The sequence below is a fragment of the Micromonospora sp. NPDC047465 genome (assembly GCF_040643125.1).
Lineage (GTDB): Bacteria > Actinomycetota > Actinomycetes > Mycobacteriales > Micromonosporaceae > Micromonospora.
Genome location: NZ_JBEYTP010000014.1, coordinates 55,317 through 111,569, shown reverse-complemented (window position 1 = coordinate 111,569; position 56,253 = coordinate 55,317). Strand labels below are relative to the sequence as shown.

Sequence of the window (56,253 nt, the reverse complement as noted above, 5' to 3'; positions counted from 1 at the left end):
TCGCGCTGGTCGACGGCGGGCGGCCCGAGCGGCTCGCCGCCGCCCTGGCGCTCCTGGCGGTCGTCGCCGGGTCGGCCCTGCCGGCCTGGCGGCGGCAGCCGCCGGCGGTCCGCCTCCAACTGCGCCGCCAGCTCGGCTCGACGTCCGTCGTGCTCTGCCTGGCGCTCACCGCGGCGGCACTCGGCGGGCTGGTGGTCAACGGCCTCGCCCCGGCGAGGGACACCCCTGCCGGCGGGGTGGCCGCGCTGCTGCTGATGCCGGCCGGCGCTGTCTTCGCCTTCCGCGCCTGGCGGCAGCTCACGCGCCGGGCCGTCCCGGTGGTCCGCTGGATCGGCTACCGGATCTGGACGCGCCTCGTGGCCCGCGCGACCGCACGGGCCACGGCCGCCGGCGCGGCCGGTGCCACGGAGAGCGCGGCCAGCCCGGCGGCCGGCGTGGTCAGCGCGGCGGACGGCGGGCGGGCGTCGGCGCCCGCCCGTCGATGAGGCTCACTGCGCCTCGACGATCATCCCCGCGCCGACCGTACGGTTGGTGGTCTCGTCGATGATGACGAACCCGCCGGTGGTGCGGTTGCGGCGGTACTCGTCCGCGAGCAGCGGTACGGTGGTGCGCAGCCGCACCCGGCCGATCTCGTTGAGCCTCAGCTCGCCGGCCGAGTCGTCCCGGTGCAGCGAGTTGATGTCCAGCCGGTAGTGCAGGCCGCGCACGATGGCCCGCGCCGAGCGGGTCGTGTGCTTGACGGCGTACTTGCCGCCGACCTGGAGCGGGCGGGTCTCGTCCATCCAGCAGACCATCGCCTCGATGTCCTGGGCCACCGCCGGGGCGTTGTTCGGCCGGCAGATCATGTCGCCCCGCGAGATGTCGATCTCGTCTTCGAGGCGTACGGTCACCGACATCGGCGGGAACGCCTCCGCGACCGGCCCGTCGGCGGTCTCCACGGCGGAGATCCGGCTGGTGAAGCCGGACGGCAGCACCATCACCTCGTCACCCGGCTTGAGCACACCGGAGGCGACCTGGCCGGCGTAGCCCCGGTAGTCGGTCACGGTGGTGGACTGCGGCCGGATCACGTACTGCACCGGGAACCGGACGTCGACCAGGTTGCGGTCGCTGGCGATGTGCACCCGCTCCAGGTGGTGCAGCAGCGACGGCCCCTCGTACCAGAGCATGTTCTCCGACCGGCTGACGATGTTGTCGCCCTTGAGCGCGGAGATCGGCACCACGGTCAGGTCGGGGGCGTCGAGCTTCGCGGCGAACGCCGTGAACTCGTCCGCGATCCGCTCGAAGACCTCCTGCGAGTAGTCGACCAGGTCCATCTTGTTGACGCAGAGGACCAGGTGCGGCACCCGCAGCAGCGAGCAGAGGAACGCGTGCCGGCGGGACTGCTCGACCAGGCCCTTGCGGGCGTCCACCAGGATCAGCGCCAGGTCGGCCGTCGACGCCCCGGTGACCATGTTGCGGGTGTACTGGATGTGCCCGGGGGTGTCGGCGATGATGAACTTCCGCCGCGGCGTGGCGAAGTAGCGGTACGCCACGTCGATGGTGATGCCCTGCTCCCGCTCGGCCCGCAGGCCGTCGGTGAGCAGCGCCAGGTTGGTGTACTCGTCGCCGCGCGCCGCGCTGACCGCCTCCACGGCGGCGAGCTGGTCGGTGAAGAGCGACTTGGTGTCGTAGAGCAGCCGCCCGATCAGGGTCGACTTGCCGTCGTCCACGCTGCCGGCGGTCGCGAAGCGCAGCAGGTCCATGGGGCGACCGGCCGTCTCGGTGGTCGCCGGAGCGACGGTCTCGGTGGTCATCAGAAGTAGCCCTCCCGCTTGCGGTCCTCCATGGCGGCCTCGCTGACCCGGTCGTCGCCGCGGGTCGCGCCGCGCTCGGTGATCCGGGTGGCGGCGACCTCCTCGATGACCTTCTCCACCGTGTCGGCGTCGGAGCGGACGGCCGCGGTGCAGGAGGCGTCGCCCACCGTCCGGTAGCGCACCCGCGCCTTGAACCGCTCCTCGCCCTCCCGGGGGCGGAAGAACTCGTTGACCGCGTAGAGCATCCCGTCCCGCTCGATCACCTCGCGCTCGTGCGCGTAGTAGATCGACGGCAGGACGATCCGCTCGCGGGCGATGTAGTGCCACACGTCCAGCTCGGTCCAGTTGGACAGCGGGAAGACCCGGATCGACTCGCCCGGGTGGTGCCGGCCGTTGTAGAGCGTCCACAGCTCGGGACGCTGGTTCTTCGGGTCCCACTGGCCGAACTCGTCGCGGAAGCTGAACACCCGCTCCTTGGCGCGGGCCTTCTCCTCGTCGCGGCGGGCGCCGCCGAAGAGCGCGTCGAAGCGGTGCTTCTCCACCGCATCCAGCAGCACCGGCGTCTGGATCCGGTTGCGCATCCCGTCGGCCGACTCGCGGACCAGGCCGCTGGCCAGGGCCTCCGGCACGCTCGCCACCACCAGTTGCAGCCCCAGCTCCGCGACCCGCTGATCCCGGTATTCCAGGACCTCCGGGAAGTTGTGGCCGGTGTCCACGTGCATCACCGGGAACGGGATGTTGGCCGGGGCGAACGCCTTCTGGGCCAGCCGGAGCATGACGATCGAGTCCTTGCCGCCGGAGAAGAGCAGCACCGGCCGCTCCATCTCGGCGACCACCTCGCGCATCACGAAGATGCTCTCGGCCTCCAGCGCGTCGAGGTGGGACACCTGGTAGGCGGCGGGGGCGGTCATGACACGGGCTCGCTTCGGTCGAATCCGCTCATCTTATTCCAGACCTTTCCGGTCGGGCATGCCAAGAAGTGCCGCTCAGGCTACCCGGAATGACGCTCCAGCGCTGCAAGCAACCGACTGGCGAGATCCTTGCGACAGACCAGCAGGTCCGGCAGACGCGGATCCGCCTCGTTGTATCTCAGCGCAGAACCGTCGATCCGGGAAGCGTGCAGCCCGGTGGCCGTCGCCACAGCCACCGGCGCCGCCGAATCCCACTCGTACTGCCCGCCCGCGTGGATGTAGGCGTCCACCTCACCGGTCACCACCGCGGCGATCTTCGCCCCGGCCGAGCCCATCGGCACCAGGTGCGCCCCGACGTCCTCCGCCAGGTCGGTCAGGAACACCGGCGGCCGGCTCCGGCTCGCCGCCAGGCGGATCGTCCGCCCACCGGGCGCGGTCGCCGCCTCCACCGTCATCGGCGGGTACGCCGGCGGATAGTCCGTGCCCAGCACCCGGTGCTGCGCCGGCAACCCCACCGCCCCCGCGACCAGGCCGTGCGGCGTCGGCGCGGTACGCGCCCAGAGCGCCACGTGCACCGCCCAGTCCGACCGGCCCTCCTCGGCGAACTCCCGGGTGCCGTCCAGCGGGTCGACGATCCACACCCGGTCCGCGGTCAGCCGGGACACCGCCCCGGCGTTCACCTCCGCCGCCCAGGCCAGGCGCGACCCCTCGTCCTCCTCGGAGAGCACCGCGTCACCCGGCCGCCACTTCGCCAGCTCGGTGCGGATCAGGTCGTGCGAGACCTTGTCACCCGCCGACTTCAGCGCGCCCGCGTCCGCAAAGCCCATCTCGGCCCGCAGCGCGAGCAGCGCCTGGCCGGCCCGGGCCGCCAGCCACCGGGCGAACGCGCCGTCGATCATCGGAGGACTGCCCATGACTCTGCTCCCGTCGCCTCGCCACGCTCCGCGCCGGCACGCCGAGCCGCGTCGCCGGTGCGCCACGCCGAAAGGCGAAGACTACCGGCTCACCGCGGGCGATCCGACGCTCACACCCCGTGGTACAGGTTCTGCGTCGGCTCCACGCCCCTGGTGATCACCGACTCCACCACGTCCGCCGCCCGGTCCACCAGGAACTCCAGTTCCTTGCGCTCGGCCGCGCTGAAATCCGACAGTACGTAGTCCGCCGGATCCTGCCGCCCCGGCGGCCGGCCGATGCCGAACCGCACCCGGACGTACTCCTTGGTGCCCAGCGACTTCGACATCGACCGCAGGCCGTTGTGCCCGCCCTCGCCGCCGCCGCACTTCACCCGCATCTGGCCGTAGCCGATGTCCAGCTCGTCGTGCACGGCGATCACCCGGCCAGGCGGCACCTTGTGGAACTGGGCCAGGCCGGCCACTGGCCCGCCGGAGAGGTTCATGTAGGTCAGCGGCTTGACCAGCACCAGCTTCGGCCCACCGAGCCCGAGCCGCCCCTCGGCGACCTCCGCCACCGCCCGCTTGTGCCGGCCGAACCTCGCGCCGAGCCTACCCGCCAGCAGGTCGGCCACCATGAAGCCGACGTTGTGCCGGTTGCCGGCGTACTCCCGACCGGGGTTGCCCAGGCCGACCACCAGCCACGGCCCCGTCTCGTCCGTCACGCCCGTCCCTCCCGCTGCTCGCCCTCACCCACCTGCCGGGCACCGATACGCCGACAGGCGCCCCCGACCGCGCGGGGACGCCTGTGGCAACGATGCGGACCGATCAGGCCTCGGTCTTCGCCTCGGCGGTCTCCTCGCCCTCGGCGGCCGGAGCCTCGGCGGCCTCGGCGGTCTCCTCGCCGACCTCGGCCTCGGCCTCCTCGGCGGCCTCCTCGACCTCGGGGAGGGTGGCCTCGAGCTGCTCGGCGGTCGGCGCGGCGGTCACCGCGGCGACCGGCAGCTCCGGGTCGGCGACCAGCTCGACGCCGGCCGGCAGCTCCACGTCGCCGGCGGTGATCTGGGTGCCGGCCTCGGCGCCCTCGATCGACGCCTCCAGGTGGTCCGGCACCTTGGTGGCGTCGGCGGTCACCGAGAGGGTGTCGTGGTCGTGCACGATCAGGGTGTCCTTCGCGGCCTCACCGGTCAGCTGGACCGGGACCTCGACGGTGACCTTCTCGCCCCGGCGGACCAGCAGCAGGTCCACGTGCTCGAAGGTGTCCTTGATCGGGTCGCGCTGGATCGCCTTCGGCAGCGCCAGCACCTGGGTGCCGTCGCTGACCTCGATCGCGAAGAGCTGGTTGGCGCCGCCCTTGCGGATCGCGGCCGCGAACTCACGGGCCGGCAGCGCGATGTGCTTCGGCTTCTCGCCGTGGCCGTACAGCACGGCGGGCACCTTGCCGGCCCGGCGGGTACGACGGGCACCACCCTTGCCGAACTCGGTACGGGGCTCGGCGCTGATCTTTACCTCGGACACGGGGAAACTCCTGATGCTTCGCTGCGGCGGCTTGTCGACTGGCGGTGCTGGGGCGAGGGGCTCGCTGGGGCTCATGCGTCGAGAACGACTGCCCGGAGCACCGCGTCGATGACGGTGCCTCCGTGCGGCGCTTGTCAGCGGCCCGCCGGGCACCCTCGCCGTGGCAACCGCACCAGTCTACCCGAGCTGATTCCGCGCTTTCCGGCAGTCCCCTTATCACCGTTCCCGCCGACCCGCAGGGGCGACGCGGACGCCGGGCCGGGGGACCGCCCCCGCCCGGCTCACGCGTCAGGTGGTCAGCTCAGGCCACCGAAGAGGGTGGTCACCGAGCCGTCGTCGAACACCTCGCGGATCGCCCGCGCCAGCAGCGGCGCGATCGACAGCACGGTGAGCTTGTCGAGCTGCTTCTCCGGCGGCAGCGGCAGCGTGTTGGTCACCACGACCTCGCTGATCGGGCTGTTCTTCAGCCGCTCGGTCGCCGGGTCGGAGAGCAGGGCGTGGGTGGAAGCGACGATCACGTCGGCGGCGCCGGACTCCCGGAGGATGTCCGCCGCCTTGCAGATCGTGCCGCCCGTGTCGATCATGTCGTCGACGATCAGGCAGACCCGCCCCTCGACCTCGCCGACCACGCGGTTCGCCACCACCTGGTTCGGCTTCAACGGGTCCCGGGTCTTGTGGATGAAGGCCAGCGGGCAGCCGCCCAACCGGTCGGTCCACCGCTCCGCCACCCGCACCCGGCCCGAGTCCGGCGCGACCACCGTCATCGGGCGGCCGGCGTACTTGTGCTGGACGTACTCGGCCAGGATGTCCATCGCGAACAGGTGGTCGACCGGGCCGTCGAAGAAGCCCTGGATCTGCGCGGTGTGCAGGTCGACGGTGAGGATGCGGTTGGCCCCGGCCGTCTTCAACAGGTCCGCGATCAGGCGCGCCGAGATCGGCTCCCGGCCACGGTGCTTCTTGTCCTGCCGGGCGTACGGGTAGAACGGCAGGACCACGGTGATCCGCTTGGCCGAACCGCGCTTCAGCGCGTCGATCATGATCAGGGTCTCCATGACCCAGGTGTTGACCCCGTGCGTCACGGACTGCACCACGAAGGCGTCCGAACCGCGCACCGAGTCCTTGTACCGTACGAAGATCTCACCGTTGGCGAAGTCGTACGCGTCGGCCGGCGTCGGCGCGACGCCGAGCACCTCACCGATCTCCTTGGCCAACTCCGGAAAGCCACGTCCGGAAAAAAGCATCAGGCTCTTGCGGTTTTCGGCGACGATGCTGCCCATGGGCCCGTCTGCTCCCGTTGGTCGGTGGTACCCGGCACGGTGGTGGTGGGCCGGGGACTATTCGGTTGCAGTATCCCCCGCGCCGGACGCCGGGCTGACCGCCTCGGCATCCCCGTGGATTGCCTCACCTTCACTTGCCCCGAAAGCGCGCGCCGACGCACCCTCGTCGGCCCGACCAGCGCCGCCGGCCCGCTCGGCCGCCGCGGCGGAGACCGTGCCGGCCCGCTTGCGGGCCACCCAGCCGTCGATGCTGCGCTGCGGCGCCCGGGTCACCCCGAGCGCGCCGGGCGGCACGTCCTGGGTGATCGCGCTGCCCGCCGCCACGTACGCCCCCGCGCCCACCTCGACCGGCGCGATCAGGCTGGTGTCGCAGCCGATGAAGGCGGCCTCGCCGACCGTCGTACGGTGCTTGTTCACCCCGTCGTAGTTCACGAAGATCGTCGCCGCGCCGATGTTGGCCTTCGCGCCGATCGTCGCGTCCCCCACGTACGACAGGTGCGGCACCTTCGCGCCCGCGCCCACCTCGGAGTTCTTCACCTCGACGAACGTGCCCACCTTGGCCTTCTCCGCCAGCCGGGCGTCCGGCCGCAGGTACGCGTACGGCCCGACGGTGGCGCCCGGACCGACCTCGGCGCCCACCGCGTGGCTGCGCAGCACGGTGGCGCCCGGGCCGACCACGGTGTCGATCAGCGTCACGTCCGGCCCCACGACCGCGCCGGTGCCGACCACCGTGCCGCCGCGCAGCTGGGTGTTCTGGTCGACCACCGCGTCCCGGTCCAGGGCGACCGTCACGTCGATCCACGTGGTGTCCGGGTCGAGCAGGCTGACCCCGGTCCGCATCCAGGCCTCGTTGACCCGGTCGCGCAGCAGGCGGCGCAGCGCGGCCAACTCGACCCGGTCGTTGCAGCCCAGCGTCTCGACATGGTCGGCAGCGACGTGCACCGCCACCGGCTCGCCGGCCGAGACCAGCAGGCCGAAGACGTCCGTCAGGTACTCCTCGCCCTGGTCGTTGTCGGTCGACAGCTTGCCGAGCGCGTCGCGCAGCCGGGCCGCGTCGAACGCGTAGATGCCGGCGTTGATCTCCCGGATCGCGCGCTGCGCCGGGGTGGCGTCCCGCTCCTCGACGATCTGCTCCAGTCGCCCGTCGGCGTCCCGCACGATCCGGCCCAGGCCGGTCGGGTCGGGCACCTCCGCGGCGAGCACGGTCGCCGCCGCGCCCACACCCTCGTGCGCCTCGACGAGCGCGGCCACCGTCTCCGGGCGGAGCAGCGGCACATCGCCGTTGATCACCACCACGGTGCCCGTCGCGTCCGGCGCGGCGTCCAGGGCGATCCGGACGGCGTGCCCGGTGCCGAGTTGCTCGGCCTGGAGCACCGGCGTGGCCTGGGGGGCGATCTCCGCCAGGTGCGCGCGGACCTGGTCGGCGCCGTGACCCACCACGACCACCGTGCGGTCGGCGGCCAGCGGCGCGGCCGCGGCGAGCACGTGGCCGACGAGGGTACGACCGAGCAGCGGGTGCAGCACCTTGGGCAGCGCCGACTTCATCCGCTTGCCCTCCCCGGCGGCGAGCACGACAACGGTGCGGAGGTGGGGCTGGGACACGACGTGGGCTCCCGTCGGGACGGCGGACACTCTCGCGGCCATGCTAACCAGACAGTGGGCCGACGTCTGGCACGGCCGCACGAATGCCGGTAGATACGGTTTGAGCTGGGGTGCCTGGATTCGAACCAGGAGCTCAAGGCTCCAAAGGCCTGCGGGTTGCCGTTACCCCACACCCCAATGAATGTCAAGCTTCACGAACCGTCAATTTCCGTTACTGCCGCCCGTGATCCGGAACAGCTCGGCGATCATACCTTCGATCCGCCAGTAGAGTTCGCGACTGCGCGGCACGGTGATCACCAAACAGCCACGATAGTCATCACCGGTGTTGCGGCGCACCGTCACCGCCCGGTGTTTCTTGAGACTGGCGGGCCGGAAGCGCTCGACCGGCAGATCGAGCTCCCGCGCCCACCAGGTCACGGCGGCCTCGGCGTCGGCCGTCTCGTGGATGCTGACGCGATAGCCGGGGACGTCTCGGCCGATCCCGCACACCTCCAGGAAGCGCAGGAAACGCGCGAGCAGGCCCGGATCGCTGTTGACGAACTGGAGGCGGTCGTCCCGCCGCCACGGCTTCGACTTGGTCCCCTCGCACCAGTAGATCGCCGCGCCGAGGAGGAGGAGATCCCGTTCGTCGAGGGACCCCACCACGCCCGCCGCCCGCGCCCGTTCCGCGGCCTGGGCGGCGTCCCGGGCCTCGCGGTGCGCCGCCCACCGCGCCTCGGACATCAGCGCCGAATGCTCCCTCCGCCGCTCGGCGACCGCCTCGTCCGCGTCCAGCGGCAGGTGCCTGACCCACTGGTACGCGGTGGACTTGGCCACGCCGAGCTGCCGGGCGATGTCGTTGACCGATCGCCCCTCGGCGCGCAACTCCACCGCTGCGGACCTGAGGTCGTCCTTGGCGCGCGGCCGACGCGTCCGCTCCGGCGGCGGGACGCCCCGCAGCAACTCGTGCACCCGGTTACGGCCAAGGCCGGTGCGCGCCCGGATCTCGCGGACGGAGAGCTGTTCGACGGTGCGCAGCCGACGCACCTCGGCGGCGAGGAAATCGGTCACGAGCAGCACGCTAGAACACGCGTACGACAGACCGGGGCATTCATGTTCGGCGCTGTCCGCTGCGCTCGCCGGGAACCTAAGTTACGGTGACGTAGGCGTAAGTTCGTGATCTCCCGTCCCTCTGCTGCGAGGTGCCATGTCCACCACCACCCTCCTCGAGCCCGCCGCCGCCGGCCCCAAACCCCTCACCCAGGGCAGCCAGTCCCGAGGCATCCTCGTCGCCCTCTGGGCGTTCGTGGTGGTCCCCTTCCTGGCCCTCGTCGCCGCCGTACCGGTCGCCTGGGGCGGCTGGCTGAGCTGGACCGACGTGGCCGTGACCGCGGTCTGGTACGCGATCTCGGGGCTGGGCATCACCGTCGGCTACCACCGGTACTTCACGCACGGCTCGTTCAAGGCCAAGCGGTGGCTGCGGGTGGCGCTGGCGGTCTCGGGCTCGCTGGCGGTGCAGGGCGAGATCATCCAGTGGGTGGCCGACCACCGGCGCCATCACGCCTTCTCCGACCTCGACGGCGACCCGCACTCGCCCTGGCGGTTCGGGGAGAACGTCCGTGGCCTGGTCAAGGGCCTGTTCCACGCGCACGTCGGCTGGCTCTTCGGCCGGGAGTTGTCCAACCGGAGGCGGTTCGCCCCGGACCTGCTCGCCGACCGCGACATCAACCGGGTGGACCGGCTCTTCCCGCTGCTGGTGACCGTCTCGGTGCTCGGGCCCGCGCTGACGGGCGGCCTGCTCACCTGGTCGTGGCAGGGCGCGCTGACCGCTCTCTTCTGGGGCGGCCTCGTCCGCATCGCGCTGCTGCACCACGTGACCTGGTCGATCAACTCGGTGTGCCACGTCTACGGTGAGCGGCCGTTCGCGATGCGCCAGGGCGACCGGGCGTCGAACTTCTGGCCGCTGGCGATCCTGTCGCTCGGCGAGAGCTGGCACAACCTGCACCACGCCGACCCGACCAGCGCCCGACACGGCGTACTGCGGGGCCAGGTGGACATCTCGGCCCGGGTGATCTGGCTGTTCGAGAAGGTCGGCGCGGCCTGGGACGTGCGGTGGCCGAAGCCCGAACGCATCGCGGCGAAGCTCGTCAAGCCGGTCACCTAGCGGTAAACCGGGCGGTGCCGGGGAAGGTTACCTGGCAGTATGGCCGGGTGACCGAGCACAGCGGGGGCAACGACGGACGGCCCGGCACCATGGGAGCCGGGCCCGGCGGGGATACGGTCGGACGGCGCGGCAGCGCCACCGGACCGGCCGACGGTGGGGCGACCAGATGAGCCAGCACACCGGCGGCTCCATCCCACGACAGGGCGTCACCGAGCGCCGGCGGAGTGACGACATGGCGGATGCCCCTGGCAGTGACGGCAGCACCGGCAGGCGGCGAGCGGCCCCCGCCGGCAAGCCCTCCGCACGGGTACGCATGTCGGCCGCCCAGCGCCGCGAGCAGTTGATCTCGACCGCCCGGCAGATCTTCGCCGAGCGCGGTTTCGACGCCACCTCGATAGAGGAGGTGGCGGCCCGCGCGAAGGTCTCCAAGCCGGTGGTCTACGAGCACTTCGGCGGCAAGGAGGGGCTCTACGCGGTGGTGGTGGACCGGGAGGTCCGGGCCCTGCTGGAACGGATCACCACGGCCCTGACCGCCGGCCACCCGCGGGAGCTGCTGGAGCAGGCGGCGATGGCCCTGCTGACGTATATCGAGGAGGAGACCAGCGGCTTCCGGGTGCTGGTGCGCGAGTCGCCGGTGCTGTCGGCGACGGGCAACTTCAGCAGCGTGATGAACGACGTGGCGCACCAGGTGGAGCACATCCTGGGCGCGGAGTTCTCCAGCCGCGGGTACGACCCGAAGCTGGCCGAGCTCTACTCGCAGGCGCTGGTGGGCATGGTGGCGCTGACGGGCCGCTGGTGGCTGGAGGTGCGCAAGCCGCGGAAGGAGACGGTGGCGGCGCACCTGGTCAACCTGGCCTGGAACGGGCTGTCGCACCTGGAGGCCAAGCCGGGCCTGATCACGGTGCGGGGGCGCTGAGTCCGCCGCCGGTCAGCGGGTGTGCGCCTCGGAGACGGGGTGGTGGCGGTGGCGCCGCTCCTCCGCGGCGTGCTCGTCGGTGCCGACCTTGTCGTACAGGCCGGTGCCGAGCAGGAGGAGGCCGAAGAACATCGACACGATGACGGTGGACATCGAGAAGTTGAGGAAGTTGGCCTCGGTCTGGAGCACGGCCATCATGAGGATGCTGGTCACCAGGAAGACGACTCCGGCGGTCAGGTTCATGTAGTGGCCGAGGTTGCCGCGCCGTGAGGCGCCGATGATCAGCACGATTCCGAAGATCACCGAGACCAGCGAGAACGCCAGGTTGGTGCGGAGCCCGAGGACCCAGGTGTCGCCCCGGTCGAAGAGTGGTTCGCCCAGCGTCTGGATGGTGCCCCAGATCCCGAAGACCAGGATGTAGAGCCCGACCAGCCCGGCGAGGACCCGGTAGATCGGCCGCGCCGGGTGGTTTACCGGAAAGTGGAGCATGACCCCTCCGCCCGAGTAGCGACAATCACCCGATTGTCACCCGGGCAGAAGGCCGATGTCCGGCAAAACGCCCGAAGGCAACATTCGACAGAGGCAGAACCACGAAGGTCCCACCCCACCGGCCGCAGGGCCGGGATGGAGCGGGACCAGGTCGGTTGTCGCCGGAGCCCGACCCGCGGAGGGATCAAGCCTGACCGCCCGGAGCGGGGCGGGCTCCGGCGACAACCCGGAGAGCAACCAACAACCACTCAGAGCACGAGGCGGGCCTTCTGCCAGGCCTCCTGCTCCTCTTCGGTGCCGACCTTGCCGTACATGCCGGCCGTCAGCAGGACCAGGCTGACCACCATCAGCACGATGACGGTGATGATGCTGAAGTTGAAGATGTTGGCCTCGGTCTGGATGAAGGCGAGACCGGCGAGGCTGATCACCATGATGGCGTACGCCATCCACTGGTTGATCATGACGTCGATGTTGCGACCGATCACGGTGCCGGCCAGCACCGCCGCCCCGAGCAGGGCGGTGAGCAGCGAGAAGCCGAGGTTCGTGCCCTGGCCGAGGACCTGGGTGTCATCCTGGGCGAGGACCTCGTTGCCGGCGCTCGCGATGATGCCGAGCACGCCGAAGGCCACCAGGTACAGACCGGTCAGCCCGCCGATCGCCCGGTAGACCGGCCGCGCGGGGTGGTTGACGGGGGTGTGGGCCATGTCTGTGTCTCCAACGCCGTTCGGGTGAGGGGTCGCGGACGATTGTCCCGCACGCGGCGGTGTGACGCCGCACACGGGGGTCCTCCCGCGTGCGCCGCCACGACGAGGCCGCTCAGATCGCCGGGATCTCGTCCGCCAAGGCCAGCCAGGTCTCCTCGGTCCGCTCCCGCTCGGCCCGCAGCTCCTTGAGTTGCGCGTCGAGTTCCGCGACCTTGGCGTAGTCGGTGGCGTGCGCGGCGAGCTGGTCGAGCAGGGCGGCCTCCTTCTGCTCCAGCTTGGCGATCTGCCGTTCCAGCCGGGCCAGTTCCTTGCGGGCCTGGCGCGCCTCAGCGGCGGACATGCCGACCTCGGCCGGCGCGTCGGTGCTGACCGCGGCGGCCGGCTCGGTCGGGGCGGGGCCGGGTCGGCCGGCGGCCCGGGCGAGGTACTCGTCGACGCCACCGGGCAGGTGCACGAGCCGCCCGTCGCCGAACATCCCGTACGCGACGTCCGTGACCCGCTCGATGAGGTAGCGGTCGTGGCTGGCCACGACGATGGTGCCGGGCCAGGAGTCGAGCAGGTCCTCCAACGCGGCGAGGGTGTCGGTGTCGAGGTCGTTGGTGGGCTCGTCGAACAGGAGCACGTTGGGCTCCCCGGCGAGCAGCCGGAGCATCTGCAACCGGCGGCGCTCGCCGCCGGAGAGGTCGCTGACCGGGGTCCAGAGCCGCCGGTCGTCGAAGCCGAACACCTCGGCGAGCTGGGCGGCGGAGACCTCCCGGTCGCCGAGCTGCACCCGGCGGGCGACCTCCTCGACGGCTTCGAGGACCCGCAGGTGACCGGGCAGCTCGGCCAACTCCTGGGAGAGGAAGGCCGGCCGGACGGTCGAGCCGGTGGCGAGGCGCCCGCCGTCGGGGCGGGTCACGCCGGCCAGCATCCGCAGCAGGGTGGTCTTGCCGGCGCCGTTGCGGCCGAGGATCGCGATGCGGTCGCCGGGGCCGACCTGCCAGGTGACGTCGTGCAGGATCTCCTTCGGGCCGGCGTGCAGGGTCACCTGCTCCAGGTCGTACACCTGCTTGCCGAGCCGGGCGGTGGCGAGCCGTTGCAGCGACATGGTGTCGCGCGGCGGCGGGACGTCGGCGATGAGCGCGTTGGCCGCGTCGATGCGGAACCGCGGCTTGGAGGTGCGGGCGGGCGGGCCGCGGCGCAGCCAGGCGATCTCCTTGCGGAGCAGGTTCTGCCGGCGGGCCTCGGTGGCTGCGGCGACCCGCTCGCGCTCCGCGCGGGCGAGGGTCCAGGCGGCGAAGCCGCCCTCGTACGCCCGGACGGTCTGGTCGGCGACCTCCCACGTGGTGGTGCAGACGGCGTCGAGGAACCACCGGTCGTGGGTGACCACGACGAGCGCGCCCTTGCGGCCGACGAGGTGGCGGGCCAGCCAGTCGACGCCGCCGACGTCGAGGTGGTTGGTGGGCTCGTCGAGGATGAGCAGGTCGGACTCGCGGACCAGCAGCGCGGCCAGGGCCACGCGCCGCCGCTCGCCGCCGGACATCGGGCCGACCGGCTGGTCGAGCCCGAGATGGGGCATGCCGAGGCCGTCGAGGATGGCGCGGACGCCGGCGTCGCCGGCCCACTCGTGCTCGGCGCCCATGCTCTCGCCGAGCCAGGCTGTGCCGAGCACCACGTCCCGGACGGTGGCGTCGGGGGCGAGCGTCAGGCTCTGCGGCAGCCAGGCGACCCGCAGGTCACGGCGGTGGGTGACCCGTCCGTCGTCCGGTTCCTCCTGCTTGGTGAGCAGCCGCAGCAGGGTGGACTTGCCGGCGCCGTTGAGGCCGACCACGCCGATCCGGTCGGCGTCGTCGAGGCCGAGCGAGACGTCGGTGAGCAGTGGCCCGGCGGCGCCGTAGCCCTTGGACACCCGGTCCAGGTTGACGATGTTGGCCACGACCTCACCTCCCATGATCAAGGCGTCCCCGTGCCGGTCGGCACCTGGGACGCCTGAGCCTCCCAGCGTACGCGGGCGCCGGGGCCCGCCCCGGCCGGAGCCGGGCCCGCCGCGAATCAACCAGCGGGGCGGCCGGCTTGTTCCAGGTCAGCGGGCGCCGGAGCGCCGGCGGTCAGATGATGCGGGCGCCGGCGACCGGGCCGTGGGCGGTCCGTGCCTCGCGGCACACCCCGGCCGACGCCAGCTCGGCGGCGATCCGCTCGGCGTCGGCGGCGTCCATCGCGAGGAAGACGCAGGTCGGCCCCGAGCCGGAGACGATGCCGGCGAGCGCGCCGGCCGCCTCGCCGGCCTTCAGCGTCGCCGCCAGCGACGGGCGCATGGCCAGGGCGGCGTCCTGGAGGTCGTTGCCGAGGGTCGCGGCGAGCACCCGCGGGTCCCGCTGGCGCAGCGCCGCGAGCAGCGCGTCGGTGCTGCCCAGCGGCGCGCCGGCGGTGCCGGCGTCGCGGAGCCGGTCCAGTTCGCGGTAGGCGGCCGGGGTGGAGAGGCCGCCGTCGGCGATGGCGACGACCCAGTGCCAGGACGTGGGGCGGGCCAGCACGGGGCTGACCGCCTCCCCCCGGCCGGTGCCGAGCGCCGTGCCGCCGTAGATCAGGAACGGCACGTCGGAGCCCAGGTCGGCGGCGATCCCGGCCAGCTCGTCGCGGGACAGCCCGGTGCCCCAGAGCGCGTCGCAGGCGACCAGTGCGGCGGCGGCGTCGGCGCTGCCCCCGGCCAGCCCGCCGGCCAGCGGGATCTGCTTGCGCAGGTGCAGCCGGGCGTGCGGCGTCACCCCGGCGTACCCGGCGAGGGCGTGGGCCGCCCGGATGACCAGGTTGGAGTCGTCCAGGGCCAGCTCGCCGGCGCCCTCGCCCTCCATGGTGAGGGTGAGCGTGTCGCCCCGGCGGGCGGTCAGCTCGTCGTGGATGGAGATGGCGTGGTAGACGGTGTTCAGCTCGTGGTAACCGTCGCGGCGCAGCGGCCCCACCCCGAGGTGCAGGTTGACCTTGGCGGGCACCCGGACCCGCACCGGTCCGCTGGCGCCGCGCCGCCGCTGCTCGTCCTCGTCGTCCGGTCCCCAGGCCTCGGTCACGGGGCGGTGTCCCGCGGGCGCAGGCGGATGTCGAACGGCTTCTCCACGATCAGCTCCTCGGCGGCGTCGGCGGCCGGCACGCACCGGCCGTCGACCAGGTCGTACGCGTACACGTGCGGATGGCCCGGGGCGGGCACGGCGTCAGCCTACTGTGCGGCGGACGGGGCGGCCGGGGCCGACGCGGCGATGGCGGCGAACTGCTCGACGGAGAGCGACTCGCCGCGCGCGCCGGGGTCGACGCCGGCGGCGGCGAGCGCGGCGGCGGCCCGGTCCGCGCCGCCGGCCCAGCCGGCCAGCGCGGCGCGCAGGGTCTTGCGGCGCTGCGCGAACGCCGCGTCCACCACGGCGAAGACCCGTTCCCGGGGTACGTCGTCGCGGGGCGGCTCGCGGCGGGTGAAGGCGACCAGTCCGGAGTCGACGTTCGGCACCGGCCAGAACACGTTCGGCGGGACCTTCCCGGCGGCGCGGGCGCGGGAGTACCAGGCGAGCTTGACCGACGGGACGCCGTACACCTTGGAGCCGGGACCGGCTACGAGCCGGTCGGCGACCTCCTTCTGCACCATCACCAGGCCGTGCCGCAGGCTGGGCAGCTCGGCGAGCAGGTGCAGCACCACCGGCACGGCCACGTTGTAGGGCAGGTTCGCCACCAGCGCGGTCGGCGCCGGGTCGGCCAGGTCGGCGGCGCGTACGCGCAGCGCGTCGGCGTGGTGCACGGTGAGCCGGGCGGCGTCCGGGCCGGCGTGCCGGGCGGCGGTCTCCGGCAGCGCGCCGGCCAGCGTCGGGTCGATCTCCACAGCGTGCACGTGGGCGGCGGCGGGGAGCAGGGCCAGGGTGAGCGAGCCGAGGCCGGGGCCGACCTCCAGCGCCACGTCGTCCGGGGTCAGCCCGGCGGCGGTGACGATGCGCCGCACCGTGTTGGGGTCGTGCACGAAGTTCTGGCCGAGCCTCTTGGTGGGGGCGACGCCCAGCCGGGCGGCCAGTTCCCGGATCTCCGCCGGGCCGAGGAGACCGGTCACGCCCCGTAGCCTATGCGGGCCGGCACGGGCGTGCGGAGGGGGGACCTGCCGGTCACCACGGGCCGAAGACGCGGTCGCCGGTGGCGGAGATGGCGGCGCAGAGGTCGTCCAGGTCCGCGCCGGTCGTCTCGGCCAGCGCCCGGACGGTCAGCGGGATCAGGTACGACGCGTTGGGCCGGCCGCGGTGCGGCATCGGGGTCAGGTACGGCGCGTCGGTCTCCACCAGGATCTGGTCGAGCGGGGTCAGGGCGGCGGCCTCGCGCAGCGCCCCGGCGCTGCCGAAGGTGACGGTGCCGGCGAAGCTGAGCAGGTAGCCGCGGCGGACGCACTCGGCGGCGAAGTCGGCGTCGCCGGAGAAGCAGTGCAGCACCACGGTGTCGGGCGCGCCCTCGTCGTCGAGGATCCGCAGCACGTCGGCGTGCGCGTCGCGGTCGTGGATGACCAGCGCCTTGCCGTACCGCTTGGCGATGGCGATGTGCGCGCGGAAGCTCTCCTCCTGCACGGCCCGACCCTCCTCCCCGGTGCGGAAGAAGTCCATGCCGGTCTCGCCGATGCCGCGTACCCGGTCGCGGGCGGCGAGCGCCTCGATCTCGCGCAGCGCCTCGTCGAGGTCGGCCAGGCGGGGCGCCTCGTTCGGGTGCAGCGCCACGGTGGCCAGCACGGCCGGGTGGGCGTCGGCGGCGTCGGCGCCCCAACGGGACGACGCCACGTCCACCCCGACCTGCACCAGCCGGTCGACGCCCACGGAGGCGGCGACGGCGACGACCGCGGCGACGGGGTCCGCGGCGGGGCCGCCGCTCGAGTCGGCAGCTGCCCGCGCCGCCGGCTCGCCCGGCGCGGCCTGTGGGGGCACGCCGGCCTCGTTGACGGTGATGTCGAGGTGGGTGTGGCTGTCCAGCACGGGGCGGGGCAGCGGCTCGGGGGCGGGCGGGAACTCCCCGGCCCGGCGGGCGGCGCGCTGCTTGCGGGTTTCGGTGGGCTCGCTCATCGCAGGCCAGCATCACACACCGTCGGCGGCCCGCGTCGCGGGGACGCCACCGGCCGTTCACCGACTCGGCACATGTCGGGCCTAGCGTCAGCGGGGTGACCGTCACCCCTCAGACCAGCGGAAACAGCCTCAGCGTCACATACGAGGGCGCGGTGTACCCGGCGGAGGAGATCGCCCGGGGCGCGGCGTACGAGTTGTCCAGCGCGGCCGAGGCGCCCGGCTTCGAGTGGTCCCGGCCGGGCACGACCCGGCCGTGGCGCAGGTTCGTGCACGCCACCGAGGTCAGCGACGTGCATCCGGCGACGGAGCCGGTCGAGGAGCCGGAGGCGCCGCTGCTGGTGCCGCTGCACCGGGAGCGGGGCTGGTCGTACGTGCAGCAGCTCAGCCAGCAGCCGACGGCGGCCGGCGACCCGACGCTGGCGGCGGTGCGCGCCTCGGCGGTGGTCCGGCGCGGCACCCGGATGGTGAAGGTGCTCTCCGCCCGGCAGCTCGCCGGGTACGTGCGCGGGTGGCTGCCGCACGGCTTCTGCTACCGGGAGCACGACGTGGCGCACCTGCGTACCCCGGCGGCGACGACGGTGCTGCGCACCGACGGCTCGGACGCCCGGGACGGCGCGGACGTGACGTACGCGCTGCGCTGGCGGGCCGCCGACCCGGGCGACTACGACGTGCCGGTCGGCGACGCGCACCGCGGCCTGACGGCGCTGGCGCCCCGCGACCGGATCGGCGCGGCGGTCCTCGGCACGGGGTTCGTGCCGAGCAGCGGCCAGCTCGTCCCGGAGTTCGTCACGCGGGACTTCGCGGACCTGCCGATGCCGGCGAACGCCACCCTGCTCGCCTACCCGGCCGACGGCGTGGAGGTCGTGCTCTACAGCTACCAGGCCGAGCAGCGCGGCTGGCTGCGGATGGCCGGCCCGCAGTGGCGGCACCTGCTCGCGGCGGTGCCGGGGCTCTCCCCCGACCAGGAGTACGTGCCGACGGGCGAGGCGCCCCGCTCCACCCGGCTGGTCGGCGGCTACGCCGGCGGCGACTACGAGGCGGTGGCCGACCTGCCCGGCGGGTTCCGGGTGCTGGCGATGACCCGCGCCGCCCGGTACCCGGTCGAGTGGGCGGCCCGCCGGCTGCGGGTGGCCGACTGGCGGGGCGTGCCCTGCCTGGTGCTGCGGGAGGAGACCGGCTGGCTCCGCCTGCGACTGCGCCGACCGGATCCGGACGCGGTGGCGGAGACCGGGGCGCAGTGCCAGGAGCGGGGCGTCTACGAGGCGTGGGCGCCGGCCGCCGAGGTCACCGAGGACCGGGTGGTGGACCTGCCGTACCGGCTCTGACCCGGCCCGTGCCAGATCTCGCCGGCATAACCGGGGACGGGGTGGGAACCCGCACGCGTCCAGCCGTCACGTGACCAGGAGACGCGCATGCCTTTCATCACCGTGGGGACGGAGAACTCCGCCCCCATCGACCTGTACTACGAGGACCACGGCTCCGGTCAGCCGATCGTGCTGATCCACGGCTTCCCGTTCAACGGCGCGACCTGGGAGAAGCAGACCGGGCCGCTGCTGGCCGCCGGATACCGGACGATCACGTACGACCGGCGGGGTTTCGGCGCTTCCGCCCAGCCGGCGTTCGGGTACGACTACGACACGTTCGCCGCCGACCTCGACGTGCTGATGACCGAGCTGGACCTGCGCGACGCGATCCTGGTCGGCCACTCGATGGGCACCGGCGAGGTGACCCGCTACCTGGGCGTGTACGGCTCGCAGCGGGTCGACCGGGCGGTGCTGCTGGCCCCGCTCGCGCCGTTCCTGCTGAAGACCTCGGACAACTCGGAGGGGGTCGAGAAGAGCCTCTTCCAGGGCTTCCAGCAGGCCATCCTCGACGACCGCTTCGCCTACCTCACCACCTTCTGCGAGGCGTTCTTCAACTACCAGGAGAACAGGGGCAAGCTGGTCAGCGAGGAGGCGTTCCGGGCGCACTGGGAGATCGGCGCCCGGGCCTCGGCGAAGGGAACCCACGACAGCGTGGATGCCTGGCAGACCGACTTCCGGGGCGACGTGTCCCGCATCGACGTGCCGGTGCTGATCGTGCAGGGCGACTCCGACGCGGTGCTGCCGTACCCGAAGACGGGGCAGCGGCTCCAGCCGATGCTGGCCGGCAGCCGGTTGGTCACCCTGAAGGGCGCGCCGCACGGCATCCCGTGGACGAACGCGCCCGAGGTGAACCGCAGCATCATGGACTTCATCGGCGCGCCGGCGATGGCGCGGGCCTGACCGTCCCGGGGCGCAGCCGCACGGCCTGGCGTGGACGACGACGGGCGCGACCCCCTCGGGGGCCGCGCCCGTCGGCACGCTCGGGATCAGCCGGCCAGGCGGGCCAGCTCCTCGTCGACGATCGACGGGTCGAGCTTGCGGAAGACCGGCTTCGGTGCGGCCAACGCCCGGCCCACCTCCAGCGGCACGGACTCCCAGCGCGCGCCGACCGAGTAGTCACCGGTCAGCACCGGGTACGCGGGCCCGCCGTCGAGGTCGTCGACCTCCTCGATGACCGGCATCGGGGCGTGCACGCCGGTGCCGCCGAGCAGCTCGTGCACCTTCTGCGCGGAGTGCGGCAGGAACGGGGTGAGCAGCGTGTTGGCGTCGCTGACCACCTGGAGGGCGACGTGCAGGATGGTGCCCATCCGGGGCTTGTCGGCCTCGCCCTTGAGCTTCCACGGTGCCTGCTCGGAGAGGTACTTGTTGGCCTCGGCGACCACCCGCATCGCCTCGCCGATGGCCTGCTTCTGCCGGTGCCGGGCGATCAGGTCACCGACCGTCGCGAAGCCGGCCCGGGCGACCGCGAGCAGCGCCTCGTCGGCCTCGGTGAGCCCGGCCGGGTCGACGGGCGGAATCGCGCCGAAGTTCTTCGCCGCCATCGAGATGGAGCGGTTGACCAGGTTGCCCCAGCCGGCGACCAGCTCGTCGTTGTTGCGGCGGAGGAATTCGGCCCAGGTGAAGTCGGTGTCGTTGCTCTCCGGGCCGGCGGCGGCGATGAAGTAGCGCAGCGCGTCGGCGTCGTACCGCTCCAGGAAGTCCCGGACGTAGATGACGACCCGCCGGGAGGAGGAGAACTTGCGCCCCTCCATGGTCAGGTATTCGCTGGAGACCACCTCGGTGGGCAGGTTGAGCCGGCCCAGCTCGCCCGGCTGGCCGTCGCGGTCACCCTCGCCCGAGTAGCCGGAGAGCAGCGCCGGCCAGATCACCGAGTGGAAGACGATGTTGTCCTTGCCCATGAAGTAGTAGGCGCGGGCGTCACCGCCGACTCCGTCGGCAAACGGGACACCGCCCTCCGCGCCCGTTGAATTCCAGTACCTGCGCCACGCCTCGGGGTCGCCGGAGCGGCGGGCCCACTCGATCGAGGCGGAGAGGTAGCCGATCACCGCGTCGAACCAGACGTAGATGCGCTTGTCGGGGCGGTCCCGCCAGCCGTCGAGCGGGATCGGCACGCCCCACTCCAGGTCCCGGGTGATGGCCCGGGGCTGGAGGTCGTCGAGCAGGTTCCGCGAGAAGCGCAGCACGTTGGGCCGCCAGCCCTCGCGGGTGTCCAGCCACTGCCGCAGCACGTCGGCCAGAGCGGGCAGGTCCAGGAAGAAGTGCTCGGTCTCGACGAACTTCGGGGTCTCCCCGTTGATCCGCGACTTCGGGTCGATCAGGTCGATCGGGTCGAGCTGGTTGCCGCAGTTGTCGCACTGGTCGCCGCGGGCGCTGTCGTAGCCGCAGATCGGGCAGGTGCCCTCGATGTAGCGGTCGGGCAGGGTCCGGCCGGTGGACGGGGAGATCGCGCCCATGGTGGTCTTCGGGACGATGTAGCCGTTGCGGTACATCCCCTCGAACAGCTCCTGCACCACCGCGTAGTGGTTGCGGGTGGTGGTGCGGGTGAACAGGTCGTAGGAGAGCCCGAGGCCGTGCAGGTCCTCGACGATCACCCGGTTGTAGCGGTCGGCCAGCTCGCGCGGGGTGACGCCGTCGGCGTCCGCCTGCACCTGGATGGGGGTGCCGTGCTCGTCGGTGCCCGACACCATGAGCACGTCGTGGCCGGCCATCCGCATGTACCGGCTGAAGACGTCGGAGGGAACGCCGAAACCGGAGACGTGGCCGATGTGGCGCGGGCCGTTGGCGTACGGCCAGGCAACCGCCGCGAGAACGTGACTCATGACCAGCAAGCCTAGTGACCCGCTTCGGGTGACCGCGAATCAATAGGCCTCGCGGGTCGGCGGACCGGCCGGATCGGCTCCGCCATTTGTCCGATTTGTCGCCGACACGCGGCCCGAGCTGCCCGTTCGCGTGCGGGTGGCGGGGTGCAATGAACGTCGTGACTGGCAGACGAGCGGCCCGGGATCACGACGACCGCCCCTCCGGCCCGCCGGACGGCGGTGCGGCCGGTGCGTCGCGCGGCACCGTCGCGCCGCATCCGCGGGTGGTCCCGCCCGCCGCGCCGCCGGAGCCGCCGGCCGCGCCCGCCAGGCCGCCCACCGGGCCGCCCGCCGACCCCGCCGGGCCGCCCGCCGAACCGGCCGGGGCCGCCGAGCCGGCCGCCGAGGTCGAGCCCACGACCGGGGCGCCGGTCGACGCCGTGCCGCGCCGGGTCCCGGTCCGCCAGCCCCACCACGCCCGCCGGGGACGTCCCGCCGACGGGGGTACGCCGGACGGCGACGACGCCGGCGGCACGCCCGACGGCGACGACGGCGCGTACTGGCCGCCGATCGAACAGGTGCACTGGGACGGCACGCCGATCAGAGAGGAGCCACCGCACGAACGGCAGCGGTCCTCCCGGGACGGGGACCGGCAGGCCCGGCGCGCCCCGCGCCCGCCCGATCCGCTGCCGGGGCTGGCCGTGCTGCTGGCGTTGAGCCTGGTCGCGGCCTTCTTCGCCTGGGTCAGCGCGGGGCCGTTCTGGCTGGCGGTGGGGCACGCCACGCGGGGCACGGCGGTGATCGTCGACTGCACCGGGGACGGGCTCACCCAGCGCTGCCGGGGCAACTTCGCCCCCGCCGACGAGCCGTGGATCGCGCACGGCGTACGGGTCAGCGGGGTGGCCGCGGAGCGGACCGCGACCGGCGCGACGCTGCCGGCCCGGATGACCGGCCCGGACGGCGGCACCGCGTACGCGGACGCCGGGGCGGCCGGGCACCTGCGCTGGCTGCTCGGCCTGCTGGTGGTGCTGGGCTGCTGCGCCGGGATCGCCAGGTGGACCGGGGCCACCCGGCTCGCCGACCCCCGGACCCGCCGCTGGGCGGTCACCGGCGCCGTGGCCGGCCCGCTGGCGCTCACCCTCGGCTTCCTCGTCGCCGCCTGGTGAGTCGCCTCGCGCGTCAGGCGTGCACGACGCCGTAGACGTCGCGCCGGCGCAGGCCGTACTCCGTGGCGACCTCGGTGATCGCGTCCCGCCGGGACAGGCCGGCGGCCTCCCGGGCGGCGACGGCGGCCCGCAGGGTGTCGTCGTCGGGGCGTTCCGGGGCCGTCTCGGGCGCGCCCGCCACCACGAGGGTGATCTCGCCGCGCGGCTCCCCCGCGGCGGCCCAGTCGGCCAGCTCGCCGAGCGGGCGGCGGACGATCTCCTCGTACGTCTTGGTCAGCTCGCGGCACAGCGCGGCAGGCCGGTCGGCGCCGAACGCGGCGGCCAGGTCGGCGAGCGCGCCGGCGATCCGGTGCGGCGCCTCGAAGAAGACCAGCGTCCGTTCCTCGGCGGCGAGCGCCCGCAGCCGGGACCGGCGGGCGCCGGGGGTGCGCGGCAGGAAGCCCTCGAAGCAGAACCGGTCGCAGGGCAGCCCGGACAGCGCCAGCGCGGTGGTGACGGCGCTCGGACCGGGCGCGGCGGTGACCGGCACGCCGGCGTCCAGGGCGGCCCGCACCAGCCGGTAGCCGGGGTCGGAGACGCTCGGCATGCCGCCGTCGGTGACCAGGGCGACCACGTAGCCGGCGGTCAACACGTCGGCCAGCTCGGGGGTGCGCCGCTCCTCGTTGCCCTCGAAGTAGGAGACGATCCGCCCCGCCACGGTGACGTCCAGGTCGCGGGCCAGGCGGGTGAGCCGGCGGGTGTCCTCGGCGGCCACCACGTCGGCGGTGGCGAGCACCTCGCGGAAGCGGGCCGAGGCGTCGGCCGGGTTGCCGAGCGGCGCGCCGAGGAGGATCAGGCGCCCGGTGTCGGACATTTCACCCACGGGAACGGCTCCTTCATCGACAGGGGTGCCGGTATCGGAGGCGACGGGCGCCACCGGGCACCTTGGCAGCCTACGATCGCCGGGTGACGAGTGCGTCGACAGCACAGAGCGCGGACCAGGCGGGACCCGATCCCACGGCGGGGGCGCCGGCGGAAGGATCGTCCCCGGCTCCCGGCGGCGGCGTTCCCGGCATCGTCCGGCGCCGGCTGGCGACCGTGGAGGCCCGGCTGGACGGGCGCTCCTGGCTGGCCACCGGCGTGATCGTCGCGATCGCGGCGATCCTGCGGTTCGTCGGCCTGAGCCATCCGCCCGGGAAGATCTTCGACGAGATCTACTACGCCCGCGAGGGCTGGGCCCTGGTCGACAAGGGCGTCGAGTGGAACTACCAGGACAACGGCCCCTCGTACGTGGTCCACCCGCCGCTCGGCAAGTGGCTGATCGGGCTCGGCGAGTGGGCCTTCGGCTACTCGGACGCCGAGCAGGGCATCTCCGCGCCGGGGCACCTGATGACCACCGCCCCGGAGTTCGGCTGGCGGTTCTCGGCGGCGGTCGTCGGCACCCTGTCGGTGCTGATGTTGGTCCGCATCGGCCGGCGGATGTTCCGCTCGACCGCGCTCGGCTGCGCGGCCGGCCTGCTGCTCGCGCTGGACGGCTTCCACCTGGTGCTGTCCCGCACGGCGCTGCTCGACATCTTCCTGCTGTTCTTCGTGCTGGCCACGTTCGGCGCCCTGGTGCTGGACCGGGACGCCCGGCGCCGCCGGTGGGCCCGGGCGCTGGAGGCGGGCCTCGACCCGGGCCGGCCGGGGCGGGCCGGGCGGCCGGCGGGCGGCTGGCGGACCTGGCCGTGGTGGCGGCTGGCCGCCGGGGTGCTGTTCGGCGGTGCCTGCGCGGTGAAGTGGAGCGCGCTCTACTTCCTGCCCGTGTTCGCGCTGCTGGTGATCCTCTGGGAGGTCGGGGTCCGCCGCTCCGCGGGCGCCCGCCGGCCGTGGCGGGACACCCTCCTCGACGAGCTGCCCTGGCTGGTGCTGGCCGGGGTGCTGATGGTGGTCACCTACGTCGCCACCTGGTCCGGCTGGCTGCTCGGCGACGACGGCTACTACCGGCTCGCGGAGCGGTACCCGAACGCGCCGCTGAGCGACACCCCCGTCATCGGCGCCCTGCACAACCTCGTCGAGTACCACAAGGCGGCGTACGGCTTCCACCGGACTCTGGACGAGGGGCACAAGTACCAGTCGTGGCCGTGGCAGTGGCTGCTGCTGGGCCGGCCGGTCGCCTTCTACTGGTCAGGCAACGGGGCCTGCGGCGCGCCGAGCTGCGCCTCGGAGGTCCTGCTGCTCGGCACGCCCCTGCTCTGGTGGTCGTTCCTGCCCGCCCTGGTGGCGCTGACGTGGCTGGGCCTGGCCCGGCGGGACTGGCGGGCCGGCGCGATCCTGCTCGTCGTGGCGGCCGGCCTGCTGCCCTGGTTCTGGTTCGCGCTGGACGGCCGGACGATGTTCTCCTTCTACACCGCGCCGGTGCTGCCGTTCCTGGTGCTGGCGGTGGTCTACGTGCTCGGCGCGATCGTCACACCCGCCGGCCCGCCCGGGGGCGGCACCGTCGCGCCGCTCGACGCCGGCCAGGACCGCCGGCTCGTGGGCGGGGTGATCGCCGGGGCGTACGTCCTGCTGGTCGCGCTCTGCTTCGCGTACTTCCATCCGATCTTCGTCGGCAAGCTGCTCCCGTACGCCGAGTGGTCGGCGCGGATGTGGCTGGACGGCCGCTGGATCTGACCGACGGCGCGCGACCCGCCGCGGCTCCGGGGCCACCGGGGCGCGGCGTGCGCACGAGAAACGGGCCCGCACGCCACGCGTGCGGGCCCGTCGACGTAGAAGCGCGCCCCGATCGCCTGCCACGGGGGAAGCGGGCGATTGGGGCGCGCATGAAGAGCTTAGCCACCCCACACCACTGGCACAACGGGTCGACTTCGGTCAGATTTCCGACCTACGCGACACCGAACGGATGGTTTACATCCGGCATCTTACGGTCCGTCATCCTGCGCAAACGGTGCGGATCGACGGGCCACCGCAGGCCGACAGCCGACCGAACTTCCCGGTCGACCGTCCCCCTTGGCCGGCGTGCGGTTCATGCCCGGTCATTCCATATTCGACCGCCTGCGCCGATCGTCATCGGCGTCGCCGGACAGGCCGTTCATCCGGATGTTCACCTTCTGGAGACCGCACGTCACGCAACACCGCATAACCCGACATATAGTTCCAATTGCCTCCCTACTCTCGTCCGAGTGGTCGTCTACATTCACGACGGTGGGTCGCCCGCCGTCCTCAAGGGACTTTCCGTCCCCGCCGCCCGCTCCGTCGCCGCCCCGGCCCTCGTCGACGCCACCGGGCGGCGACATCGACCGGCGCGGCGCAGCCGCGTCCCCGCCGCGGCAGGCCCCCTGACGCGCCTCTCGGCCGTCGCGGCCACTGTCCGGTCGGGACCGGCGCTCCCGACCCGCGTCCCCCGGGACGTCGACGCCCGCCCCATCGGCGCGCGACCGATCAGCCCCGGCCGGTAGCAGGCGCAAGCGCCGGCTGATCCCGGCGGCGGTCGGCGGTCCAGCCGACACCCGTCCCAACGTTTCGCCACTTCCGTGACGCCTCACGGGCTTCACGGCGATCTCGCTGTCCATCGCACCTGCCCTGCGGGTGGCCCCTGTCGGACATCCCTGCCACCGCTCCGGTGATGACGGGGGGTCCGCACAGGCGTCCGCCGCACGGCACCGGTTGCTTGCCCGTAATCGACGCAGGAGGTTCGCGGTTCCGTGGAACAGGTAGGTCTCACCGGTACGCCCACGTCTCCCCCGGTGCCGGAGCGTCTTCCGGACGCGGAGGCGCGCGTCGCGGTCGGCTCGCTGGTCGTCGATGCCGTCCGGGGGCCGTGGGACGAGGGCGGCGTCACGCGCACGCGGCGCCTGCACCACGTGTTCGAGTCCGCGTGCGACCGGAACCCGGCGGCCGTCGCGCTCGAGTGCGGCGATGCGCGGTTGACCTACCGCGAGCTGGACGAGCGCGCCAACCGGTTGGCCCACCACCTGCGCGCGCTCGGTGTCGGCGACGGCTCGCGGGTGGCCATCCTGCTGCGGCGCTCCGTCGAGACGTACGTGGCGTTGCTGGGCGTGGGGAAGGCCGGCGCGGCGTTCGTGCCGATCGACCCCGAGTCGCCGGCCGACCGGGTCGCCTACATCGCCGAGGATTCCGCCGTCGACCTGGTGTTGACGTCCTCGGCGCTCGCCGACCGGGTGGGCGACCGGCCGGCCCTCGTCGTCGACGAGTGCGCCGCCGAACTCGCCGCCGCGCCCGCGGACCGGCCGGAACTCGGCGGCGACGGCAGCCAGGACCCCGGCGCCTACGTGATCTACACCTCCGGGTCGAGCGGTCGGCCCAAGGGCGTCGACGTCGCGCAGTCGAGCATCTGCAACTTTCTCGACGTGGTGCCCGGCGTGTACGACGTGCGCCCGACGGACCGGGTCTACCAGGGCATGACGATCGCGTTCGATTTCGCGATCGAGGAGATCTGGCCGACGTGGTCGGTCGGCGCCACCCTGGTGGCCGGCCCGAACGACTCGCGCCGCCTCGGCGCGGAGCTGGCGGACTTCCTCGACGAGGCACGCATCACCGTCCTCTACTGCGTGCCCACCCTGCTGGCCACCGTTCCGCGCGACCTGCCCCGGATCCGCAACCTGCTCGTCGGCGGGGAGGCCTGCCCGGGGCAGCTGGTCGAGCGGTGGAGCCGGCCCGGCCGGCGGATCCTCAACACCTACGGGCCGACCGAGGCCACGGTCACCGCGACCTGGGGCGAGCTGCTGCCCGGGCGACCGGTCACCATCGGGCGGCCCCTGCCGACCTACTCCGTGGTGCTGCTGGACGAGCAGCGGCAGCCGGTCGCCGACGGCGAGGTGGGTGAGATCTGCATCGGCGGCCCGGGGGTGGCGCGCGGGTACGTGGGGCGCCCGGACCTGACCGCCGACCGGTTCATCGCGCACGCCCTGGCACCGCCCGGCGGTCGGCTGTACCGCACCGGGGACCTCGGTCGGATCACCGAGGACGGCGAGATCGAGTACCTGGGCCGGGCGGACTCCGAGGTCAAGATCCGTGGCCATCGGGTGGACCTCGGTGAGATCGAGAGCGTGCTGCTGGAGGACCCGGGGGTGGCCGAGGCCGTGGCGGCGCTGGTCCCGGTCGCCGACGCCCCGGACGCCCCCCACGAGCTGGCCGCCTACCTCGTCGCGCACGACAGCGACGAGGTAGGGCGCGAGGAACTGGTCGCCCGGCTGTGTCAGACCCTGCAGACCCGGCTGCCCGGTTACATGGTGCCCTCCTTCCTGGACGTCGTCACCGCGCTGCCGACCATGCCCAGCGGCAAGGTCGACCGGAGACGGCTGCCCCCGCCGAACCGCCGGCTCACCCTCGCCACCGGCCCCGTCGTGGCCGCCGAGGGCGAGCTGGAGGAGCAGGTACGCGCGGCGTGGGCGGAGGCGTTCGGCATCGAGTCGGAGGCGCTCTCGGTCGAGGCGGACTTCTTCGCCGACCTCGGGGGGCACTCGCTGCTCGCGGCGCGGGTGGTGTCGCTGCTGCGCGCCCGCAAGGTCGGCGTGAGCCCGGCGGTCCGCGACCTGTACGCCCACCCGACCGTACGAGGCATGGCGGCCCATCTCGGCGCCGCCGATCGGACCGTCGCGCCCAGCGCTCCGCCCCGCCCCGCCCCGGTGCGGCACAGCAGCCGGCGGATCGCGCTGGCCGGGTCCGGCCAGGCGGCGGTGATCTACCTGCTGCTGCTGGCGGTCACGCTCCCCGTCTCCTACGTCTACACCCGCAACGACGGTTTCGTGTCGGCCCGCGTCCTCGTGGAGCTGATGGTCGCGATCCTGCTCAGCTACCTCGGCGTGCGGTGGGTGCTGCCGGTGCTGCTGGCCCGGCCGTTGGCCGCGGGCATCCGGCCCGGCCGGTACCGCCTGTGGGGCCCCACCTACGTCCGGCTCTGGGCGCTGAACACGCTGCTGGCGGTCGGGCCGCTGCCCATGCTCAGCGGTTCTCCGCTGATGGCGACCTACCTGCGGCTGCTCGGTGCCCGGATCGGCCGCCGGACCATGATCGCGACCAGCGCGATCAGCCTGCCGACCCTGATCTCCGTCGGGCGGGACGCCTCGGTCGGGTACGGCGTCTCGCTGCGGCCGTGGCGGGCGGAGGACGGCTGGGTCGTCGTCGGGCCGGTCACGATCGGGGCGGACGCCTTCGTCGGCGCGAACGCGGTCCTCGAGCCCGGCGCCTCGGTCGGGGCGGACGCCGGCCTCGGCGAACAGTCCGTCCTCGTCCACGGCGAGACGGTGCCACCTGGGGAGCGTTGGGCGGGCTCGCCGCCGGCACCGATCCCCCGGCTCGCTCCCACCGTCGAATCCCTGCTCAGCTACCGCCGCCTGCGGCGTGGCTGGCGCGTGCACCACATCGCCGCCGCGCTGGTCGGCCTGGTCGGGCTGGAACTCGGGGCGATCGCGATGGTCCTGCCCAGCGTGGCGCTGGTGTGGTGGGTGCTGCTGACCCGTGGCCTGCTCGCCGGCCTGGTCGCGACCCTGCCGGCCGGGATCGTCTACGTGCTCACCGTCTGCGCGTTGGTCGCCGCCGGCAAGCGTCTCGTGCTGCCGCGGGTGCCGGTCGGCATTCACCACCGCATCCACTCGATGCTCGGCGTGCGCAAGTGGATCGCCGACAAGCTGCTCGAGTCGAGCCTCATGTTCACCAACTCGCTCTACGCGACCCTCTACACCGGGCCCTGGCTGCGACTGCTGGGTGCCCGGGTCGGCCGCGGCGCCGAGGTCTCCACCGCCGCGCACCTGGACCCGGACCTGCTCACCCTGGGATCGGAGAGCTTCGTCGCCGACATGGCCAGCCTCGGCGCCGCGACGTTCGGCAACGGCCGGATGGCGTTCCTGCCCACCACGGTCGGCAGCCGGGCCTTCGTCGGCAACGCCGCGTTCGTACCGGCCGGCACGGTGCTGGGCGAGGGGTCCCTGATCGGCGTCGGCACACTGCCGCCCGACGACGGCGTCCCGGAGGGCACGTCCTGGCTGGGTTCACCGGCGATGCACCTGCCGGCGCGCCAGAGCAGCGGCTCCTTCTCGGAGGAGGTGACGTACCGCCCGCCACGCCCCGTGGTGGCCCGCCGGCTGTTCGTCGAGTTCTTCCGCGCGACCCTGCCCGCATCGGTGCTCGGCGCCAGCTTCTACCTCTACCTCCTGGCGCTGTCCCAACTCGCCAACGGTCGGGACCTGCTCGTGCCGGCGCTGGTGTCGCCCTTCGTCGCGATGACGTCGAGCGTCGCCGTGATCGCCTTCTGCGCGGCGACCAAGCGCAACGTCGTCGGCACCTACCGGCCCCGGGTGGAACCGCTGTGGAGCGGCTTCGTCCGGCGCACCGAGTTCGTCACCGGCCTCTACGAGGCCGCGGCGGTCCCCGCCGGCATCGGGCTCCTGGTCGGCACGCCGTTCCTACCGCCGCTGCTGCGCTGGTTCGGGGTCCGCGTCGGCAGACGCACCTGGATCGGCACGACGTACCTCACCGAGTTCGACCTCGTCGAGATCGGCGACGACGCGACCGTGGGCACCGAGGTGTCGCTGCAGACCCACCTGTTCGAGGACCGGGTGATGAAGATGTCCGTCGTCACGGTCGGCGCCGGCGCCACGATCGGCACCCGCGCCATCGTGCTCTACGACGCGGTCGTCGGCGACGACGTCATGTTGGGCTCGCTCTCGCTGCTGATGAAGGGCGAACACCTGGTTTCCGGGACCCGATGGCGCGGGATCCCCGCCCAGGGCGTGCTCACCCACGACACCACCGGCCAACGGGCGGCCTGATGCCGCGCCGTACGGCTGCGGCTCGCACCGCGCCGCAACCGATCCCGTCCACCATCCATCCACCGAAAGGGAAGAACGCTCGATGAACAAGGCACTGCTGGTTTCCGACGCGGCCCACTTCCGCGTCGACTACGAGATCAACCCGTACATGCACACCGAGATCCAGCCCGACCACGCGGTGGCGATCCTCGAACACGAGCGCATCGTCGCCGCGCACCGGGCGGCGGGGCGCCGCATCGAGTACGTGACGTCGGCGCCGGAGTGCCCGGACATGGTCTTCACCGCCAACGCCGCCCTGGTACGGGGCCGTCGGGCCGTGCTGGGAGCACCACCACCGGAGCGCAAGGCGGAGCTGCCGTACTTCCAGGAGTGGCTGATCGACCACGACTTCGAGGTCCTGGAGGCGCCGTACCCGTTCAGCGGGCAGGGCGACGCCCTGGCCTGCGGCGACCTGCTGCTCGCCGGCTACGGCCAGCGGACCGACCGGCGGATGCATGCCGTGCTCGCGGGAGAGCTGGGCTACGAGATCGTGCCGCTGCGAACGGTGAGCCAGCAGTGGTACGACCTCGACCTGGCGGTCGGGGTCGTCGAGCCGGGGCGAACGCTCGCCTACTGCCCGGAGGCCCTCGACGAGCCGAGCCGCCATCGGCTGCGCGGCCTCGGCATGGACCTGATCGAGGTCTGCGTCGAGGAGGCGACGCGCTTCGCGCTCAACCTGGTCAGTGACGGCACCACCGTGACCATGACCAGGGGGGCGCCGCGCCTGGCGACCGCGCTGCGTGAGCGCGGCCTGCGGGTCGTCGAACTCGACACGACCGAGCTCGCCAAGGGCGGAGGCGGGGTCCGCTGCACCGCGCTGACCCTCGACAACCCCCTGCCGGCGAGGCCGTGATGGCGATGGGGAACGTCGGTCGGCTGCTCGCCGCCGGCGGGCGGGCACTCGCCGGCCGTGGCCTGGCGGCCCGCTCGCCACTGCCCGGGTCGCCGGAGCCGCCGGTGGCGCTGGTGTACCGGGGGCCGGCAACGCTGCCCGGCTGCCCGGAGGCGGTGGCGGCGCTGCTCAAGTCCAGCCGTTGGGGCTTCGACGTCCGGTACGTCGGCCCGGACGCCGACGACCTGCCGCTGACCCGGCGGGCACTGGCCGGGGCGACGCTCTACGCCCAGCCCGGTGGCGGCACCCTCAACCGCGGCTACCGCCACCTGAAGCGCCACCGCGACGAGATCAGGCAGTTCGTCCACTCCGGCGGGAGGTACCTCGGCATCTGCCTCGGCGGCTACCTCGCGGGGGCCACGCCCGGCTTCGGCCTCCTGCCCGGCGACACCGACCAGTACATCGCCTCGTCCGCCGCCACGGTCGACTCGGAGCGGAACACCGTCGTCCAGGTCTCCTGGCGCGGCCGGCAGCGGACGCTCTTCTTCCAGGACGGCCCGTACTTCTGGCTGCGCCCGAAGGCCGAGGCCGACGTCCTCGCGACCTACCCGAACGGCACGGTCGCCGCGATGGTCGCCCCCTTCGGCGCGGGCCGGGTCGCAGTCGTCGGCCCCCACCCCGAAGCCACCGACGACTGGTACGTCGACGCCGGGTTGCCGATCGCCGACCGGCTCGGCACGGATCTCGGCTGCGACCTGATCGACACCGTGATGAGGCCATGACACAGACCGTTTACCTCAGCCGCGCCGCCCTGGACCGCGCCGGCGACGCTCCGCCCGCGACGTCCGGGCGCTCCCGACTGCTCGGCGTGGACGCCGCGCGTGGCGTCGCGCTGTTCGGGATGATCGCCGTGCATTCGTTGTACCAGTCCGACGCCCTGGGCCGACCGACCTGGTCGTTCACCGTCTTCGGCGGTCGGGCGGCCGCCCTGTTCGCGGTGCTGGCCGGGGTCGGCATCGCGTTCATGACCGGTCGACGGCGGGTCCGCCTGACCGCCGGCGCGGGTCCGGTGGCGGCGCTCGTCGTCCGGGCCCTGGCCATCGGTGCGATCGGCTTGGCCCTGGGCTACGCCGACGCGTCCCTGGCGTCGGTGATCCTGCCGTACTACGCGGTGATGTTCGTGCTGGCCATCCCGCTGGTGTTCCTGCCGACCTGGTTGGTGGCGTTCACCGGCCTGGCCGTGGCCGCCGGCAGTCCCGTGCTCCGCCAGCTCCTGCTGCCGCAGCTGCCGGAGCCGACCTACGACAACCCGGCGTTCGCGCATCTCGTCGACGCTCCAGGCGCGCTGCTCACCGAGCTGTCGATGACGGGGGAATTCCCTGCGGTGACGTGGCTGGCGTACCTCTGCGCCGGGTTGGTGGTCGGGCGGCTGACCCTCACCCGGATGTCGGTGATCCTCGGCCTGCTCTACACCGGGGTCGCGCTCGCCGCGGCGGCGCCGGTGGTGTCGTGGGTCCTGCTGAACCGGTACGAGGGCCTGCAGCAGATCTGGTTCACGCAGCCGAAGAGCGGGTTGACCGTGGCCGAGACGAGCGGACTCCTCGCGCTCGGCGGGGACGGCAGCACGCCCACCTCGACGTGGTGGTGGCTCGCGGTCGACGCGCCGCACACCAGCACCCCGCTCGATCTGCTCGGCACGATCGGGAGCGCGATCGCCGTGCTCGCCGCCATGCTGCTCCTCGGCCACGTCGCACGGCGGGCGACCTCCGTGCTGCTGGTGCCCCTCGCCGCAGCCGGCAGCATGACGCTGACGCTCTACACCGCGCACATCGTGTTCATCAATTCCGACCTCGACACCCTCGAGCCCATGGCCGGATACGTCGCGCAGGTCGTGGCCATCGTGCTGATCGCGACCGCCTGGTGGGCAACCGCGGGCCGCGGCCCGCTGGAAGGGCTCGTGACGCTGCTCTCGCGAGGCGCGGGTCGACTGGTCACCCGGCCAGGCCGAGCATCGCGGGGTCGGGGCGGCATGTCGATGTACGCACGGCCGGCGCCGCCCTCCGCCGACCGGCACGCGACCGCCTGGCGGCGCGGCTGAACGGCAGGCGTGCGACATGGGACGGATCAGCTCGGGCCTGCTGCGGGAAGAGACCGGGCGGATCAGCCGACGACGCCTCGTCGTCGGTGCCGGCGCCGCCGGCACCCTGGCCGCCCTCGCCTGGGCCGGCATGTCGGCGGTCACCGGGAACGGCGACCGGCCGCTGGCACTGGTCTACCGGGGGGCGGCCGCCTGTTCCGGCTGCGCCGAGGCCGTGGCCGCCCTCCTGCGCAGCGCGCCGGGCGGGTTCCGCACCGAATACTGCGGCCCGGGCGAGCAGCGGCAGATCTCGCGGAGCACGCTGACCGAAGCGGCGGTCTACGCCCAACCCGGCGGCGGCAACGTCGGCCCGGCCTGGCGCAGGCTGCGTGACCACGCCGAGGACGTCCGTGGCTTCGTCCGCGACGGCGGCCACTACCTCGGTTTCTGCCTGGGGGCGTACCTCGCCGCCGCCCGGCCCGGCTTCGGGCTGCTCGACGGGAAGGTCGACCAGTACATCAGGACGGCCGGGGCGAGCGTCGACAGCGTCGACGACGCGGTGATCCCCGTCCGGTGGCGCGGCAGGACCCGGCACATGTTCTTCCAGGACGGGCCGACGCTCGAGCTGCGACCCGGGGCGCCGGGCATGGTGCTCGCCACCTACGACACCGGCGCACCCGCCGCCGTCGTCACCGCCTTCGGCGCCGGGCGGGTCGGACTCGTGGGACCGCACCCCGAAGCCGACCGGTCGTGGTACGCCGACGCCGAGCTGACCAACCCGGACGGCATCCGCCTCGACCTGGGCCATGACCTGGTGCGGAGCACGGTGGACGGGTGGGCCCCGGCGTCCGGTGGGAGCTGATCTCCCGGTGCCGTCACTCGCGCCGGTGCTGCCGGGGCAGCCAGCCCATGAACCGGTCCTGGAGGGTGGCCCCGGGCGCCGGCGTCAGGTCCTGGGCGGCGGCCGCGAGGCAGGAGCCCAGGTAGACGCTGAGCATGGCGCGGTCGACCCGGTACTCCTCCAGCAACCGGGCGCGCTTGGTGGTGCACGGCCAGTCGGCGCCGCAGGTGCCGCAGGTCCAGCCCGGCGTCACCGGCGCGTGATCGTCCACGGGGGACGTTGAGCCTTCCACACCACCGGTCATCGCACTCCCTCTCCGGTTCACGTGGCGGCCCGCCCCCGGCGGACCAGAGTCGACAATGGATGAGAGTCGTCCCCCCTGCGACGCCCCATCAGCGCCGCCGAACGCTACGGCGTTACGCGGTTGCGGTACGTTCACCAACCATGGCCATCGCGACGCTGACCGTGGACCAGGTGCTGGCCTGGCGGGCCGGCCGGCACCTGCTGCACCGGCCGACGGGCGTGGACCCCGTCGACGTGGTCGGCCGGCTCGTCGGCGTGCAGGCGCAGGCCGCCTCCGCCGCCGAGCAGGCCGTCGCCGCCCGGCAGGCCGATCCCCGGCCCGGGGCCGTCGCGGCCGCGCTCGCGGGGCGTCGGCTGCTGCGCACCTGGGCGATGCGCGGCACCCTGCACGTGCTGCGCGTCGAGGACGCGCCCGCCTGCCTGTCCCTGCTGGCCGCCGGCCGGTTCTGGGAGAAGGGCTCGTGGCAGCGCACCTTCGTGACCGTGGACCGGCTCGCGGCGATCGCCGAGTCGGCCGCCGCCGCGCTGGACGGCCGGACGCTGACCCGGGAGCAGCTCACCGCCGAGATCGTGGAACGCACCGGCGACCGGACGGTCGCCGCACACCTCGACTCCGGGTGGGGGGCCGTGCTCAAGCCGCTGGCCTGGCAGGGCCTGCTGGTGCAGGGGCCGACCGAGGGCAACCGGGTCACCTTCACCCGGCCGGAGACGCTGCTGCCCGACTGGCCCGGCCTGCCCGACCCCGAGGAGGCCGCGTCCCGGGTGGTGCCGGCCTGGCTGGGCGCGTACGGGCCGGCGAGCGCGGAGACATTCGACCAGTGGCTGAGCCGGGGCGGCTCGAAGCGGGCCGCGCTGCGCGGCTGGTTCGCCCGGCTCGTCGACGCGGGCGAGCTGGTGCCGGTGACCGTCGACGAGCGGCCGGCGTACGCCCGGGCGGTCGACGTGGACGAGATCGCCGCCGCCCGCCCCGACGACGCCGTACGCCTGCTGCCCGCCTTCGACCAGTGGGTGCTCGGGCCGGGCACGAAGGACACCACGATCCTCCCGGCCGACCGACGCGCCTCCGTCAGCCGGGCCGCAGGCTGGATCTCGCCGGTGGTGGTGCACCGGGGACGGGTGGTGGGCACCTGGGAGGCCCGCGACGGCGAACCGGTGGTGGACCTGTGGCCGGAGTCGCCGCCGGTGCCGGCCGGCGGGCTCGACGCCGAGCGGGCGCGCGTGCGGGCGTACCTCTCGGGGGGTGGCGATGCGTGACCTGCTGCCGCCGTCGGTGGCGGTGGCGGTGGCCGGGCCGGCGGACTGGACGGGCGAGTTGCTGCCGGCCGAGCGGGCGTGCCTCAGCGACCGGGCGGTGGAGAGCCGCCGCCGCGACTTCACCGCCGGGCGGGTGTGCGCCCGCCGCGCGATGGCGGCGCTCGGCGTGCCCCCGGCCCCGGTGCCGGCTGCGGCCGACCGGTCGCCGGTCTGGCCGGCGGGCGTGGTCGGCGCCATCACCCACACCCGGGACTACTGCGCGGCCGTCGCGGCCCGCGGCGCCGAGGTCCGGTCGGTCGGCATCGACGCCGAGCGGCACAAGGAGCTCAACTCGGGCGTACGCCGGCTGATCTGCCTGCCCGAGGAGGAGGACCGGTTCGCCCGTCTGCCGGCGGGGACCTCCTGGCCGGCGGTGGTGTTCAGCGCGAAGGAGACGGTCTACAAGGTGTGGCATCCGATCGTCGGCACCTGGCTGGACTTCCACGACGCCCTGGTGGAACTCGACCCGGACGCCGGCACGTTCACCGCCCGCATCACGCCGGCCCGGATCGACGCCGCCCCGGTGGCCGACCCGCCGACCCTGGTCACCGGCCGGTTCAGCGTCGACGACGCCCTGGTGCGCACCGCCGCCGTGCTGCTGCCCCGCTGACCCGCCACCGGGGCCATGGCCCCTTCGACCCGGCATGGGACCCGTTCAGGGGACGACGCCGGGCCGCCGGAGACGCGAGGATGTTCCGTTGTCCGCGCACGGTAGCGTCAGCCGCGTTTGCCGTCGTCGTCAGGTGCCTAGGAGTACGGTGAGTCACCCCCAGCCCCCATACGGGCCGCAGGATCCCTACCAGCCGAGCCCGGAGCAGCAGCCACAGCCGTACCCGCCGGCACCGATGCCGCAGTTCCCCGCCAACCAGGGCGGTTACCCGCCCCAGCCGCCGGTCTCCGGCGGCCCCCAGCCCGCGGGCGACCCGTGGGCCCCGCTCCCGCCCGTGCCGCAGCAGCCGGCCAACGACCCGTGGGCCGCACCCCAGCCGCCGGTCTCCGGCGCGCCGCAGCCGCCGGTGTCCGGCGTGCCCGGCGAGCCGTGGGCGCAGCCACCCGTCTCCGGCGCGCCGCAGCCGCCGGTGTCCGGGACGCCGGCCGAGCCGTGGGCCCCACCGCACCAGCCGACGTCCGGGATGCCGCAGCCGCCGATCTCCGGCACGCCGTACCCGCAGGTGACGTCCGGCGCGCCCGGCTACCCGCTCGGCCCGCCGCAGCCGGTCGCGCCGCCGAACAACAAGAAGAAGACCGTCCTGATCATCGCGATCGTGGCGGTCGTGCTGACCCTGCTCTGCTGCGTCGGCGGCATCGCGGCGGTCGTCGCCGGCGCCGACAAGGCGAAGGACGACCTGGAGAAGGCCCTGCCCACCCCGGCGACCACCAACGCCGCGCCGGGCGGGGCCCCCGCCACCAGCGCCGCGCCGGGCAAGGACGACGAGACCTACAACATGAAGCCGGGCGACACGCTGGTCCTCTCCGACGACGAGGGGACCCTCGAGGTCACGGTCACCCGGTTCACCACCTCCACCAAGGGCTGCCGGGAGTACGCTCCGGACCCCGACAAGGGCATGTACCTGATCGCCCACGTCACCGCCACGGTGACCAAGGGCAAGGGCTCGATCAACCCGTTCTACTTCGAGTGGGTGGCCTCGGACGGCACCACGACCAACGGCCTGGCCAGCGCGCTCTCCGGCTGCGGCGACACGCTGAGCTCCGGCAACAACCTGCGCGAGGGCAGCAAGCGTACGGGCACCGTGGTGTTCGACGTCCGCGACAAGAACGGCGCGCTGGAGTACAAGCACAGGTTCGAGAGCGCCGGCTCCTGGAAGCCGTAGTCCGCACCCGCTGACGGGAGGCCGGTCCCCTCGGGGGCCGGCCTCCCGCGCTGTCCGGGCCGTGCGCCGCCGGCGTGCCGGTGCGCGGTCAGCGGCCCTGCTCCAGCAGGTCGGCGACCGTGATCAGCGGAGTCACCAGGGACGGCACCAGGGCCGGGTCGGCCAGCCGGCCGCGCCGGTAGGTGATCAGCTCCGCGCCGCGCACGCTCCAGGCCGGCACCGCCCCCGCCAGGTGCGCGCCGATCAGGGTCGGCCCGACCAGGGCCTGCTGACCCGGGGCCGCCGCGCCCACCCGCCACTGCCGGTCGAACTCCTCGTGCCCGGTGGCGTAGCTGTCGCTGCCGAACAGCGCGCGACCCAGCTTCGAGAACACGTGGCGCGGCGCGACCGCCAGCGGCGGGAACTGCCGCCGCAGCCACACCGAACAGACGACGTACGTGTGGGTCTGCGAGGTGGTCGTCTGGTTGCCGTCCGCGCCGGTCGAGGTCTGCGTCTCCGTGTACGCGTACTCGGCCACCCCCACCGGGCGACCGTGCAGCATCCCGGCCAGCGCGAACCGCACGCCCCGGCGGCTGCGGCCCGGCACCCGGTCGGTCCAGGCGACCTGCGGTCTCTCGGCGTACGTCCAGCCGTACCGGGCGGCCCACTGCCGCCACCGGTCCCGCCGTTCCCGCTCCTGACGGTGGGTCGTCACGACCAGCGCGGTGAGCCCGACCCCGAGGAGGACGGCGAACGCCCCGCAGCCGGCGAACAGGAAAACGCTCATCAATCGATCCACGGGCGGCAGCGTAGTGACCGCCCGCACGAGCGCCGGCCGTCGGGACGCCGGGCGGGGTTCATCTCGACGCGATGCCTCGCCTTCGTCACCCGCAGTCGCGGCGACCCCTGATCCCACCCCTGTCGTCCACCCGGTTCGTTGAACCGCCCCCCGGCGTGCTGTTCAGTTCCCACCGGTGCGGTCGACGATGACGGTGCTGAATCTCTGCTGGCACACCGAAGAGGGATCCACAGTGAACAGAGGGAAGACGGTCCTGCGCCGGATCGGCGCGACCGTGAGCGCGATGCTGCTGGTCGCCGGGGCCGTGGTCGTCGGGGCCACCCCGGCCTCGGCCGCGAACTACTACTACGAGCTGCCGTACCCGGCCGGCGAGTCCTACCGGGTCACCCAGGGGCCGGAGGGCACGTACTCGCACGTCGGCGCGTACAACGAGTACGCCTGGGACTTCGGGCTGCCGGCGAACTACGAGGTCTCCGCCTCCCAGGCGGGCACCATCATCATGTCGAACTGGTCGCCGTACTGGCAGAACGGCATCGAGGTGATCATCCGGCACTCGAACGGCCAGTGCACCCACTACGCGCACCTGAACCGGGCGATCTACAACGCCGGCACCTGGGTCCCGCAGGGCCGGGTCATCGGCTGGTCGGGCAGCACCGGCGCGTCCACCGCACCGCACCTGCACTTCCAGGTCATCAACTGCAGCACCCGCGTGGGCATCCCCGCCACGCTCCAGGGCTGGACGCCGTGGACCGGCACCTGGCCGGTCAGCGTCAACTACTACGCCTGACCGACGACGCCCTCCCACGTGTCCTGCTCGCCCGATGACAGCGAGCGGGACACGTGGGATTCGGCGGGTTCACCGGACGACAGGGACCATCACACGGCGCGCCGACCGGCCGCCGTCCCCTGACCGCCCCTGGTTCCGGGCGGGCAAGGATTCGCGCGCCGACCTGCACGAACGCGGAGCCCGTCCACGGCGGCACCGGCGTCAGAAAAGGCCCGTTCCAGCCGAAGACACCCAGACGGCGCTCAACGCCTCGGTGACCGGCCCCAGCCGCTGATCGGGGTTTCCACCGAGGGGCGGGCGGGGACGCGGGTCGGGAGGCGCGGACAGCACCCTGGTCCGCCGAAGCGACAGGGAGGCGACATGAGCTTGGAGAGGGCGAAGGACAAGGTCGAGCGGGTCGCCGGCGCCGCCAGGGCGCGGATGGGCGACATGGCACAGGGCGAGCGGGCACAGGCGGAACGGGTGGCGAAGCGGGACGAGATACGGGGCAACCAGCCCGGCGAGCACGTTCAGGAGGACGCTCGGGACGCGCGGGACAACTTCACCACCTGACCCGGCACGTCGCCACGCCCCCGGCCGCGCGCCGGGGGCGGTGCTCCATGTCGGGGGCTATCCGGAGAAGTCGCGTCGCGGGTCGAAGAGCCCGATGGGGTGTGCGGTCGCGCCGCTCGTCGCCAGGTCGGCGAGGATCTCCCCGACCACCGGGACGAACTTGAAGCCGTGCCCGGAGAACCCGCACGCGACGGTGACCTGCGGGTGCCGCGGGTGCGTCGCGATCACGAAGTGCTGGTCCGGCGTGTTGGTGTACATGCACGTCGCGGCCCGCAGGAACCGGCCCGGAAGGGTCGGCAGGACCCCGGCGAGATGTTGCCGCATGTCCTGCACCTCCTCCGGGTGCACCTGCCGGTCGATGGTGTCCGGCGTGCAGACCGCACCGCCACGGAAGAAGGCCACCTTGGCGCCGCCGTCGGGCCCGTCGATGGCCGGGAAGCCGTACACCTGCGTGCCGGCGGCGTCCTCGTGGATGTAGATGGGTTGCCGCCCGGGCTCGAAGGGGCCGACCCCGGTCTCCGGCTGGAACCAGTACATGATCTGCCGCTCGACCGTCAACGGCACGCCGAGATCGGCGAGGAGTTCGGGTGCCCAGGCGCCAGGACAGACGACGAGCCGGCCGGCGGTGTAGGAACCCTTCTCGGTCGTCACGCGTACGCCGCCCTCGGGCAGCGCCTGCCAGCGCGTGACCGGCTCGCCGTAGCGCAGGTCGGCACCGTGCCGGGCGGCGAGGTCGAGGTGAGCGGTGACGGTCGCCTCGGGGCGCACGAAGCCCGCCTTGGCTTCGAAGAGCGCCAGCTCGTCGTCCCCGGGGCTGAACGTCGGGAAGCGGCGGCGCAGCTCACCCGCGTCGAGGATCTCGTGCGGCAGGTCCCACTCGCGCGACGCGCGCAGGCTGCCGGCGAAGGCGAGGCTCTCCGGTCGGCCGACGAACACCCCGCCGGTGAGCGAGATGATCTCCTGCCCGGCGTCGTGTTCCAGCTTTTCCCACAGCTCGTACGCCCGGAGCAGGAGCGGTACGTAGGCCGGGTCCTCGAAGTACGACTGCCGGATGATGCGCGAGCCGCCGTGGCTGGACCCTTGGTCGTGCGCCCGGCCGAACCTCTCCAGACCGAGCACGCGCTGCCCCCGCACGGCCAGATGGTAGGCGGCGCTGCTGCCCATCCCACCGAGCCCCACGACGATGACGTCGTAGACCGACATGTCCGCTCCCTCCCACCTTCGGGCATCATCGGCAAACGGTGCAGATCAGGCCCGCTGCTACCGTACGCGGGCTCGGCAAAGATCGAGCTCAAGGCCGAGGGCCTGATTGACGGCCAGCAGGGCAAGGGCGTCTACGTCGCCAACCCGCTTCCCCGGTAAGCCGGGGTCGCTCTCCGAGGCGCGACGCCTCGCTTACAAGGCGCTTCCGGCAAAGGTCGCAACGTCCGCTGGCGTCCGCTGGGTTCGGGTCGGAGGCGACATCCGTCCGCACTCATCCGGCTTCGGCCGCCATCGTTGATGTCAACGACTGATGTCAGCCGCTACCGTTGCTCCCTGCCCGTTGCTGGTAGAACCGCCCGCATGAATCAACTGACCGACCCGCTGGCCGGGGTCGACGAGGTCCCGTGGGAATCGCTGCACCACGCCCACGGCCCGGCCGTCGACGTACCGGACCAGTTACGTGCGTTGCGCTCGGCGGAGGTGCCGGTCCGGCGCCGCGCCTTGTCCGAGCTGTTCGGCAACGTCTACCACCAAGGCACCCGGTGGGGGGCGAGCTGTCACGTGGTGCCGTTCCTGGTAGCGCTCACCGACGACCTGGACAGCCCGGACCGGGCAGCGGTGGCCAACCTGCTCCGGTCGGTGGTGCTCGGCGACCGGCGCGACGACGAGCTGCCATTCGATCCGCAGCAGACCTTCGCCGCCGCCGAGGGGATCACCGACGAACAGACGGCGCTGGTGGCGCAGCATCTGGAGGCCGAAGACCTGTTCGAGCACGAGGAAGCCGCGGAACTGGCTGACAACGTAGCGGTCCGCTGGGAGGCCGACGCCTTCCATGCTGGAGCCCGGCACACCGACCGGTACGTCCGCTGGCTCACCGATCCGGACCCGCATCTGGCCGGGTACGCCGCCGAACTACTCGCCTGGTTCCCACCCGACGAGGCCGCGTTGGCCGGACTCATCGCAGTCCCGGATGACGAGGCCCGCGCCGCCACCCGGGCCAGCGCCAACCTGACCCTCGCCCACTGTCCGGCCGGCTCCGAGCGGATCGACGCCTGCCTCCGGGAGATGCTGTCCGCAAACGCTGCGGCCGTCCGGGTTACGGCCGCGGTGGGACTGGCATACCGACTCGGTGACCAGCTACCCGACCTCGCTCTCGACGTCCTCACCGACGCCCGCACCTCGGACTTCGATGCCGACGTACCCGGCTGGGACCGGTCGGTGCGCGGGTTCGTGGCCATCGCGTTGCACCGACTGGGTCTCGGCTGACTTGGCCCTGTGGCACACGGTTTAGGAAGGCGGTGCGGGCTAGAGGCAGACCACAGCCTTGGCCTGCGGCGAACACCTACGTCTGCGGCTTCAACACCAGCACCATTGCACGTACCAAGGCTGCGAGGAGAAACGATGGGTCGTCTAGCTCCGGGCGTTGATCCCGCGCAATTCTGCCAGGGCATACCGACCATCCACGAAACAGAGGTCGCGACCTGTTCCCTCGGCGATGCCTGCCCACGTCCCACCAGCTTCCATCCGCGCGGCTTTGACTTCTGCCAGAGTGACGGTTGCGAGCTCTGCCCATCGGGCCCCGCCTGGTTGGAGTGACCTACTATCCGACCAGGGTCGATACCCGTAGAGGGGGCGACGGGGATCGAATTTCGCACCACCAGTTGGAAATCATCGGCTGCCTGATCCGTCCGTTGTGGCTGGCCATCGGCGGTGTGGCGGTCCCGTTCCTGCCCGCTGGTGACCGCAGGCTTCCGGCACGTGGCTGGCACGGCTCGCCCTGGCCGCGGTCCGCCGGCGTTTGTTCCTGTGAGCTACGGTGCTGTCGCCCGATCTCGATCAACTGAAGGAGTGTCAGAGTGGAGCCGTTGGGGATCTCGCATGACGCCTTCGGTCGGCTTCGCCTCGCCGACTTCATAGCGGCGGAGCACCTTGAGCAACTCCACGGCTGGGAGTACCTGGACCGTTGCTGGGTCGGGGAGGCGTCGGACTTCACGGAGTGGCTTCGTCTCGAGTCGGCTCCCGGCGTGACGCGTTCGGTAGCGATCGACCTCGTCGCCCTGCCGGAGTCAACGGTCCAGAGCATGATCGGCATGCTCCAGCTCCCCCTGCGGGCAGGGCAGGGCCAAGAGGAGATCACCGGCGTGCTTGGCGAGCCCATCGGCACACGGAGTTTCGTGCGGGATCGGGTCACCCTCATCTTCCGCATTGGCGCTGCGGAGCCCTACGAACTGAGCTGCACCATTCACGAGGAGCAGGGGCTGATCTACCTGACGATGCATCCCACGCCGCTGCCGGATTAGCTCGCGGCCAGCCCCATACCTGCGGGCGACGACTGCTGCACTTCGCTGCTGCACAAGATCCAAAAGGCCGTCTCCCACGACGGGAAACGGCCTTTGAACTGGGTGGAGCTGAGGGGATTTGAACCCCTGACCCCCTCGATGCGAACGAGGTGCGCTACCGGTCTGCGCCACAGCCCCTCCGCCGGCGAACCGGCGTCGGTCCCACCCGGCTTTCACCGGGCGGGCCGGCGACAAGGCTAACAGGTCGACCGCCCCCACCGCGAATCCACCCCCGGCGCGGCGGGATCTTGGCGAGAACCGACCCACGGAGGACGGGAGCGGCGACGCCGGATGCGGACATCCGGGCCGCGCCGGAAACGGACATTCAGGCCGAGTGGGTGCCGCGACCGGACTGGTACGGGCGCCCCCGCAGGCCGCCCGTGCGCCGGTAGGACACGGAGCCGCCGTTGGCCGCCGCGGGCAGGTCGGCCGGCCGGTCCAGGCCCATCGCCGCGCGGCGTACCACCTCGCGCTGGGCCGCCAGGCGGCGCTGGGCCTCCCGGCGGGCCGCCGCCCGACGGGCCTGCTCCCGCCGCACCTCGGCCTGCCGGGCGGCCAGCCAGGCCGCCTCCCGGGCCTGCGCCCGCCGCCGCCGGCGATCCGCCACCGCCCGCGCCCGCAGGTGTACGACGTACGCGACCAGCAGGGTGGCGGTGACCCCGAAGCTGATCCAGAAGCCGGGGCCGACCACGATCACGCCGATCAGCTCGACGAAGTTGAGCAGCAGCAGCGCGGCGAGCACCCGGCGCCGGCGGTAGACGGCGGGGGTGTGCTGCCGGCGGGGCGGCGGCCGGCGGCGGGTCTTCTTCTTCCCGGCGGGCGGCACGGCGCGCAGCCGGCTCGACCGGCGGGCGGCGGGCGGCGCGGAGACCGGGGCCGCGAGACCCCCCGCGTCCTTGCTCTCGGCCAGTGTGACGACGAGGGATCGGGGCGGGTGGACCGGCCGCCGCCCCGGGACAGTACGGCGCCGCCGGCGGCGCTGGAGCACCCGCGCCGTCGACTGCGCCCGCTCCGCCACCAGCCGCTCGGTGGCGTCGTACCGGCGGACCAGCGCCGGCGCGAGGGCGAGCAGGCCGGCGGCGGCGAGGACGGCGAGGAGCACCGAGGTCGGCACCCTCACCCCTCCCGTCACCGAATTCGGAGCAACCGCCGCCCGACCGCAGGATCTTCCACCGAGCGTGGTCGGGTGCGTGGATCGTACGGGTGGAGCAGCGCTTGCCACAGCTTGCAGTCACTTGAGGTTACGGGCCGCCGACGCGGATGGTGACGCGCCGCGCCGATCCCGTCCGTGGGACGGCTCACCCCGCGCTGGCGCGGATCCGGTGCCAGCGGCCCAGCAGGCCGCCCTCGGCGGCGACCTCCTCACTGGTCATCGCGTATCCGATGTGGTCCCGCCACGCACCGTCGATGTGCATGTAGCGCACGTGGTACGACTCCTCGCGGAAGCCCAGCTTCTCCACCACCCGGCGGGACGGCCGGTTCTCGGGGCGGATGTTCACCTCGACCCGGTGCAGCCCGGCCGGGCCGAAGGCGTGGTCGACGGCGAGGGCCAACGCGGTCGGGATGATGCCGCGACCGGCCACCCGGGAGTCGACCCAGTAGCCGACGTACCCGGAGCAGAACGCCCGCCGGACGATGCTGCCCACGTTGAGGTGGCCGACCAGCCGTTCCCGGCCGTCCTCGCGCAGGCAGACCGCGAACGGCATCCCCTCGCCGCTGCGCGCCGACCGGCGCTGGTCGCGGTGCACCCAGCGGAACGCGGCCGGCGAGTTCAGCTCGTGCCAGCTTCCCGGCAGGGACGACTCCCACGGCGCGAGCCACTCCCGGTTGGCGCGGCGCACCTCCGACCAGGCGGCGGCGTCCGCCCGCCGGTAGGGCCGCAGCACCACCGGGCCGTCGGTCAGCACCGCCGGCCACCCCGGCGCCCGCCCACCCCCGAACAGATTCACCGCGTCAGCTTCCGCTCACGACCGCGTCACCGCAAGCGCACTCCCGCCCGCACCGCGCCGTCCGTCCCGCCGCGCCCGGGAGGCCACGCTCACCGGCGCCGGTCCAGCAGGAGGACGTCCACGGTGGACCCGGCCGCCGCGGTGGTCACCCGCTCGCCGAGCACCAGCAGGCCGTTCGCCTCGGCCAGCCCGGAGAGGGTGTACGGCCCGCCGTTGAGCGGCTGGACCGTGTAGCCGCCGCCGCGCCGCTCGGCGACGTGCGCGGGGCGGAACTCGCGCAGTCCGACCGGGGACGAGATCGTCTCCAGCAGGTGCGCGCGGACGCTGGGCCGGAACACCGGTTCCGCCCCGGCGAGCAGGTTTATCGCCGGGCGGGCCAGCACCTCGAAGCCGATCAGGGCGGCGCCCGTGTCGCCGGGCAGGCACACCACCGGCACCTCCTCGGCGCCGACCGTGCCGAAGCCGAGGGAGGTGCCGGGATAGAGCGCCACCTCGGTGAACGCGACCGGCCCGGCCCGGGCGCCCTCCCGGCGGGAGAGGATCCGCCGCACCATGTCGCCCGGCCCGGTGCCGGTGCCCCCCGTGGTGATGATCAGGTCGGCGCGCAGCGTCTGGTCCTCCAGCAGCCCGCGCAGCCCCTCCGGGTCGTCGTCGCAGATGCCCACCCGGTACGCCAGGGCGCCCACCTCGGCCGCCGCCGCGGTGAGCGCGTGCGAGTTGGCGTCGACCGTCTGGCCGGGCTGGCTGCCCCGGCCCACGTCGACCAGTTCGTCGCCGGTGGCCACGATGACCACCCGGGGGCTGGGCCGGACCACCACGTGCCCGATGCCGGTGGCGGCGAACACCGCGACCAGCGCCGGGGAGACGTAGGTGCCGGCCCGGGCCAGCAGGGTCCCGGCGGGCAGCTCCTCGCCGGCCCGGCGCACCCCGTAGCCGCGCTTGGGGACGCGGAAGATCTCCACCGCGGCCATGCCCTGGTCGGTCCACTCGACGGGGACCACCACGTCCGCGGCGAGCGGCAGCGGCGCCCCGGCGGCGACGGAGAAGCACGCGCCGGGGGTGAGCCGCACCGGGCGCCAGCTCGCCGCGCCGAGGTCGCCGACGACGTTGAGCCGGACGTTACGCCCGCCCGGCCCGCCGGACTGGGTCGGGACGTAGCCCACGCCCCGGCCGCCTCCGGAGATGTCCTCCCAGCGGGCCGCGTACCCGTCCACGGCCGCCTGGTCGAAGGCCGGGAAGGAGTGCGGCGCGACGACGTCCTCGGCGAGGACGTTGCCGTGCGCCTGGGTGAGGTCGAGGTCGAGCGGAGGCAGCGCGCGTAACCTGCGCAGCACGCTGCCCAGGTAGTCGGCGAGCGGCGTCAACTCGTTCGCGGCCGCCTCGGCGTCGGCCGACGCTGTCATGTACCAGTCACGCCCGACACGTCGGAGTTGACGAACTCGGCCAGCCACTTGCGGAACTCGCCGCCGAGGTCGTCGCGCTCGGCGGCGATCTGCACCACGGTCTGGAGGTAGCCCAGCGGCATGCCGGTGTCGTAGCGGGTGCCCCGGTAGACGATCGCGTGCACCGGCGTGCCCTCGTTGCGCAGCAGCTCCATCGCGTCGGTCAGCTGGATCTCCCCGCCGCTGCCCGGCTTCGTGCGCCGGATCGCGTCGAAGATGCTGGCGGGCAGCACGTAGCGGCCCAGCACCGCGAGGTTGCTCGGCGCGTCCTCCGGCTTCGGCTTCTCCACCATGCCGGTGACCCGGACGACCTCGCCGATGTCGGTCAGTTCCGCCTCCGCCGGCTCGACCGAGGCGATGCCGTAGCGCTTGGTCTCGGAGGGGTCGACCTCGAAGAAGGCCAGCACGACGCCGCCGGTGCGTGCCTGGAGCTCCAACATGGCCGGCAGCAGCGGCTCGGACTGCTTCACGAACTCGTCACCCAGCAGCACCGCGAAGGGCTGGTCGCCGACGTGCGACTCGGCGTACCCGACGGCGTGGCCGAGGCCGAGCTGCTCGGGCTGGCGGCAGGTGTAGATCTCGGCCAGCTCGCTGGGGCGGCGGACGGCGGCCAGCCGCTCGGCGTCGCCCTTCTCCTCCAGCCGGGCCTCCAGGTCGGGGCGGCGGTCGAAGTGGTCCACCATCGACGTCTTGCCCCGCCCGGTGATCAGCAGGACGTCGCCGATGCCGGCCTGGGTGGCCTCCTCGACGATGTACTGCAGCACCGGCCGGTCGACCACCGGGAGCAGCTCCTTGGGCACCGCCTTCGTGGCCGGCAGGAACCGGGTGGCCAGTCCGGCGGCCGGGATGACTGCTTTGACCGCGCGGGAGCGACCGGTTGCGGCGGTCGCCGTTGAGGGGTTCGCTGAGTGCTCCGACATGCCGCGAGACTATCGGCCACGGCTCTGCCGTGGAGGGTGAGGACCGGAAGACGCGCCGCCGTTCGTGCCGGGCCGCGCGGGACCGGGTCCGGCCGGCGCGGCCCGGGGCTCGGCCCCGGGCCCGGCCGGCGCGCCGCGCGGCTCGGCGTCGACCGGATCGGCCGGTTCGGGGCGGGTCCGGGCCGGCTGGCGCGGGGCGCCGGCGCGCGGCATCCCGTCCTCGGGGCTGACCGCGCCCGCCGGGACGGGGATCTCCCGGGCCGGCTGGTCGGCCCGGCCGTGGGCGACCGGCTCCTCGCCGGCCCGGCCGCCACCCGCCCGCTCCCCGCCGGCCCGAGCGGCGTCCGCCTGTTCCCCGCCGGCCCGAGCGGCGTCCGGCCGCTCGTCGTCCGCCCGGCCCGGATCCGCCCGCTCGCCGTCGGACCGGTCGTCGGCGATCCGCCAGGTGTCCCGGCCGGCCGCCTTGGCGGCGTAGAGCGCGTCGTCGGCGGCGTCCAGCACCTCCTGGCCCGTGCTGGCGTGGCCGGGATAGACGGCGATGCCGATGGAGACGGTCACCGCGATGGCCACGGGCGCGCCCCCGCCGTGCCCGTCGGCCGCGATCGGGGCCTCCCGGATCGCCGCGCCGAGCCGCTCCGCGACGATCGCCGCCCCCCGGGCGTCGGTCTCCGGCAGCAGCACCACGAACTCCTCGCCGCCCTGCCGGAAGGCCAGGTCGACCTCGCGGATCTCGCCCCGCACCCGGCGGGCGAACTCGGCCAGCACGGCGTCGCCGGCCGCGTGCCCGTGCGTGTCGTTGACGTCCTTGAACCGGTCCAGGTCGAGGGCGAGGACGCTGAGCATCCGGCCGAACCGGTTCGCCCGCTCGACCTCCCGGCGGATCGACTCCCGCAGGTAGCGGTAGTTCCAGAGCCCGGTCAGCGGGTCGGTCAGCGAGAGACGCTGCGCCTCCTCGTGCACCCGCACGTTGTCCACCGCCACGGCGGCGTGGCCGGCGAAGGTCCGCAGGGTAACCAGGTCGTCGTCGTCGAACTCGTCCGCGCCGAGCCGGTCGTAGAGGGCCAGCACACCGAGCGCCCCGGCCGAGGAGGCCGGCTCCGACGACCCGGGCCGGGCGGTCGGAGCGTCCGCGCGGGCGGCGTCGACCGGGCCCGTAGCGCCCGGGGCGGCGAACGGCACCGCGACGTACGTCCGGCAGCGCGGCTCGCCCGGCGGCACGGCGGAGGACTCCGCCCGGCCGCGCTGCGGCTCGCCGGTCGCCGCGACGGCCCCGAGCACGCCGCTGCCCAGCGGCACCCGCAGCGGCCCGGCCCGTTCGTCGGGCGGGCAGCGGCCGTCCAGCCCCTCCGCGCACTGCGCCACGAGCACCCCGCCGTCGTCGACCAGCAACACCGCGCCGGCGCGGGCGCCCGTCGCCGCGATCGCGCTGTGCAGGATCACCCGCAGGATGCGTTGCAGGTCGTGCGTGCTGGCCAGGGTGTCCCCCAGCACCGCGAGATGCCCGCGCAACTGGTCGCGGCTGCTGGTCAGCGCCGCCACGTAGGTGCCGGTCTCCCGGGTCATCCGGTTGAACGCGCCGGCCAGCCGGCCGATCTCGTCGCGGCTGCGCACCGGCACCCGGACGGTCAGGTCGCCGAGGGCCACCCGGTCCACCGCGCCCGCCAACTCCACCAGCGGCCGGGTGGTCACCCGGGCCAGCCGCCCGGCGGCCACCACGGCCAGCAGGGCCGCCACGAGCACCGCCGCGACCAGGGCGGCGTACAGGCCGGGCGGCTGGTCGCTGGGGACCGAGAGCACGAGCGGCAGGGGCTGCCCGGCGGACGGGCCGACCCGGCGGACGTACCGGCCGTCGGCGGTCTCGGTGACCCGCTCGCCGTCGACGGTGCCGGCGGCGGCGAGCACGGCGTCGCGTACCCCGGTCGACTCGGTGGTGTGGGCGAGCCGGACGGGCGCCTCGGCGTCGTCGAGCAGGGTGACCGCCACGCCGGTCACGGCCGCGAGCCGCGCCACGAAGGCCGGGTCGACCGGATGCGCCGCGGCGACCGTGCCCAGCGACCCGCCGGAACGGTCGCGCAGGTCGACCCGGACGGCGAGCGCCCGCACCGGGCCGGCGGCCGGCGCGGCGGTGGAGCAGTCCCGCCAGGGCTCCGGCGGCCCGCCCGGCGAGGCGTAGGTGACCTGGCCGGCCACGTCGGTGACCCGCACGGCAGCCGCCAGGCCGCGGCTGACCACCTGGCCCGCGGCGCCGGGCCGGTCGCCGGTCAGGGCCACCGCGTCGGCGGCGGCCCGCAGCTGCTGGCAGAGGGCGTCGACCGAGGTGCGCACGGTCGCGGCGGCCACCGCCAGCCGCTCGGTGGAACGACTCCGGTCGACGGCCACCACGGTCGAACCGACGAAGAACGCCCCGAGCAGGACCGGGCCGAGCACCACCGCCAGGAAGGCTGTGGTCAACCGCCCGCGTAGCGTCACTCGGTCCCCCCGGAAGTTCCGCCGCCGTCGCTTGCGATGCTGACACAGAGCGACCAGGTGACAAACGTTGCGTCAGGAGTGTTGCGTGCCCGATTTTTCTCATGAAGCGGAAGCGGCGAAGCGGGACGTGCGCGCCGCCGTGCTCGCCGCCCGCCGGGCGCTGGCCGCGCCGACGCGGGCCGAGGCCGCCGGGCGCGTCCAGGCCGAGCTGGTGGCTCTCGTACGCCGGCTGCGCCCGCGCCGGATGACGGCGTACGTGCCGGTCGGCTCCGAGCCGGGCGGGCCCGACCTGCCGGCGGTGCTGCACGCGGCGCTGCCGCCGGGGGCCGAGCTGCTACTGCCGGTGCTCTGTGCCGACCTCGACCTGGACTGGGCGGCCTGGGCCGGGGCGGACGCGCTGGTGGCCGCCGGCCGGGGCATGCGCGAGCCGGCGGGGCCACGACTGGGCCGGGACGCGGTGGCGGCGGCCGAGCTGGTGGTGGTGCCGGCGCTGGCGGTGGACCGCCGGGGGCGGCGGCTGGGCCGGGGCGGCGGCTCGTACGACCGGGCACTGGCCCGGGTGCCCGCGACCGCGCTGACCGTGGTGCCGCTGCACGACGGGGAGTTGGTCGGGTCGCTGCCCGCCGAGCCGCACGACCGCCCGGTGCGCGCGGTGGTCACTCCCGCCGACGGCCTGCGTACGCTTGACGCCGCCCCCCGGGACGCGGCGGGTCGCGCCTGAGGGCGGCGGTGTCGCGCCCCACACTTCCGCTGGACGAATCCGGGGGCGATGACGCACCATTGGCACTCGAAGACGTCGAGTGCCAACCGGCCGTGCCAGATCCGGAGGAGAACGTGCCCACGTACCAGTACGCCTGCACCGCGTGCGGCCACCAGCTCGAGGCGGTGCAGTCCTTCTCTGACGAGCCGCTGACCGAGTGCCCGGCGTGTGAGGGGCAGCTGCGCAAGCTCTTCAACTCGGTCGGCATCGTGTTCAAGGGCTCGGGCTTCTACCGCACGGACTCCCGCACCTCGGGCAGCGACACCGGCAGCAGCGGCGCCGCCCAGCCGGCGAAGTCCGACTCGTCCTCCTCCGGTGGCGACTCCGGCTCGTCGAGCGGTTCGACCGCCGCGTCGTCCTCGTCGTCCTCGTCCTCGTCGTCGTCCAGCTCGAACGGCTCCGGCGGCGGCGCGAGCAAGACCCCGGCCGCCAGCACCGCCAGCGCCTCCTGACGCACGCCACATCCCGTCCCGGGGCCGGCCCCGCCCGCCCCGGGCACGTCCTGCTGCGCAGGTCATCGGCGTAGAGCCACGGCCCCCGCCTCCTGGCTCGCCGCCTCGGGATCCCTGGTCGACCCGCGGCGGCGTCCGGATCGCCTGTGTCGCCCGCGGGCGCGACGGGGTGGCCGCGCGGTCGCCGGCAGGCGGTTGTCCACAGGGTCGCCCGCGTAATCCACAGGACCGGGGGACGTTGTCCACAGGCCGCCGGGGTTTCTCCACAGGCACGGAAGCGGGCCCGGGGGCCTGCGGGTCGCGCGGAAGCGGCCCGGAACACCGGCGGGTTCGCGGAGGCGGCCCGGAATGCCGGCGGGTTCGCGGAAGCGGCCCGGAATGCCGGCGGGTTCGCGGAAGCGGCCCGGAATACCGGCGGGTTCGCGGAAGCGGCCCGGGATGCCGGCGGGTCGCCTGGCAGCCGGTTCAGTCCCAGTGCGGCGGGCGCTCCGCGAGCAGCCAGTCGTCGTTGCCGCCGGAACGCTCGCCCCAGCCCCGGTCGGTGTCGTCGGCGGTCTGCTCGGGCAGCACCACGAAGTCGTCGCTCAGGTCGACCGTACGGTCGTCGTCGCCGCGTACCGCCGGCGTCGGAGGAAACTCGGTGCTCACGAGCGGCAAGACTAGCGCAGCCGCGACCGGGTCACCGAGTCGAACCAGGTCCGCCACGTTGCCCCGGCGACACGGCTGACCGGGGGCATCCGGCCACGGCTCGCCAGGCTGCCCGGCCACGGCTGACCGGGGTGTCCGGCGCCGACCCGCCGGTGGGCCGGCCGCGTCCGGCCGGTCACCGGGCCGGAGCGTTGGTAGCGTCGGACGGCGTGACGACCCCCACCTCCGGCAGCGCCCCCGACGAGTACTGGCGGCGGCCCGACACCGCGCCGGAGCAGTCCGGGATCCGGGCCACGCCGACACCGGCGCCCGGGGGCGGCTACGTGGGCCCGCCCACCACCACCCCGCCCCCGGCCGGATGGCGACCGCCGGTGCACCTGCGACCGCCACCGCCCCGGCGGCTGCCCCCGCAGGACATGGCCGGGCTCGACATGGCGGAACAGCGGGCGCAGCGACTCACGTACGGCGTCGGCGCGCTGGCCGGCGCGGTGCTGGTCATCCTGATCTGCCTGCTCTGCTCACGCCTGATCTTCTGACCACCCCAACTCCCCTAGCGCGATCTTGCGGTTGCCGCCCTGGCGAAGCGCGCGAACGGGGCCAGGGGTGGGTGTCAGAGGGTGTTGCCCCAGACCGCCTCGGCGCCGGAGTGGCCGGTCAGATAGGTGTAGACCAGGCTCACGACGCCGAGCGCGACCACCACGACCGACAGCACCGGCGTGAGCCAGGACGGCAGCCTCGGCACGCGCGGGTGCCCGCTCGTCACCACGAGCAGCAGCAGCGACGCCACGGCCAGCGGCAGGACGTACCAGAACAGGAGGTCGCCGTAGCGGGAGTGCTCGAGGATCTGGTCCACGATCGGGCCCTGCATGCCCCGGGCCAGGAACGCGTCGTTCAGCTCCTCGCCGGACTCGACCGCGACGAAGGCCGTCACCGGCGCCGCCACGGCGAGGATCGCCACCGCCCAGTCCAGCCGGGGCCGGAACCGGGGCAGCGCCACGTACGCGGCGGAGAGCAGGGCCAGCAGCGGCACGAGCACGACGACCGCGTGCACCACCAGCACGTGGGCCGGCAGACCCAGGATCTCCTTGAACATCCACACCTCCGGCGTACGCGGTCGCGGGTTGCCAGCGTACGGTGCGCCGGCCGCCCCGCCCAGAACTCTCGATCCGCTACACGCGCCCCGTACCGGTCCGGTTCACCGCCCGGACGGGCAGGCCGGCTGTGGCCGGGGCCACCCTCTGCCGGAGGCCGGTTGTCGACCCGGTCACCGCGTGCTGTCATTGACAGATGTCCGGCGGGGAGGAGCTGCTCCGGTCGAGGGGCCTGCGGGTCACCCGGCCGCGCCTCGCCGTGCTCGACGTACTCGCTGCCGGCGGCCACCTCGAGGTGGACGAGATCACCCGACGGGTCCGCGAGCGCCTCGACTCCGTCTCCACCCAGGCCGTCTACGACGTGCTCGGCGCGCTGTCCCGGGCCGGGCTGTCCCGCCGGATCGAGCCGGCCGGCAGCCCCGCCCGCTACGAGGCGCGGGCCGGGGACAACCACCACCACGTGGTCTGCCGGGGCTGCGGCGAGATCGCCGACATCGACTGCGCGGTCGGCAGGGCCCCGTGCCTGGATCCGGACATCGCCCACGGTTTCGAGGTCGACGAGGCGGAAGTGACCTTCTGGGGCCTCTGCCCCACCTGCCAGGCCCGCCGCTCCGCCGACGACTGACCCGGCCGCGCCGGATCCGCCGCGCCGCCGACGCCTGACCGCCCCCGCAGGCCCTGGCTCTGCCGCTCCCCCGACAACCGACCGTCCCCGCCGACGACGGGACGGCCGACGGGCTGACGTCCGTTGCCCGGGGCGGAGGGTCGCGGGGCATGGCACGCTTGGTCGGTGGACTCCGATGACCTCGGTCTGTTCGGTCCGGGTTCGGTCACGTGGAAGGTGCACGAGGAGCCGATCCTGATCGTCGCCGGCCTGCGTTCGCTCTACCTCCAGGCACTGCATCCCCGCGCGATGGCCGGGGTCGCCCAGAACAGCGACTACCGCTCCGACGCCTGGGGTCGCCTGGTCCGCACCGCCACCTACGTGGCGACCACCATCTACGGCACCACAGCGGAGGCGGAGGCCGCCGGGCGGCGGGTACGCCGGCGGCACGCCCGCCTGCGGGCGACCGACCCGTCCACCGGGGAGGAGTTCCGCGTCGACGACCCCGACCTGCTGCGCTGGGTGCACGTCACCGAGATCGAGTCGTTCCTCGACACGGCCCGCCGGGCGGGGCTGCCGCTGACCGCCGACGAGGTCGACGGCTACTACACCGAGCAGCGGCGCGCCGCCGCGCTGGTGGGCCTCGACCCGCAGACGGTCCCCGGCACCGCCGCCGAGGTGGCCGACTACTACCGGCGGATCCGCCCGGAGCTGCGGATCACCCGCGAGGCGGCCGAGACGGCGCTCTTCCTCACCGCCCCGCCGATCCCGTGGAAGCTCAGCCTGCCCGCCCGGATCGGGCTCAACCTGGGGCCGGCCCGCTGGGCGTACTTCGGCATCGCCGGCACCGCGTTCGCGCTGCTGCCGGCCTGGGCCCGGCGGCTGTACGGCGGCCTGGGCCTGCCGACCACCGCGCTCTCGGCCGACCTGACGGTGCGGGCGCTGCGGCTGACCCTCGCCGCCGTGCCCCGCCGCTGGCTGGAGGGGCCGTTGCAGCAGGCCGCGAAGGAACGCGCCGCCCGCCTCGCCCGCACCCCCGCCTGAGCCGGTCAGTCGCGGCCGGGCAGCCGGTCGGCGGGCTGCTCGACGGCCGCCCACGGCTCCTTGCCGGGCGTCTGCGCCCCCGCCGGGCAGGTGCGCCGGTAGTCGCACCAGCCGCAGCGGGGACCCGGCGTGGTGGGGAAGGCGTCGTCGGGGTCGTCCCCGTCGGCGACCGCCCGCTCGGCGGCCATGATGTCGCGCGCGGTCTCCTCGGCCCGGGTGAGCTGTCGGGCCAGCGACTCGACAGTGTGCTCGTGCGCCGCGACCGTGCCGGTGGGCAGGTGGTGCAGCTCCACCCGGCGGCACGGACGGCGGAACACCCGCTCGGCGGCGTACGCGTAGAGCGCCAGGGCCTGCGAGCCGCGCGCGTCGTCGGCGTCCAGCCCGGTGCGGCCCGTCTTGTAGTCGACGATGACCAGCTCGGGGCCCTCGGGCCCGGGGCGGGAGTCGATCCGGTCGGCCCGGCCGTTGAAGGCCAGCACGCCGGTCTTGACCGCCACCACCCGCTCCACGCCGAGCGGGTCGACCCCCGGCTCCAGGGTCTCGACGTAGGACTCCAGCCAGCCCAGCGCCCGCCGGTAGGCCGCCCGCTCCTGCTCCTCGTCGCGGTAGCCCTCGCGCACCCAGGTGCCCTTGAGCAGCGTGGCGAGCGCCTCGGGCCGGCGCCGCTCGGGGCTGAGGGCGTACCAGTTCTTCAGGGCCGTGTGCACGCTCGCGCCGAGGGAGTTGTGCGCCCACGGCGGGCCCTTGGGCGGGGCCGGACGGTCGACGTAGGAGTAGCGGTAGCGCCGGGGGCAGTCCGCGTAGGCGCCGAGCTTGCTGGGGGTGCAGACGAAGAGCCGTTCCGGCATGCCCTCGAAGCCGAGCTGCTCGGGCTGGTCGCCCCGGGGGCGGGGCGCCCGGCCCGGGGCGGAGGACCGTCCGGCTGAAGAGGCTCGTCGCACACCTGGATCCTGCCATCCGGCCCCGACAAACCCGGGCGGCGGTCAGGCCATGTTGGCGTACTGGGTCACGAAGGCGGCCACCGCGTCCGCGATGAGCTGCACCGCGATCGCCGCGAGCAGCAGGCCGGCGATCCGGGTCAGCACTTCGATCCCGCCCGGGCGCAGGATCTTGACGATCCCACCGGAGAACCGGAGCACCACCCAGACCGCGACCATCACCGCGACGATCGCGGCGGCGATGGCGGTGTAGTCCGACCCGCCGTCGGCCTCCTTGACGAAGAGCATGGTGGCGACGATGGCGCCGGGACCCGCCAGCAGCGGCGTGCCCAGCGGCACCAGCGCGATGTTCGAGGTGACCTGCTGGCTCGGGTCGTCGGCCTTGCCGGTCAGCAGCTCCAACGCCACCAGGATGAGCAGCAGCCCGCCGGCGGCCTGCAACGCCGGCAGGTCGACGTGCAGGTAGTCGAGCAGCGTCTGGCCGGCCACCGCGAAGATGACGATCACGCCGAGCGCCAGGGCGACGGCCTGCCAGGCCGCCCGGTTGCGGTCCCGGGCCGTGAGCGGGCCGGTCAGCGCCAGGAAGATGGGCATCATGCCCGGCGGGTCGACGATCACCAGCAGGGTCACGAAGACCTCACCGAACAGCTTGGCATCCACGTGATCAACGTAGCCGCGCCGGCGGGGACT

General features: G+C 73.7%; 53 protein-coding genes, 2 tRNA genes and 2 pseudogenes (1 of these 57 cut by a window edge). 25 read left to right on the top strand and 32 right to left on the bottom strand.

The window, feature by feature from the left end; translation table 11 throughout:
- Positions 1–485 carry the 3' portion of a tetratricopeptide repeat protein gene (locus tag ABZ793_RS15590; protein WP_357457279.1) on the top strand. It extends 730 nt beyond the left edge of the window, so 485 of the gene's 1,215 nt are visible here — the last part of the coding sequence; its start codon lies off the left edge, out of view; it ends in the stop codon at positions 483–485.
- Between the two features lie 3 nt (positions 486–488).
- On the opposite strand, the gene ABZ793_RS15585 is transcribed toward ABZ793_RS15590, so the two are convergent.
- From ABZ793_RS15585 to ABZ793_RS15545, 9 genes are all read right to left on the bottom strand, one after another.
- Entirely contained in the window at positions 489–1,793 is a 1,305-nt protein-coding gene (locus ABZ793_RS15585; RefSeq protein ID WP_357457277.1) for a GTP-binding protein, read from the bottom strand.
- Positions 1,793–2,704: a sulfate adenylyltransferase subunit CysD gene (gene cysD / locus ABZ793_RS15580; RefSeq protein ID WP_357457275.1), complete on the bottom strand. Its 912-nt coding sequence runs from the start codon at positions 2,702–2,704 to the stop codon at positions 1,793–1,795. Before cysD ends, ABZ793_RS15585 begins: the two co-directional genes overlap by 1 nt.
- 80 nt (positions 2,705–2,784) lie before the next feature.
- Positions 2,785–3,618, bottom strand: a complete 834-nt coding sequence (locus ABZ793_RS15575; protein WP_357457273.1) for an inositol monophosphatase family protein — start codon at positions 3,616–3,618, stop codon at positions 2,785–2,787.
- Positions 3,619–3,728: 110 nt separating this feature from the next.
- Positions 3,729–4,319: an aminoacyl-tRNA hydrolase gene (gene pth / locus ABZ793_RS15570; protein WP_357457271.1), complete on the bottom strand. Its 591-nt coding sequence runs from the start codon at positions 4,317–4,319 to the stop codon at positions 3,729–3,731.
- Between the two features lie 103 nt (positions 4,320–4,422).
- Positions 4,423–5,112 carry a 50S ribosomal protein L25/general stress protein Ctc gene (locus tag ABZ793_RS15565; protein ID WP_357457269.1) on the bottom strand — a complete coding sequence of 230 codons (690 nt, stop codon included), beginning with the start codon at positions 5,110–5,112 and terminating at the stop codon, positions 4,423–4,425.
- A 296-nt stretch (positions 5,113–5,408) separates the two neighbouring features.
- A complete protein-coding gene (locus ABZ793_RS15560; RefSeq protein ID WP_350712050.1) occupies positions 5,409–6,389 on the bottom strand; it encodes a ribose-phosphate diphosphokinase in 981 nt (326 codons plus the stop codon).
- Between the two features lie 57 nt (positions 6,390–6,446).
- The gene (gene glmU / locus ABZ793_RS15555; RefSeq protein WP_357457267.1) at positions 6,447–8,033 is read right to left on the bottom strand and encodes a bifunctional UDP-N-acetylglucosamine diphosphorylase/glucosamine-1-phosphate N-acetyltransferase GlmU; all 1,587 of its coding nucleotides are present in this window, start codon (positions 8,031–8,033) and stop codon (positions 6,447–6,449) included.
- Positions 8,034–8,096: 63 nt separating this feature from the next.
- Positions 8,097–8,168: transfer RNA gene (locus tag ABZ793_RS15550), tRNA-Gln, on the bottom strand.
- 24 nt (positions 8,169–8,192) lie between these two features.
- A complete protein-coding gene (locus ABZ793_RS15545; RefSeq protein WP_357457265.1) occupies positions 8,193–9,041 on the bottom strand; it encodes a helix-turn-helix domain-containing protein in 849 nt (282 codons plus the stop codon).
- Between the two features lie 136 nt (positions 9,042–9,177).
- Between ABZ793_RS15545 and ABZ793_RS15540 the strand changes: the two genes are divergently transcribed.
- Together ABZ793_RS15540 and ABZ793_RS15535 are read left to right on the top strand one after the other, a co-directional pair.
- Positions 9,178–10,134 (top strand): acyl-CoA desaturase, encoded by a 957-nt coding sequence (locus ABZ793_RS15540; RefSeq protein WP_357457263.1) that lies wholly within the window; start codon positions 9,178–9,180, stop codon positions 10,132–10,134.
- Positions 10,135–10,366: 232 nt separating this feature from the next.
- Entirely contained in the window at positions 10,367–11,050 is a 684-nt protein-coding gene (locus ABZ793_RS15535) for a TetR/AcrR family transcriptional regulator (RefSeq protein ID WP_357457349.1), read from the top strand.
- A 12-nt stretch (positions 11,051–11,062) separates the two neighbouring features.
- On the opposite strand, the gene ABZ793_RS15530 is transcribed toward ABZ793_RS15535, so the two are convergent.
- The 7 genes from ABZ793_RS15530 to ABZ793_RS15500 all read right to left on the bottom strand — a co-directional run bounded on the left by ABZ793_RS15530 (position 11,063) and on the right by ABZ793_RS15500 (position 17,294).
- Complete coding sequence (locus ABZ793_RS15530; protein ID WP_357457261.1) at positions 11,063–11,539, bottom strand: DUF4383 domain-containing protein; 477 nt, start codon at positions 11,537–11,539, stop codon at positions 11,063–11,065.
- Between the two features lie 248 nt (positions 11,540–11,787).
- On the bottom strand, positions 11,788–12,243 hold the full coding sequence (locus ABZ793_RS15525; RefSeq protein ID WP_357457259.1) for a DUF4383 domain-containing protein: 456 nt from the start codon (positions 12,241–12,243) through the stop codon (positions 11,788–11,790).
- 112 nt (positions 12,244–12,355) lie between these two features.
- Positions 12,356–14,161, bottom strand: coding sequence for an ABC-F family ATP-binding cassette domain-containing protein (locus ABZ793_RS15520; RefSeq protein ID WP_357457257.1), 1,806 nt, complete (start codon positions 14,159–14,161; stop codon positions 12,356–12,358).
- 172 nt (positions 14,162–14,333) lie between these two features.
- Positions 14,334–15,290 (bottom strand): 4-(cytidine 5'-diphospho)-2-C-methyl-D-erythritol kinase, encoded by a 957-nt coding sequence (locus ABZ793_RS15515; RefSeq protein ID WP_357457255.1) that lies wholly within the window; start codon positions 15,288–15,290, stop codon positions 14,334–14,336.
- Positions 15,287–15,427: a hypothetical protein gene (locus ABZ793_RS15510; RefSeq protein WP_357457253.1), complete on the bottom strand. Its 141-nt coding sequence runs from the start codon at positions 15,425–15,427 to the stop codon at positions 15,287–15,289. The genes ABZ793_RS15515 and ABZ793_RS15510 overlap by 4 nt, the downstream gene beginning before the upstream one ends.
- A 9-nt stretch (positions 15,428–15,436) precedes the next feature.
- Positions 15,437–16,306: a 16S rRNA (adenine(1518)-N(6)/adenine(1519)-N(6))-dimethyltransferase RsmA gene (gene rsmA / locus ABZ793_RS15505; RefSeq protein ID WP_357457251.1), complete on the bottom strand. Its 870-nt coding sequence runs from the start codon at positions 16,304–16,306 to the stop codon at positions 15,437–15,439.
- Between the two features lie 52 nt (positions 16,307–16,358).
- The gene (locus tag ABZ793_RS15500; RefSeq protein WP_357457249.1) at positions 16,359–17,294 is read right to left on the bottom strand and encodes a TatD family hydrolase; all 936 of its coding nucleotides are present in this window, start codon (positions 17,292–17,294) and stop codon (positions 16,359–16,361) included.
- A gap of 95 nt (positions 17,295–17,389) precedes the next feature.
- On the opposite strand from ABZ793_RS15500, the gene ABZ793_RS15495 reads away from it, so the two are divergent.
- Together ABZ793_RS15495 and ABZ793_RS15490 are read left to right on the top strand one after the other, a co-directional pair.
- Positions 17,390–18,619, top strand: coding sequence for a hypothetical protein (locus tag ABZ793_RS15495; RefSeq protein ID WP_357457247.1), 1,230 nt, complete (start codon positions 17,390–17,392; stop codon positions 18,617–18,619).
- Between the two features lie 87 nt (positions 18,620–18,706).
- A complete protein-coding gene (locus ABZ793_RS15490) occupies positions 18,707–19,558 on the top strand; it encodes an alpha/beta hydrolase (protein ID WP_357457245.1) in 852 nt (283 codons plus the stop codon).
- A gap of 86 nt (positions 19,559–19,644) precedes the next feature.
- Here the strand turns inward: ABZ793_RS15490 and metG are convergent, their stop codons facing one another.
- Positions 19,645–21,477, bottom strand: a complete 1,833-nt coding sequence (metG, locus tag ABZ793_RS15485; RefSeq protein ID WP_357457242.1) for a methionine--tRNA ligase — start codon at positions 21,475–21,477, stop codon at positions 19,645–19,647.
- 149 nt (positions 21,478–21,626) lie between these two features.
- Between metG and ABZ793_RS15480 the strand changes: the two genes are divergently transcribed.
- On the top strand, positions 21,627–22,622 hold the full coding sequence (locus tag ABZ793_RS15480; RefSeq protein ID WP_357457240.1) for a hypothetical protein: 996 nt from the start codon (positions 21,627–21,629) through the stop codon (positions 22,620–22,622).
- A 13-nt stretch (positions 22,623–22,635) separates the two neighbouring features.
- Here the strand turns inward: ABZ793_RS15480 and rsmI are convergent, their stop codons facing one another.
- Positions 22,636–23,484: a 16S rRNA (cytidine(1402)-2'-O)-methyltransferase gene (gene rsmI, locus ABZ793_RS15475; protein ID WP_357457238.1), complete on the bottom strand. Its 849-nt coding sequence runs from the start codon at positions 23,482–23,484 to the stop codon at positions 22,636–22,638.
- Positions 23,485–23,567: 83 nt separating this feature from the next.
- On the opposite strand from rsmI, the gene ABZ793_RS15470 reads away from it, so the two are divergent.
- From ABZ793_RS15470 to ABZ793_RS15445, 6 genes are all read left to right on the top strand, one after another.
- Positions 23,568–25,253, top strand: a complete 1,686-nt coding sequence (locus ABZ793_RS15470) for a phospholipid carrier-dependent glycosyltransferase (RefSeq protein ID WP_357457236.1) — start codon at positions 23,568–23,570, stop codon at positions 25,251–25,253.
- A 1,073-nt stretch (positions 25,254–26,326) separates the two neighbouring features.
- A complete protein-coding gene (locus ABZ793_RS15465; RefSeq protein ID WP_357457234.1) occupies positions 26,327–30,370 on the top strand; it encodes a Pls/PosA family non-ribosomal peptide synthetase in 4,044 nt (1,347 codons plus the stop codon).
- A gap of 82 nt (positions 30,371–30,452) precedes the next feature.
- A complete protein-coding gene (locus ABZ793_RS15460) occupies positions 30,453–31,262 on the top strand; it encodes an arginine deiminase-related protein (protein WP_357457232.1) in 810 nt (269 codons plus the stop codon).
- The gene (locus ABZ793_RS15455) at positions 31,262–32,023 is read left to right on the top strand and encodes a BPL-N domain-containing protein (RefSeq protein ID WP_357457230.1); all 762 of its coding nucleotides are present in this window, start codon (positions 31,262–31,264) and stop codon (positions 32,021–32,023) included. Before ABZ793_RS15460 ends, ABZ793_RS15455 begins: the two co-directional genes overlap by 1 nt.
- The gene (locus tag ABZ793_RS15450) at positions 32,020–33,339 is read left to right on the top strand and encodes a heparan-alpha-glucosaminide N-acetyltransferase domain-containing protein (protein WP_357457228.1); all 1,320 of its coding nucleotides are present in this window, start codon (positions 32,020–32,022) and stop codon (positions 33,337–33,339) included. Before ABZ793_RS15455 ends, ABZ793_RS15450 begins: the two co-directional genes overlap by 4 nt.
- 16 nt (positions 33,340–33,355) lie before the next feature.
- Positions 33,356–34,180 (top strand): BPL-N domain-containing protein, encoded by an 825-nt coding sequence (locus tag ABZ793_RS15445; RefSeq protein ID WP_357457226.1) that lies wholly within the window; start codon positions 33,356–33,358, stop codon positions 34,178–34,180.
- Between the two features lie 13 nt (positions 34,181–34,193).
- On the opposite strand, the gene ABZ793_RS15440 is transcribed toward ABZ793_RS15445, so the two are convergent.
- Positions 34,194–34,430: a hypothetical protein gene (locus ABZ793_RS15440; protein WP_357457224.1), complete on the bottom strand. Its 237-nt coding sequence runs from the start codon at positions 34,428–34,430 to the stop codon at positions 34,194–34,196.
- A gap of 173 nt (positions 34,431–34,603) precedes the next feature.
- On the opposite strand from ABZ793_RS15440, the gene ABZ793_RS15435 reads away from it, so the two are divergent.
- From ABZ793_RS15435 to ABZ793_RS15425, 3 genes are all read left to right on the top strand, one after another.
- A complete protein-coding gene (locus ABZ793_RS15435) occupies positions 34,604–35,716 on the top strand; it encodes a crosslink repair DNA glycosylase YcaQ family protein (RefSeq protein WP_357457222.1) in 1,113 nt (370 codons plus the stop codon).
- Positions 35,709–36,365, top strand: a complete 657-nt coding sequence (locus ABZ793_RS15430; protein ID WP_357457220.1) for a 4'-phosphopantetheinyl transferase superfamily protein — start codon at positions 35,709–35,711, stop codon at positions 36,363–36,365. The genes ABZ793_RS15435 and ABZ793_RS15430 overlap by 8 nt, the downstream gene beginning before the upstream one ends.
- Before the next feature lie 148 nt (positions 36,366–36,513).
- Positions 36,514–37,587, top strand: a complete 1,074-nt coding sequence (locus ABZ793_RS15425) for a DUF4352 domain-containing protein (protein WP_357457218.1) — start codon at positions 36,514–36,516, stop codon at positions 37,585–37,587.
- A gap of 88 nt (positions 37,588–37,675) precedes the next feature.
- Here the strand turns inward: ABZ793_RS15425 and ABZ793_RS15420 are convergent, their stop codons facing one another.
- On the bottom strand, positions 37,676–38,353 hold the full coding sequence (locus ABZ793_RS15420; RefSeq protein WP_357457216.1) for a hypothetical protein: 678 nt from the start codon (positions 38,351–38,353) through the stop codon (positions 37,676–37,678).
- 244 nt (positions 38,354–38,597) lie between these two features.
- Here ABZ793_RS15420 and ABZ793_RS15415 point away from each other — a divergent pair, with 244 nt between their 5' ends.
- Positions 38,598–39,152 (top strand): M23 family metallopeptidase, encoded by a 555-nt coding sequence (locus tag ABZ793_RS15415; protein ID WP_350701427.1) that lies wholly within the window; start codon positions 38,598–38,600, stop codon positions 39,150–39,152.
- 360 nt (positions 39,153–39,512) lie between these two features.
- A complete protein-coding gene (locus tag ABZ793_RS15410; RefSeq protein WP_350701431.1) occupies positions 39,513–39,704 on the top strand; it encodes a general stress protein CsbD in 192 nt (63 codons plus the stop codon).
- A gap of 57 nt (positions 39,705–39,761) precedes the next feature.
- Here ABZ793_RS15410 and solA read toward each other — a convergent pair whose 3' ends face one another.
- A complete protein-coding gene (gene solA / locus ABZ793_RS15405; RefSeq protein ID WP_357457213.1) occupies positions 39,762–40,907 on the bottom strand; it encodes an N-methyl-L-tryptophan oxidase in 1,146 nt (381 codons plus the stop codon).
- An 81-nt stretch (positions 40,908–40,988) separates the two neighbouring features.
- Here solA and ABZ793_RS15400 point away from each other — a divergent pair.
- From ABZ793_RS15400 to ABZ793_RS15390, 3 genes and pseudogenes are all read left to right on the top strand, one after another.
- A pseudogene (locus ABZ793_RS15400) lies at positions 40,989–41,066 on the top strand (GntR family transcriptional regulator); the annotation flags it as partial.
- A gap of 201 nt (positions 41,067–41,267) precedes the next feature.
- Positions 41,268–42,173, top strand: a complete 906-nt coding sequence (locus tag ABZ793_RS15395; RefSeq protein WP_357457211.1) for a hypothetical protein — start codon at positions 41,268–41,270, stop codon at positions 42,171–42,173.
- A gap of 590 nt (positions 42,174–42,763) precedes the next feature.
- A complete protein-coding gene (locus tag ABZ793_RS15390) occupies positions 42,764–43,207 on the top strand; it encodes a hypothetical protein (RefSeq protein WP_357457209.1) in 444 nt (147 codons plus the stop codon).
- Between the two features lie 103 nt (positions 43,208–43,310).
- On the opposite strand, the gene ABZ793_RS15385 is transcribed toward ABZ793_RS15390, so the two are convergent.
- From ABZ793_RS15385 to ABZ793_RS15360, 6 genes are all read right to left on the bottom strand, one after another.
- Positions 43,311–43,384 (bottom strand) — tRNA-Ala (locus tag ABZ793_RS15385).
- 187 nt (positions 43,385–43,571) lie between these two features.
- On the bottom strand, positions 43,572–44,366 hold the full coding sequence (locus ABZ793_RS15380; RefSeq protein WP_357457207.1) for a hypothetical protein: 795 nt from the start codon (positions 44,364–44,366) through the stop codon (positions 43,572–43,574).
- Between the two features lie 178 nt (positions 44,367–44,544).
- Positions 44,545–45,195, bottom strand: a complete 651-nt coding sequence (locus ABZ793_RS15375; protein ID WP_357457205.1) for a GNAT family protein — start codon at positions 45,193–45,195, stop codon at positions 44,545–44,547.
- Positions 45,196–45,284: 89 nt separating this feature from the next.
- Positions 45,285–46,598 carry a gephyrin-like molybdotransferase Glp gene (gene glp, locus ABZ793_RS15370; protein WP_357457203.1) on the bottom strand — a complete coding sequence of 438 codons (1,314 nt, stop codon included), beginning with the start codon at positions 46,596–46,598 and terminating at the stop codon, positions 45,285–45,287.
- Positions 46,595–47,557: a UTP--glucose-1-phosphate uridylyltransferase gene (locus tag ABZ793_RS15365; protein ID WP_350701440.1), complete on the bottom strand. Its 963-nt coding sequence runs from the start codon at positions 47,555–47,557 to the stop codon at positions 46,595–46,597. The genes glp and ABZ793_RS15365 overlap by 4 nt, the downstream gene beginning before the upstream one ends.
- Positions 47,558–47,566: 9 nt before the next feature.
- Complete coding sequence (locus tag ABZ793_RS15360) at positions 47,567–50,026, bottom strand: diguanylate cyclase (RefSeq protein WP_357457200.1); 2,460 nt, start codon at positions 50,024–50,026, stop codon at positions 47,567–47,569.
- An 85-nt stretch (positions 50,027–50,111) separates the two neighbouring features.
- Here ABZ793_RS15360 and ABZ793_RS15355 point away from each other — a divergent pair, with 85 nt between their 5' ends.
- Both ABZ793_RS15355 and ABZ793_RS15350 read left to right on the top strand, forming a co-directional pair.
- Positions 50,112–50,747 (top strand): 5-formyltetrahydrofolate cyclo-ligase, encoded by a 636-nt coding sequence (locus ABZ793_RS15355; RefSeq protein ID WP_357457198.1) that lies wholly within the window; start codon positions 50,112–50,114, stop codon positions 50,745–50,747.
- 8 nt (positions 50,748–50,755) lie between these two features.
- Positions 50,756–51,001: pseudogene (locus tag ABZ793_RS15350) on the top strand (FmdB family zinc ribbon protein); the annotation flags it as partial.
- A gap of 14 nt (positions 51,002–51,015) precedes the next feature.
- On the opposite strand, the gene ABZ793_RS15345 reads toward ABZ793_RS15350, so the two are convergent.
- Positions 51,016–51,243, bottom strand: a complete 228-nt coding sequence (locus ABZ793_RS15345; RefSeq protein WP_357457358.1) for a hypothetical protein — start codon at positions 51,241–51,243, stop codon at positions 51,016–51,018.
- A 460-nt stretch (positions 51,244–51,703) separates the two neighbouring features.
- Positions 51,704–51,886 (bottom strand): hypothetical protein, encoded by a 183-nt coding sequence (locus ABZ793_RS15340; RefSeq protein ID WP_350701446.1) that lies wholly within the window; start codon positions 51,884–51,886, stop codon positions 51,704–51,706.
- A 209-nt stretch (positions 51,887–52,095) separates the two neighbouring features.
- On the opposite strand from ABZ793_RS15340, the gene ABZ793_RS15335 reads away from it, so the two are divergent.
- A complete protein-coding gene (locus ABZ793_RS15335) occupies positions 52,096–52,422 on the top strand; it encodes a hypothetical protein (RefSeq protein ID WP_357457196.1) in 327 nt (108 codons plus the stop codon).
- Between the two features lie 74 nt (positions 52,423–52,496).
- On the opposite strand, the gene ABZ793_RS15330 is transcribed toward ABZ793_RS15335, so the two are convergent.
- A complete protein-coding gene (locus ABZ793_RS15330; RefSeq protein ID WP_357457194.1) occupies positions 52,497–52,979 on the bottom strand; it encodes a DUF2231 domain-containing protein in 483 nt (160 codons plus the stop codon).
- Between the two features lie 194 nt (positions 52,980–53,173).
- Here ABZ793_RS15330 and ABZ793_RS15325 point away from each other — a divergent pair, with 194 nt between their 5' ends.
- Together ABZ793_RS15325 and ABZ793_RS15320 are read left to right on the top strand one after the other, a co-directional pair.
- The gene (locus ABZ793_RS15325) at positions 53,174–53,602 is read left to right on the top strand and encodes a Fur family transcriptional regulator (RefSeq protein WP_350701451.1); all 429 of its coding nucleotides are present in this window, start codon (positions 53,174–53,176) and stop codon (positions 53,600–53,602) included.
- 165 nt (positions 53,603–53,767) lie between these two features.
- Positions 53,768–54,625, top strand: coding sequence for an oxygenase MpaB family protein (locus tag ABZ793_RS15320; protein ID WP_357457191.1), 858 nt, complete (start codon positions 53,768–53,770; stop codon positions 54,623–54,625).
- Between the two features lie 5 nt (positions 54,626–54,630).
- Here the strand turns inward: ABZ793_RS15320 and ABZ793_RS15315 are convergent, their stop codons facing one another.
- A complete protein-coding gene (locus tag ABZ793_RS15315) occupies positions 54,631–55,566 on the bottom strand; it encodes a PD-(D/E)XK nuclease family protein (protein ID WP_357457189.1) in 936 nt (311 codons plus the stop codon).
- Between the two features lie 42 nt (positions 55,567–55,608).
- Complete coding sequence (locus tag ABZ793_RS15310) at positions 55,609–56,223, bottom strand: MarC family protein (RefSeq protein ID WP_357457187.1); 615 nt, start codon at positions 56,221–56,223, stop codon at positions 55,609–55,611.
- Between the last annotated feature and the right edge of the window lie 30 nt (positions 56,224–56,253).

What these genes read in the sequence shown, in the direction of transcription:
- ABZ793_RS15585 (WP_357457277.1), bottom strand. Translation starts at nt 1,793, where the DNA reads ATGACCACCGAGACCGTCGCTCCGGCGACCACCGAGACGGCCGGTCGC.
- cysD (WP_357457275.1), bottom strand. Translation starts at nt 2,704, where the DNA reads ATGACCGCCCCCGCCGCCTACCAGGTGTCCCACCTCGACGCGCTGGAG.
- ABZ793_RS15575 (WP_357457273.1), bottom strand. Translation starts at nt 3,618, where the DNA reads ATGGGCAGTCCTCCGATGATCGACGGCGCGTTCGCCCGGTGGCTGGCG.
- ABZ793_RS15560 (WP_350712050.1), bottom strand. Translation starts at nt 6,389, where the DNA reads ATGGGCAGCATCGTCGCCGAAAACCGCAAGAGCCTGATGCTTTTTTCC.
- glmU (WP_357457267.1), bottom strand. Translation starts at nt 8,033, where the DNA reads ATGGCCGCGAGAGTGTCCGCCGTCCCGACGGGAGCCCACGTCGTGTCC.
- ABZ793_RS15540 (WP_357457263.1), top strand. Translation starts at nt 9,178, where the DNA reads ATGTCCACCACCACCCTCCTCGAGCCCGCCGCCGCCGGCCCCAAACCC.
- ABZ793_RS15535 (WP_357457349.1), top strand. Translation starts at nt 10,367, where the DNA reads ATGGCGGATGCCCCTGGCAGTGACGGCAGCACCGGCAGGCGGCGAGCG.
- ABZ793_RS15530 (WP_357457261.1), bottom strand. Translation starts at nt 11,539, where the DNA reads ATGCTCCACTTTCCGGTAAACCACCCGGCGCGGCCGATCTACCGGGTC.
- ABZ793_RS15525 (WP_357457259.1), bottom strand. Translation starts at nt 12,243, where the DNA reads ATGGCCCACACCCCCGTCAACCACCCCGCGCGGCCGGTCTACCGGGCG.
- ABZ793_RS15500 (WP_357457249.1), bottom strand. Translation starts at nt 17,294, where the DNA reads ATGAGCGAGCCCACCGAAACCCGCAAGCAGCGCGCCGCCCGCCGGGCC.
- ABZ793_RS15490 (WP_357457245.1), top strand. Translation starts at nt 18,707, where the DNA reads ATGCCTTTCATCACCGTGGGGACGGAGAACTCCGCCCCCATCGACCTG.
- metG (WP_357457242.1), bottom strand. Translation starts at nt 21,477, where the DNA reads ATGAGTCACGTTCTCGCGGCGGTTGCCTGGCCGTACGCCAACGGCCCG.
- ABZ793_RS15480 (WP_357457240.1), top strand. Translation starts at nt 21,627, where the DNA reads ATGAACGTCGTGACTGGCAGACGAGCGGCCCGGGATCACGACGACCGC.
- ABZ793_RS15460 (WP_357457232.1), top strand. Translation starts at nt 30,453, where the DNA reads ATGAACAAGGCACTGCTGGTTTCCGACGCGGCCCACTTCCGCGTCGAC.
- ABZ793_RS15455 (WP_357457230.1), top strand. Translation starts at nt 31,262, where the DNA reads ATGGCGATGGGGAACGTCGGTCGGCTGCTCGCCGCCGGCGGGCGGGCA.
- ABZ793_RS15450 (WP_357457228.1), top strand. Translation starts at nt 32,020, where the DNA reads ATGACACAGACCGTTTACCTCAGCCGCGCCGCCCTGGACCGCGCCGGC.
- ABZ793_RS15445 (WP_357457226.1), top strand. Translation starts at nt 33,356, where the DNA reads ATGGGACGGATCAGCTCGGGCCTGCTGCGGGAAGAGACCGGGCGGATC.
- ABZ793_RS15435 (WP_357457222.1), top strand. Translation starts at nt 34,604, where the DNA reads ATGGCCATCGCGACGCTGACCGTGGACCAGGTGCTGGCCTGGCGGGCC.
- ABZ793_RS15430 (WP_357457220.1), top strand. Translation starts at nt 35,709, where the DNA reads ATGCGTGACCTGCTGCCGCCGTCGGTGGCGGTGGCGGTGGCCGGGCCG.
- ABZ793_RS15420 (WP_357457216.1), bottom strand. Translation starts at nt 38,353, where the DNA reads ATGAGCGTTTTCCTGTTCGCCGGCTGCGGGGCGTTCGCCGTCCTCCTC.
- ABZ793_RS15410 (WP_350701431.1), top strand. Translation starts at nt 39,513, where the DNA reads ATGAGCTTGGAGAGGGCGAAGGACAAGGTCGAGCGGGTCGCCGGCGCC.
- solA (WP_357457213.1), bottom strand. Translation starts at nt 40,907, where the DNA reads ATGTCGGTCTACGACGTCATCGTCGTGGGGCTCGGTGGGATGGGCAGC.
- ABZ793_RS15395 (WP_357457211.1), top strand. Translation starts at nt 41,268, where the DNA reads ATGAATCAACTGACCGACCCGCTGGCCGGGGTCGACGAGGTCCCGTGG.
- glp (WP_357457203.1), bottom strand. Translation starts at nt 46,598, where the DNA reads ATGACAGCGTCGGCCGACGCCGAGGCGGCCGCGAACGAGTTGACGCCG.
- ABZ793_RS15365 (WP_350701440.1), bottom strand. Translation starts at nt 47,557, where the DNA reads ATGTCGGAGCACTCAGCGAACCCCTCAACGGCGACCGCCGCAACCGGT.
- ABZ793_RS15330 (WP_357457194.1), bottom strand. Translation starts at nt 52,979, where the DNA reads ATGTTCAAGGAGATCCTGGGTCTGCCGGCCCACGTGCTGGTGGTGCAC.
- ABZ793_RS15325 (WP_350701451.1), top strand. Translation starts at nt 53,174, where the DNA reads ATGTCCGGCGGGGAGGAGCTGCTCCGGTCGAGGGGCCTGCGGGTCACC.